Below are 56,527 nucleotides of genomic sequence, written 5' to 3' on the forward strand. Positions count from 1 at the left end.
AAATGCAGCTTTCTCAATTTCCCCAATTTTTGCTAATCCTAAAGCTATAAGGGCATTGTCATGGGCCCAAACGCTGCCGTTATGATAGCTAAAAGGGTTGTAAGCTTTTTCTCTTGAGCTTAAGGTCCGGATTCCCCATCCAGAAAACATATCTTTTTCAAACAGCCTTTCGGCAATTTCTTTTTCATGCTCTGCAATGCCTGTAAAAAGTAGATGACCAGGATTAGAAGAGATTACTTTTGAAGGTTTGTTATCTCCGTTTAGAGCAATTGCGTAAAATTTTTCTTCTTCCATCCAAAAGTCTTTGTTAAATCTTCTTTTCAGCTTCTCAGCTTCTTCTCTTAGCGTAGATTCTTCAAAATCTAAAACATCAGAAAGCTCTGCCATGTCTAAGAGAGCTTTGTATGCATAACCCTGGACTTCAGCTAATGCAATTGCAGACTTTGTTGGTTCCCCATACTCGTCTGGAACACCTTCTTTGGAGTCCTTCCAGCCTTGGTTCATTAGGACATAAGGAGATGCATGTGAGTATCTTATGTACCCTTCTCCTTCTTCAAGCTTCATGAAAAGCCATTCGAGTGCTTTGTTTAGGGTTCCTTTCAGTTCCTTTATTGTTTTATAGTCCTTAGTCCATTTAACATATTCACCAGCCAGAATTAAATACAATGGCGTTGCGTCTATGGTTCCGTAATATGAAGCGAAGGGCATTAAGCTGGCTTGAGAAAGCTCTCCGAATCTATATTCGTGGGGAATTTTCCCAGGTTCTTCAAGCGTCCTCTTGTCAAATTTCTTCCCCTGAAGTTTTGAGAGAACCCTTAGTGTCCCCTTGGCATATTCTGGAAAGTATGGTAGGAGGAACAGGGAAGTGATTATGCTATCTCTCCCAAAAAGGCACATAAAGTACGGGATTCCGGCAAAAACTGTTAACCCATAGTTAGTTAGCACTGTTAGAGATTCTAAATCTCTCAGCGAAGTTTTGAAAATGGTGTTTATTTCAGCATTGTTTGTGATAACTATTTCCTCAAGCTTGAAATCAAAGTCCTCCTTAATCAAGAAAGGAGGATTCTTTATGTAGATTCTAGGAGAGAATTCTACACTAATTCTCTCTTTTCCTAATGGCTCCAAAGGAATTTTTGCTGTGAGGTAATTGCTCTTAAACTCAAATCCCTCAGCTTTAATTTCAAGCTCTCTCTTTATTCCATCAATGCCAGTGTAAGTATATTTAACTCCGTTTGAGATCTGTTCTTTAATGATTTTTCTCTCAATGGGTTTATGACTTCCTCTAACTTCGAATATGCCTTCAAAGGGGACTTCAAAGGCATATTTAATCTTTATTTTTACAGGCTTTTTGGACATGTTGTAGAAGGTTAGCTCTTCTCTGTATCTCCAGCCATTCAGCAACTCTCGTTTTCTCATTAGGATTGTTGATTCTCCTATGAGTATGTGTGATATCGAAGTCTTGTGATCTGGTTCAATATGTCCTAAAAGCCTCTCTTTGGTAATTTCAAGAGAAATGTTTTTCACAAATCTTGTATCAAAGGCATAGAATCCGTGATAATGCTTATTCATATTCCCCTCTTCATCAGAGAGTACAAATGCTCCATTATGTGATAACACAATCCTGCTCATCATTTCACCTTCATGCTCTGCTTGATATACAGCCTTATATCTATTGCTGAAAGATGTTTTGCGATGTGGACAAAGCTTTAAAAGACCTTCTTCTAATTTTTCATTATGCTTTATGTAGAAATCCTTGGAAATTTGCCCAGCTTAGCTAAAAGTGAAGTTAAAGCACTCCTTGAGCTTGCGGATAGAAGATTTAAAATTGCTGAGGAGGATTATCTACTTCTGGCAATTGAAGGTGATGAGAGAGCTTTTCCCTTTTTAGATAGACTTGGGATGACCCATGAATATGGAATTTTGTTTTTTTCAGCAGAGAATGTTGAAGAACTCTATGCCAAAGCGGAAAGCATTGATTGGGGTGAGTATATAGCTGGGACTTTCAAAGTTGACAGAGAGACTATGAGAAATTGCACTCATTATGTTGAAAATCTCGAAAAGAAGCTCGGTGCAATAATTTACAGACAAGGGTTCAAAGTAAATTTATCTAATCCTAACACTCTTGTGAGAGTTTACTGTGGGAAAAAGCTGTGGGTAGGAATTAGAGTTAGATTTTTCAAAGCAAAAACCTTTGATGAGAGGAAAGCCGATAAAAGACCTTTCTATAAACCAATTGCTCTGCCTCCAAGAATTGCGAGGGCTATGGTAAATTTAGCAAGGGCAAGAAAAGAGGTTCTTGATCCTTTTATGGGTACTGGTGGGATCTTAATAGAGGCTGGATTAATGGGTTTGAAAGTCTATGGCGTTGATTTACGAAAGGATATGGTTGAAGGAGCAAGGATAAACCTCGAATATTTTGGTGTTAAAGACTATGTTCTAAAGAAAGGAGATGCAACCAAGCTTAGAGAAATCTTTCCAGATAAGACTTTTGAAGCAGTGGCAACTGATCCTCCTTATGGTTCCTCAGCAACTTTAGCTGGAAGGAAGAGGGAAGAGCTATATGAAAAAGCACTAATGAGCATTTACGAAGTCCTTGATGGTTACCTCAGTATTGCTTTTCCAGCTGATTTTAATGCTGAAAAAGTTGCCGAAAAAATAGGGTTTGAAGTTTTGGAGAAGCACTATCAGAGGGTTCACTCTTCCCTTGACAGATATTTCTATGTAATGAAAACATAAAAAGAAAGTCAGCTTCCAAAGGGACTTTCCTTCAGCTTTTCGTTAACAAATCTGACAATGTGTTTAATATCATCTTGAATTGTTTCTGGTTCGGGCTTCATGAGAATGTAAAATACATTTGTTTTTGGAGTTAGTGAGATGTGCTTAACATTTTCTGGTTTTGAAAAGCCTTGTAGGAATTCTCTAAGTAACTCGACGTCTCTTCTCTTTTCAAAAAGCGCCTCGTATTGTTTTCCATTAACCTCAATGAAGTGCCTTTGAAGGAGGTCTTCATCCTCAATTTTGGGCTTTATACGATAATACCGTTTCTGAATTAGGTGGGCTTCTCTTTTTATCTGCGAATACGGTTTGATAACTATATAGAGCTTGTCATGCCTGCTTATCAGCTTTGAGATAGGCATGTAGAATATACTCTGTCTTGGCAGTAGGGTTAATGTATATTCAAACTTGTCTATATTGCCTTCGTTGACTTTGTAGTGAGCTCTGAATCCAATATATCCCCCAAGCCATATATACTCTTTGTCTTTTGGCTTTATTATATCTTCAATTGCTCTCAGGTAGTGCTGCATTAACATTAGGTTTAGCTTTCGTCCTTTAAAGAATTGAATTGACGCCACTCCAGCTAAAATCATAATCACCATTAAAACTTCTGGTGAAACTTTTATGTCCATATTTAAACCTCCTCAATTGGGTAGTATCTTTGGAGAGTCATACTATCAATTATCTCAAATTCAGAAACTTTGTCCTCTAAAACTTTTACTATCTCCTTAACAATCTTTGTATGGACAGTCCAAATAACTGCCATTTCGAAAGGGCTTTGTGGGCTTCTTCGTGCTAGGTCGAGGTAAATTACTATCCTGTCGTTGTCTTTAACTATTTTAGCAACTATTCCAAGCTTAACTATATTTTCTCCACTTATTGGTTCTTTGACCGTTTTGAGAAGCTCGTATATCCTGTCAATCTCCAACTATTACTCCCCCTATTCTTTCAAGCCATTCTAAACCTCTCGGCTCTTCTTCAAACATTGGAACCTTGGCTATATCGATCCCTTTGAATTTGCTTTTTGTAAGCTCTAGAACTTTCTTTTGAGCTTCAATCTTAACTTTAAGTTTTGGTGGAACTTCTTCAAGCTCAAGTATCTTGTTAAGGACAATAAGCTTGAAAGGTATTTTGAACTTATTCAGACTCCCGTAGGCTCTCTCTGTCTCATAGAATGGCAACATTTCTGGATTCATTACTGCTACAACAGTAGTTTTCTCAGGATTAGTTATTATTTTGTGCACGAATTCAATTTCCTCTCTATACTTTTTGAGCTCTTTCATCACGGCATCTTCTTCCTCATCGCTTGGCAGCTTGTACTCTTGCCCTTCAATAATGAACTTTCTTTCTCCCTGTATTTTTTCTATGGCTTTTCTTCTCTCGAGGATCTTTCTCCTTATCTCAATTAGCTTGTCGGCCCATATCAAAGATATTCTTGGCAAAGCAAGAACTCTCAAAGTTAATCCAGTAGGAGGGGTATCAAAAACAATAACATCCCATTTTTCTCCTTCCATCAAAATTTCCCTAATTGCTTCAAGTGTTGCATACTCTTCAATGCCGGGAGAAAAACTCAGAATTTCAAAATATTTCTCCAAGTTTATTACAGTCAAATACTTATACATATGCTTTAAATTCTTTTCCAAATGCTTCAAATAACTTTGAATGAGCTTTTCCATGTCAAGCTCCATTGCATATAGATTTTCTATTATTTCCTTGGGTTTATCATTCAATTTTACCATGAGAACATCTCCAAGGTTATGGGCAGGGTCTATAGAAACTATCAGTGTTTTATATCCTTTTTTTGAGAGAGCTATTGAAGTAGCAGCGGCACTTGTAGTTTTCCCAACACCGCCTTTCCCTATGAAAAAGAGAACCCTGAATCCTTCTTTTGGCATTAAGTACTCCTTCATTTTATCACCTCATGTGATTTCAAAGAGCGCAGATATTTCCCCAAAAATGTCATCCATATCCACAACCCTTTGCTGCATAACATATATTTCCCTGACCATATGGGGCATTAACCGCATAACAAGAGTCGTAGGTGGGGAAGGAATTCCGACAAATGCGCCCATAAGAAGTAGTGCGAAAACATTTTCTAACTCTCTTTCTTCAAACTCAAGATATTCAGTAGATTGTTGTTTAAATGCGCTGAGGAAACCTTTAATGAAGTACTTCACATTTTCCAGAATTTTTACCATGTTATCACCTCTTCAAGAAGATTAAGAAAGAAATTAGAAAAATGAAAGAACTCAAGCGGTCGCGTACTCCTCGGCTGGCTTCTTCCAGGCGGCGTACCAGTCGACGACGAGGAGCAGGTTGAGGAGCAGGCCGACGACGGTGATGAGGGACACCCAGAATCCAGGCTTGATGACGACAAGGAACCAGACAAGTGCTGCTGTCACTGTAATCCACAGGAAGAGCGCGGGGATGACTACTGCCCACTTCCATGCTCCCTCTGGCCTCTGAACCTTTGCAACCCACAGGGAAGCTGTCATCATCGCAATACTTGCCAGCATCTGGTTCATACCGCTGAAAGCCGGCCAGATGATAAGCCAGCTTCCGCCCCAGGCCATGTAGATACCGAAAATGGCAAGGATTATTGATGCAACCCACTTGTTCTTGAGGATTTCTGGTCCGTGAATCATGTCCATAATTTCTTGCCATGCAAACCTTCCAAGTCTTGTGGCTGTATCGAGTGTTGTCAATGCGAATGCTGAGACCCACAGGCTTGCGAATACTGCACCGGTCTTGAATGGAATTCCAAATGCATCTTCAAGTCCATAAGCGTAGCTCTTTGCAAATATTCCAACCTTAATTCCGTGCTTTACAACCTGGATTGCATATTGTGCACCCCAGTTTGTGGTGTCAACTGGTATGTTCATTGTCTGGAATACTTTGAGACCATATACTGCAATTGAGGCAATGACAATTGTTGAAAGGAATCCTTCTGTGAACATTCCACCGTATCCAACGAGCAATCCGTGAAGTTCATTGTCCAACTGCTTTGATGTAGTACCAGAACCGACGATTGAGTGGAATCCACTCAATGCACCACATGCAATTACTAATGGAACAGTTGGCCAGAATGGTGAGGGCTTTCCACCGACAACGTTAGCTGACCATGTTGTAAATGCTGGTGCTGTAAATGTTCCAGCACCTTTGAGTCCTACTACTATGAAGGCAACACCACCAAGGAGGAGTCCAAACCAGAGGATGTATGCGTTGAGGTAATCTCTTGGTTGCAGGAGAACCCATACTGGGAGTGATGAGGCTATGATGATATAAATACCTAAGACAATCATCCATATTTGCTTGCTTGCAACAATTGGGAATTTAAATCCAAGCCATACTGCAAATACAAGAAGTATAAGACCAATTGCTGTTCCAACGTAGAAGTTAATCTTCATCTTGTATAATAAGTATCCGAGGATTATGGCATCTATCAAGAATAGCAGTGATGCAGTTGCTGCTTCTGGAGTTCCAACGAAAATTCCGGATATAACTGCTGCGAATGCTGCTATTACAAGTACCAGAGCGAACCAAACGTAAAGCTCAAAGGCCATGCTGGTTCTCTTGCTCATCAGCTTACCTGCAACCCATTGTATTGACTTACCATCGTATCTGACAGATGACATCAGCGCTAGGTAGTCGTGAACTGCACCGATGAAGACGTTTCCGAACCAAACCCAGAGCAATGATGGAAGCCATCCCCATGCCATTGCTACTGCCGGACCTACTATTGGACCAGCACCAGCTATTGAAGCGAAGTGGTGTCCATAGAGAACTATTGGGTGGGCTGGGACATAGTCAACACCATCGTAGAGTCTATGGGCAGGGGTAGGTCTGTTTGGATCTGCTTTAACAACCTTATTTTGAAGAGCTTTTCCATATAGCATGTACAGTCCTGCATATATCAAAGCAGCTACCAAAATAATAACTGTCGAATTCATTTTAGCACCTCCATGTACAAAGCTTTTCGTTTTCTACTTTTTGAACATTGAATATATAAAAGTTTTCGAGAACTTCTTGAATAAATCGCAAAAAATTTTGGGATATTTTATCATTTAGATGTTTAAAAGATTAGAAAATTGTACCAAAAATTGAATAAAAAATGGCAAACAGCTGAAAATATTTTCTTTAGTGTTTTATAATCATAAAGTTATGGTGTCATTTCTTTTGTAGTGTGCAAGCTTCACACTTAATAAATCAAGCTATTTCTATTAGTGGTTGTCCTGTGTCGACAGTGTCGCCTTCTTTTACGAGGATTTTCTTTACGATGCCGTCTTTTGGTGCTGGGATTTCATTCTCCATTTTCATAGCCTCCAACACTAGCAACCCCTGACCAACCTTCACTTGATCCCCCTCACTAACAAGAATCCTCAAAACCTTACCCGGCATAGGCGCAGAAACAACACCCCCACCCACTGCAGAAACTGACGACGAAGTTGAAGACACAGACGAAGCCTGTACCGGAGCCGAAACAGAACCCACTGAAGTCGCAGATGAAGTTGAAGCCAGTGCTGTTGTTGATTGTACAACTCCTCCTTGTACTGAAATTGCGGGCATTATAAGATTCTCAAGCTTTATTCCTTCAATTCCAACTTCATATTCCCTTCCACTGATGTAAATCTTGATGATTTTGCCTTTTGGCTTTTCTTCGACAGGTCTAAGTTCTCCTTTCTTTCTTAACTCAAAGAACTCAAGAGCAACCTGTGGAAAGAGAGCGTAAGTTAATATGTCTTCCTCTTTCTCTAGATATCCTTTCTCCTCAAGCTCTTTTCTATACTTTTCAAGGATAGGTTCAAGTAAATCAGCAGGTCTAACTGTTATTGGTTCCTCATTTCCAAGGATAAGCTTCCTAATTTCCTCCTTTATTGGGACTGGTGGCTTTCCATACAGTCCTTTGACGTAATTCTTGGTTTCCTCAGTAATCATTTTGTACCGTCCAAATAGAACATTGAAAACTGCTTGAGTTCCGACTATCTGTGAAGTGGGAGTAACTAATGGGGGATATCCGAGTTCTTCTCTAACTTTTGGCACCTCTTCAAGGACTTCATCGAGCTTATCCAGTGCCTTAAGTTCACTTAGCTGTTTTATCAGGTTAGAATACATTCCACCTGGAATCTGATGAAGCAGAACATTTGGATCCCCATGAAGGGCCCTTTTGTTCATTAGATGGTCATATTTTTCATCAAGAATCTTCCTTAGGTAGCGGGAAATTTGGAAAATAAGCTTCATGTTAATTTGAGGTTTGTCCTTTTCATTTAGTGCATGGTAGATTGTCTGGATTGCTGGCTGTGCTGTTCCATTAGCCAATGGATAGATTGCAGTGTCTATAAAGTCCGCTCCGGCTTCTATAGCTTTTAGATAGGTAGCTGAAGCTAAGCCGCTTGTTGCATGGGTGTGGACATTAACTTTGATGCCGTATCGCTCTTTAATCTCTTTTACGAGCTCATAGGCCATCTGAGGATCCAAAAGGGCGGCCATATCTTTGATTGTTATGTAATCCACATCAAGCTCTATTAGCTCATCAACCTTTTCTAGGTAGTAATCAAGTGTGAAAACTGGACCGGTAGTGTAAACTATAGCTCCCTGAACTTCTGCTCCTACCTCTTTAGCTTTCTTAATTGCTGTCCTCATATTTCTAACGTCATTTAGAGCATCAAAAACCCTGAAAATGTCGATTCCATTTTTATACGCGAACTCCACAAACTTTTCTACAACATCGTCAGGATAATGCCTGTATCCAACGACATTTTGGCCTCTCAGAAGCATCTGGAGTTTTGTTTTCTTTATATGCTCCCTTAAGAGTCTAAGTCTTTCCCAGGGGTCTTCCCTCAGAAATCTTATGGCGGCATCAAAAGTTGCCCCTCCCCAGACTTCCATTGAGTAAAAACCTATCCTGTCCATCTTTTCGGCTATCGGGAGCATATCTTTTGTGCTCATCCTTGTTGCTATTAATGATTGATGAGCATCTCTAAATGTTGTGTCTATTATCTCTACCATTCTAATCACCTTGTCCCTTTTGTTCAATAAGAACACGAGTGAAGTATAAAACCCCTTTGAACAAAACCTTGTTTAAATCAAATTCGTCAAAAAATTTTCTTATCAAGTTAAGAATTAGTCCATAACTTTTTACACTTTTTTGATTAAAATTAGATAAAAGTAAAGGAGATAAAATCAGAGTAATCCCTCAGCTTTTGCAGCCTCTTCAGGCTCTTCGTTGCGGTGGATTACCCTAAGCAAAGCTTTAATCATAGGTTCTGGATTTTCACGTTGGAAAATATTTCTGCCAACGACTGCTCCAGCTCCACCGGCTTCAATGACATCATAGACAACTTTCAAGAATTCGAGAGGATTCTTAGCTTTTGCTCCTCCGCTTAAAAGGACGGGAACACCAGCAGCTGCATCAACAACTTTGGCAAACGTCTCTTTTGAACCAGTCCAGTAAGTTTTAATCATGTCTGCGCCCATCTCCGCCGCTGCCCTTGCTCCATACATTACAACTCTGTAATCCTCCTTTTTGCCGTATTTTTCATTGATGTAGGGCCCTCTTGGATAAGCGAACTGAACAACAGGTAATCCGAAATCATGAGCAATACTTGCAACCTCAGCAAACTGTTTCATCATTATATCCTCATAGGGTGAGCCCCAGTAAACTGTTGCTGCAACTGCATCGGCTCCAAGTTTAATTGCGTCTTCAACAAAGCCGAGGGGGCTCTGCAAAAGCTGATCTTCCTTTGGTCTTAAATTTGTCTTACTCGTGAGCTTGATCATCAAACCGGTATCTGGTTTCAACTCATCAGCAGCAATTCTTGCGATTCCTGGCAGCATCATAACGCCATCGATGCCTGCTCTAACGACCTTTCTTATGATTATCTTCGGCTTTATATGCTCCCAGACCTCATTAAAGTCCTCTGGCCCGTGTTCAAAGCCATGATCCATAGCAAATATCAAAGCCCTGCCATCTCTTCTGAAGAATCTCCTGAGTCTCCTTTTAATTCCAATATTCTGAAATGCATTCACACTAATCACCTAGAGTGATATAACAATTTCTGTAAATTTAAGCTTTGCCGTTAAGTTAAATTAGCTAAAATGATGAAAACCTTCTTGGTGAGGCTCATGCTAAATCTCAATACAAAAATCATAGGGAGAAAGATCATCTATCTCCAAGAGGTAGACTCCACGAATGAATTTGCTAAAGGAATAGCTCCCCAAGAGGAGGAGGGTACAGTTATTGTTGCAGACATTCAGACAAAAGGTAAGGGAAGGAAGCTGAGAGTGTGGTCATCTCCAAAAGGCGGTTTGTGGATGAGTATCATTCTAAAGCCCAATGTCCATCCAAAGCATCTCACAAAGCTCGTGTTTATCTCCGCACTTGCTGTTGTTGAGACTTTAGCTGAATTTGGAATCGAAAGTAAGATTAAATGGCCAAACGACGTTCTTGTTGGAGGGAAGAAAATTTGTGGAATTTTAAGTGAAGGGAAGTATTCTGAAAATCGTGTTGAATATGTAATTCTAGGTCTGGGTATCAACGTCAACAATGAGCTTCCCAAAGAATTGAAAGATACTGCTACATCTATACGAGAGGTTCTTGGATTTGAGGTTCCACTTATAGATGTTTTCAAAAAACTCATTGGTAAATTGGATAAAGAGTATCTCCAGTATCTTAAAGGGAATTATGAGGAAATTCTAGGTAGGTGGAAAATGTATAGTGCTATAATCGGCAAAAGAGTTAGAATTATCACAGATGATGGCGAAATAGCTGGGGTAGCTATTGATATTGATGAGAACGGTGCGCTAATTCTTAAGCAAAATAATGGAGTTTTAGAGAGGATCTACTATGGCGATGTATCCCTTAGATTTTCTTAGGTCTTTGGTCTTTACTTTATTACCTACATCACTATCATTATATAATATATCAATTGCCGAAATGTCATTAGACAAATGGAAAAGTTAATATACCAAATGCACATAACTGTCAATTGCCGCCCATTAGGGGAGGTACTTGATTAGAGGTGAACAGCCATGGCACAGAAAGGGGTTTTGAGAACTTATCTCGACATTCCAGTGCTTCAAAAGATTTTGGCTGGTTTGATTCTTGGTGCCGTTTTTGGTTTGATTATGGGGCACATGGGATACGCAGATGCCGTCAAGACGTACATTAAGCCCTTTGGTGACATCTTTGTCAGATTGTTAAAGATGTTAGTTATGCCAATAGTCTTTGCCTCACTAGTTGTCGGTGCAGCAAGCATAAGCCCAGCAAGACTTGGGAGGGTTGGAATTAAGATAGTTATCTATTACCTCTTAACTTCAGCATTTGCCGTTATGCTCGGTATAATAATGGCAAGAATTTTCAAGCCAGGTCTTGGTTTACAATTAGCCACTAGTGCTCAATTCCAGCCAAAAGAAGCACCATCAATGGTGCAAACTCTGCTTAATATAATTCCAAAGAATCCATTTGGAGCCTTAGCTAACGGTCAAGTATTGCCAACAATATTTTTCGCGATAGTTCTTGGTATTGCATTAACATACTTAATGAACAGTAAGGACGAGTTTGTAAAAGACAGCGCTAACACGCTCTTCAAGGCAATAAACGGTCTCGCAGAGGCTATGTACAAGATCGTCGGCGGTGTTATGCAGTATGCTCCAATAGGTGTCTTTGCATTGATAGCTTACATCATGGCTGAGCAGGGAGTCAAAGTCGTTGGTCAGTTGGCAAAGGTTGTTGTAGCGGTATACCTTGGTCTGATCCTGCAGATAGTACTCGTTTACTTTGTGCTTCTCAAGGTCTTTGGTCTCGATCCAATTAAGTTCATCAAGAAGGCCAAAGATGCCATGATTACTGCATTTGTTACAAGGAGTTCAAGCGGTACTTTGCCAGTTACAATGAGAGTTGCTGAGGAAGAGATGGGAATAAGCAAGGGTATCTACTCATTCACACTTCCACTCGGTGCAACAATTAATATGGATGGAACAGCTCTGTATCAAGGTGTTTGTACGTTCTTCATTGCCCTTGCAATAGGTCAGCACCTTACCCTTGGACAGCAGCTTACAATAGTTCTCACAGCAGTTCTTGCATCAATTGGTACAGCCGGTGTTCCTGGAGCTGGTGCAATAATGCTTGCAATGGTTCTTCAGAGCGTTGGACTTCCATTGACAGACCCGAGTGTTGCCGCAGCTTATGCAATGATCCTTGGTATTGACGCTATCTTGGACATGGGTAGAACAATGGTCAATGTTACAGGAGACCTTGCAGGTACCACAATCGTTGCAAAGACAGAGGGGGAGCTTGACCTGAGCAAGTGGGAGTAACTATCTTCTCTTTCTTTTTGTTACTTTTCTGTTATGTCTCAGAGTTTAGGGGATAACGTTAAATACTCCAACATAACGCTACTTCTTAGGACACTAATAATGGAGGTAATGTGGAATGAGAAAGTTGGGTGTGCTGCTAATAACTCTTCTTTTGGGAATCTCTATGGCTTATGCTCAGGAAGTTCCGTTTTATAAGGAGGAATTTGTGTTCACAATTAAGGTCTTGAACAATGGAGATGCTCAAATAACCTTAAGAACTTCATGGCTTGAGCCCAAAGATGAAATACAGAAGCAGATTGAACAGATACTTAATCAAACTAATCTCACGAAGGAAGAGGCAATTAAAAAATACGAGCAAGAGCAACTTGAAAGATACATCGCAAGCCTTGCGAATTATGGAATAAAGACAACTAATCAGAGCCTAAAGATTTTAGGTCTTGACAAAGATAACAACCTAACAGTGGTTTTTACAGCTGTTGCAGAGAAGTTTGCTAAATACTATTCATATGATGGATATTGGGAAATAATAGTTGATCCAACTAGGGGATATGGGACTGCTCCAATCCCGGACACTGGCTTGCCGTATAAAGTTGAACTTCACAACATTTTTATAATTGAGCTCCCCCAGGATGCTAAGCTCTTGGAGTATCCAAGGCCCATAACAAGAGAATACAACCAAAGCAAGTTCTATGTTCGTTCAAAGGTTGAAGGCAACAAGATAATTGTAACTTCAGACATATATCTTGAGCCTTATTTGAAACCAGAAGGATTTAAAGCACTCTTTGGTGATTACAGCACATTCTATGTTAGATACACAACTCCTCAACCGGGAGAGGAGGAGCAGTATCAAAAAGTAGTTTCTGAGCAGTACTTGAGAGCTGAGATTTTGCCAAATGGGACAACGAACTTGTTCATAAGGGATACATATATTGAACCAAAAGATCAAGTCCAGCTTATGAAACTCCAGATAAACACGATGGGGGTTCAAAATGTTACGGATTTAATTCTTCAAAACAACATAAAAGCACTTGGAAACCAAGGGATTAGGGTCAATAAAGCAAATGTTCAAATTTTGGGGCTTAATGAGACTGGTCCACTTATCATTGAAGCAAATTATGTTGTCCAGAACTTTACAAAAAAGGTGAATGGAACATATGAATATTCGTTTGACCCAACTTTAGGATACATGTTTTATGACATAGGATACAGAGCTCAGAATGAAATAAATCAAACTCTAAAGATTGAATTTGTTCTTCCAAAAGATGCTAAAATCGTAGAAGTTCCGCAGAACTTAACAAGAGAACTCAAAGGTAATAAGTTCACTCTAACAACATTAGTTGATGGAAACAAAATCTCAGTAACGGCAAATGTTTTCATTCGCTATGGTGCACATCAAGATGATGTCCAAAAACTCCTTGCAAATGTCAGCAGAGCATACATCAGATTTACACTTCCAGAGACATCTCAGGGAGTTAGCTATAAACAGATAGGAGCCGTGGTTGGTGCAATTGTGCTCATAGGAGCAGCAATCTTCTTGATTAGGAGAAGATGACTTCTTTTTTCTTTTAATGCTTTTAACGTTACGATAAGCATTTATACTTATATTGTAAAGTTTTTCTTCAGGTGATTAACATGACAAGGAAACTTTACTATGAAGACGCTTATTTGAAAGAAGCAAAAGCAAAAGTTGTTGGAATAAAGGACAATGCTCTGCTCTTAGACCAAACCATTTTCTATCCAACAGGTGGAGGACAGCCACACGATAGAGGAACAATAAACGGGATTCAGGTCTTGGACGTTTATAAAGATGAAGAAAACAATGTCTGGCATGTTGTGGAAGAGCCAGAGAAGTTCAAGGTAGGAGATGAGGTTGAGCTTAGAATAGACTGGGACTACCGTTATAAGCTCATGCGCATTCACACAGCAATGCACCTTTTGGATCATGTGTTGAATGAAGTTCTTGGCAAAGACAAATGGCAGCTTTATGGTAGCGGAATGAGTGTCGAAAAGGGAAGATATGACATTCTTTACCCAGAAAATGTCAACAAATACAAAGAGCAGATTATTGAGCTTTTCAATAAGTATGTGGACGAAGGCGGAGAAGTTAAGATTTGGTGGGAAGGCGAGAAAAGGCTCACACAAATCAGGGACTTTGAAGTTCTTCCATGCGGTGGAACCCATGTAAAAGACATTAAGGAGATTGGACATATCAAAAAGCTGAAGCGCTCAAGCATAGGGAAAGGAAAGCAGAGGTTGGAGATATGGCTTGAGGATTAAATCCCCAGCTTTTCTTTTGCCTCCTCTATTGTTGCACCTTTAATTAGCAAGTCTTTTTCCCTTGAGGTCTCTCCTCTAAGTATAACAACCTCCTTTCCAAGGAGCTTTGAGAGGAACTTTATTAACTCTTTGTTAGCTTTACCGCCAACTGGAGGAGCACTAACTTTTATTTTAATCCTTCCCTTCCACTTGTCAATTCCCTCAATGCTGTTCTTTTTTGCATTTGGCTGGATATGGACGAGGAGAATGACACCTTCTTTTGTCTGCTTTATCATTCTCTTCCCTCCAGACCGTATTTCCAAACAATTTTTGGAGGAAATCTCTTTTCTTTCACAGCATTTATTATTTCATTAGCAATTTTATAGGCGAAATCAAAGGTTTCTTTGTCAATTAGACCATAATTGAGGGCCATTTCAAGCTCATCTTCATCTAACAAGAAAGCTTCGCCGTTTGGGAAGATGAATATGTCTAAAAATAGGTCGAGCATCTCTAAAGTGTCTCCATATCTCTTTGTGTAAGCCAAAACGTCCACGTAGAGTCCTTTGAAGTTCCCCTCTCTATCGTAAACTTTCAAAACATCGTAATTTCTGCCGATAAAAGCGAAGTATATCATTGTGTAGCCGTTTTCAATGACCTTAACTCCATTTACATAAAGGAGTGCGAGCATTCCATAAAATCTGGACTTGGCAACTATGATGTTTCCTAAGTCTGCTATGAGTTCATCGTATCTCTCAAGAACTCTGTTTGGAATGCGCTTGTAGATGAGGTGGATCTTTTGGTTCATGATAGTTTTAGTAGCATTTTAGGTTTAAAAACCTCAGCCATGCACAAAACTATTGAAGCTTAATAAAAGCATGGCGAGTAAAGATGGATGCAGGATTAATTTATCTCTCTGGCTTCCTGAGTGGTGTTGTCCTTTTCACTGCGGCAAGAATAATCTGGAGAAAAGTCAGGAGGAGCCAAAGATAAGCTCCTTCAGCTTCTTTGGTAATTCATCAATCTTAACCCTAATTTGCTCCCTCGTATCTCTGTCTCTGATTGTTACGGTGTTGTCCTCCACTGTTTGGTTGTCAATGGTCACACAGTATGGAGTTCCAATTTCGTCATATCTTGCGTATCTCCTCCCTATCGTATCTTTCTCATCGTAAACTGCTATGAATCCGGCCTTCTGTAGTGTTCTAAAGACGTTGTAGGCTATCGTTGTTAGTGGCTCCTTTGCAACTAATGGCAGAACCGCGACCTCTATTGGGGCCATGTCCTTCTTTATCTTGAGATAAACTCTTCCATCTTCATCAACCGTCAGTGAGTTCTCAAGAAGGAGATAGAATGGTCTGTCAATACCGAAACTTGGCTCTAAGACGTGAGGAACAATTTTTTCACCGGTTATCTTTTCTTCAACTTCCTTGATTATGAAGTCCTCTTTTTCAAGCTCATAACCCTCAATGCTGACTTTACCTTTCTCTTCAAGTTCTTCAACAAGCTTTCTAAGCTCTTCCTCGCTCATCTCTTTGAGCTTGTCATTGATTCTTTTTGCATCTTTCTTGAGCTTTGGACCTACTCTCTTCATATCTAGGCTCACTTTGAGCCTTTTCACGATCTTTGGCTCATCGTAGTGAATCATAACTGTCAAATCGGCACCGCTCATCTTCATGTGTCTGCTTAAGTCGTAATCTCCTCTGTAAGCAATCCCAACACACTCAATCCATCCAAATCTTTCGCTGTAAATTTCAACGTCCCATGTGTCGCTTGAATAATGTGCTCTTTCCTCTGGGAGTTGTTGTCTAAATCGTATTGCCTTTTCTGGAATGCCTATGTCGAGAAGAATTCTTTTCACCATAGCCATGTAATAGGCAAAAAATGTGTTCATGACATAGCCTTTCTTAACAGCCTCTTCAAGTGTTATCTCAATCATCCCTAAGTTCTTGAGCTGGTGTTCAATGGGATAGAGCCTTACAACCTCGTCTTTGACTTCATCAAAGTGTGGATGCTCGGTTTCTTTTGGGTTGAAGAATATTTCAACCTCAGCTTGGGTGAACTCCCTAAGTCTAATCATCCCTTGTCTTGGTGAAATTTCATTTCTATAAGCCTTTCCAATCTGAAACACACCAAATGGAAGCTTATTTCTTGCAAAAGCATTGAGCCTCTTAAAGTTCACGAAAATTCCTTGGGCAGTTTCCGGTCTTAAATAACCTTTCTTGTCCTTGTAAGGGCCGATATAGGTCTCAAACATTAAGTTAAAATACCACACATCGCTCAATTCTCCACCACACTGGGGACATTTTATGCCGTTTTCTCTTATTATCTTGGTAAGCTCCTCAGCACTCAAGCCTTCGACATCAATGTCCAAGTTCTCCTCGATGAGATGGTCTGCCCTGTATCTTGCGTGGCACTTGGTACACTCAACTAGAGGATCAACGAATTTTTCAACGTGTCCTGAGGCTATGAAAACTTCCTCAGGGGTTATATCGGGAGTTTCAAGTTCAAAGAATCCCTCTCTCTGAAAGGCTTCTCTGATTTTACGCTCAATCTTTCTCTTTATTGTTGCTCCAAGAGGACCGTAATCGTAGAAACCTCTCGCTCCACCATAAATCTCAAAGCTCCCCCATGCAAAGCCTCTTCTCCTCATCAAATCTGAAAGGATTTCATACTTATCTATCTTCATGCCTCACCACCTTAAGGTGTGATGGCCCAAAATCCTAAAAACTTTGTGGAATGTTTTTTGACATTTTACCAAAGTTGGTGCCTGACAAAACATTTTAGGACTATGATACGAAAGAGTTATAAACCAATTTTTCCGTTATGAATGTGAGCTTCAGCTTTGATTATTTGGGAGGGAAGAGAAATGGCGGAAAGACCACTTGATGTTATACACAGGTCACTGGACAAGGATGTTTTGGTCATCCTTAAGAAGGGATTCGAGTTTAGAGGCAAGCTTATCGGTTATGACATTCACCTAAATGTTGTCCTTGCAGATGCCCAGCTTATTGAGGGCGGTGAGGTAACAAAGAAGTATGGTAAGATTGTAATTAGAGGAGACAATGTGTTGGCTATTTCACCAGTAGAAACTGAGTGAGGTGATTCTCGGTGGGAAGCGGAACAGCACCTCATGGAAAAAGGAACCGCACACCAACTCATATAAAGTGCAGAAGATGTGGGAGAAAAGCCTACAACGTTAGAAAGAGATACTGTGCAGCCTGTGGCTTTGGAAGGAGCAGAAGATTAAGGAAGTACAGCTGGTCAAAGAAATGGAAGAAAGCTAAGAACGTTCACTGATTTCTTTTTTATTTTGCCTTTTCTGCATTAAATTAATTTGCTAGGGATAACTCTATAAATCCTTGCTTTGAATTCTAAATTATGAGCGCAAAAGATGATATTTTGAGCTATTTAAAGTCGAAGGGTCATGATGGTGCTTTACAGAGTGAGCTGTATAACTTAGGTTATTCCCGCTCAACAATTGCCGAGGCTTTAGAAAGCCTTGAAAAAGAGAATCTTATTGTGAAAAAGAGTGTTGGTAAAAAAGCATACAGAATATGGATTATTGATGAGGCGCCTTTTCCTGTTGAGAACACCCTTAGACTTGGGCTTCTGAGGGCTGTTGAATATCCTCATGCTCTTTTGACAGCTCATGATTTAAAAGAAAAGTATAATGTTCGGGTCTTAGTTTACAACTCAGCCCTTGAGCTTACGAATGCTCTGGCAATAGGGAAGGTCGATTTAGCGTGCTCGCCGTTAATTACTCAAATCCTCTATGCTTTGTTAATGAAAAGCATTAAAATTGTTTCTGGCTGTGGATTTGCAGGCAGTGGACTTGTTATGAGAGGAGAACTCAAGGAAGGAAGGACGATTGCTTCTTCTGAGCTCTCTACAATGGAAACTATGCTAAAGCTGTTCCTTGAGAGAAGAGGCTTGGAGAATATCAAAGTAACGTATTTTAAGAACCCTGAGACTGCTGTGGAGTCCTTCCTTAGAGGAGAAATTGATGGATTAAGTATTTGGGAGCCATATCTCAGCCTGCTTAAAAGGAAGGGCTTCAATGTCTATCATTACTCTGATTATTTTGGAAAATATCCCTGCTGCGCTTTGGGAGTTAATTTGAGCTTTTTAAATGTTAACAGGGCTCTTTTCGATGAGTTTTTTGAAAAGTTTAAGGACAACACTGAAAACTTAGAGAAACGAAAAGAGCAAGCAGTAAACCTTATGGTTGAGTTTATGGGTTTTGAAGAGGAGCTTGTAAGAGAAAGCTTTGGAGGATTTATTTATGATTATAGACTCACAAAAAAGCAAGTTGAAGAAATGTTAAACCGATTTGGTCTCAAAGTGTTCAACCTTGAAAAGCTCTTCTTATCGCAAGATTTTTAACTTCTATTCTCCTTTTATCGCTTAGACATTCATCTGAGTGATCACTATGGACGGCGAATTAAGGAAGAAGCTGTGGGAGCTTGCATGGCCAGCAATACTGGCGAACATCTCCCAGACTCTAGTCAACTTAGTTGACATGATAATGGTCGGGCAGCTGGGTTCTCTGGCAATTGCGAGTGTTGGTCTAGGTGGGCAGTTTTCATGGTTCATGATGCCACTAATGTTTGCTGTTTCCGCCGGTGTTTTAGCTTTAGTTGCTCGCTTTATTGGTGCAAGGGACTTTGAGATGGCAAATTTGACTTTAGAGCAGGGAATTTATTTGGCTTTTCTCATGGGGATACCAGTTATGATGATCGGTTTATTCTTTGGGGATGATGCACTTAGAATAATGGGTGCTAGTGAAGAAGTAGTTAGGCTTGGTTACCAATATATCAGGATATACTTCTTGTTTTACCCTATTAATTTCATGGGTTTTGCAGCTTTTTCGGCTTTGAGAGGAGCTGGTGATACAAAAACACCGATGAAGTTAAGTCTTTTAATGAATGCCCTTAACGTTATTCTGAACTATCTCTTAATTTTTGGAAAATTCGGCTTCCCGAGGTTAGAGGTCAAGGGAGCTGCATTAGCCTCTGGGCTTTCAATTGCAGTCGCATTTACTGTAGGTTTATTCCTCTTTCTAAGCGACAGGCTTGTTTTAAAGCTTAAACCGAGGTTTAGATTTGATATCGGCATGATTAAGAGAATCCTTAGAATTGGAATTCCAGCAACTATTGAGAGGATTATCTTCAGCGTTTACAACTTCATCTACATAAGCATCGTTACAAGATTTGGAACGATAGCTTTAGCTGCTCATCAGGTCGGTTTGAGAGTTGAGAGCATAGCTTATATGCCAGCTTTTGGCTTTAATGTTGCCACATCAGCTTTGGTTGGGCAGAGCTTAGGTGAAGGGAATCCAGAGAAAGCTGAGAAGGTTGTATACGAGTCGTTAAAGATGGTAACTGCTTTTATGAGCGTCATGGCTGTGGTTTTGATTGCTTTTCCGAAATATCTTGTCATGCCCTTCATAACAAAAAGCGACCCCAATTATTGGCAAGTCATTCACTTGGCTACAATTTACCTCATGATAGTAGGTATAAGTGAAATCCCTTTAGGCTGGCTCTTCGTTCTCAGCGGAGCTTTAAGGGGTGCAGGAGACACAAAGAGCCCCATGTATGTAACTGCAGTGAGCAAGTTGCTCTTTAGAATTCTCCCGGCTTATCTTTTGGGATTTGGATTTACAATTGGTTCATTCCACTTTGAGGGTCTCGGAGTTATCGCTGCTTGGATTGCAATGAGTTTGGAGACATTCACAACTGCCGGCCTTTTCTGGTGGGTGTTTAAGAGAGGAAAGTGGAAATACATAAAAGTTTGAGATCAAAGCGCCGAGACATGGAATAAAGCTTCCATCAGACGACCGAAGAAATAGCTCACGAATGCTGCACCTAAACCAGTTGTAACCATCTCCATAACCTTCTTCCTTATTGAGATCCCTGAGAGTACTGATATGAAGGTCGCAACAATTGCCAATGCTGTTCCTGCTAACAATACAGAGAATGGCAATGCAACTAGAGAGGAGGACGCAAAGAAATAAGGCGTAACCGGAAACGCTACGCCAATGAGGTAGGAAATTCCAGTGTATAACGCTGCTCTCACTTCGTTCTCGTCTTCTTCGTGAACAAGCAGTCTGATTATTGAGTCATGATTTGAGGACAACTTTTCAGCAACTTCTTTTGCAACATCTTCGGGCATTCCGCTCTCTAAGAGCTTGTTTAATAGCTCATCTTTTGCTCTATCTGGAGAAACCCTAAACAAAACCTCCATTCTCTGTCTAATACTCTCATTCACCTGCCTCTGTGAGCGAACGGATATGAAAGTTCCAATTGCCATTGATAAAGCTCCAGCAACACCAACAATAAGTCCGCTGATTCCGACAAGTTTTGGATTGTAAACGTAAACTGCCGACAATCCAGTAACCGCACCCAAAATCTCAACTAATCCATCGTTCATTCCTAAAACAAAGTCTCTAAGGTTCTCCACATGGAACCTCTGCTTGCTTTCGTAGAAGAACTTCTCATGCTCTAGCTCGTCTAAAATGACCCCGCTGAGCTCTCTCTTCTCATTTTCATCAAATTTATCGCTGTATGTCGTTAGGAATTTGAAGTATTTCTGGATTGCGCTGTTTTCTCCCATTTCCAAGAGCGAAGCAACAGCTCCTGGACCTAGAAGCTTTCGTAAAAGCTTTGTGCTGTAAAGATTGAACTTGCTGATTTTTACTCTTGGTGTTTTGACTCCTCTTCTTGCTAAAAAGTCGTGCCAGAACTTTGCGTGCTTTGATTCAATATTTGAAAGCCTCAGAAATTCCTTCTTTAAAGTCTCATCTTTTTCAATTTTAGCAAGCTGAGCATAAAGAACTGAATCCGAGTACTCATCTTCATAAAACTGAAGAGCCGCTCTTATCATCTCATCCATTTTTCATCCCCTAAAAAGCTGAACAAAAGAGTTAATTAAGGTTACTGTAGTGATTTTAAAGCTTCAAGTACTTCCTCAAAAGGGGCATCAGTCTTTAGAGCCGTTGGTGAGAAGTGGGTTCTCGTTGCTTTGTACCCTTTTTCTTCAAGAATCTCTATGATTTTAGCAACTTTTCTCGCCTCAAGGTTGTTTCTCCTCGCTAATGCATGGGTGTCGTAGAAGAATGGGACATCAAGCTCTTCTTTGATGATGCCCAAAAATTTCAGCACTCTCTTTTTCTCTGCAATTTCCTCCTTCTCTGCTAGCTTATGCATCTTTTCAACAATTTCTTGATTCTTAAGCTCCCCAAGCCACAAAGGTCCATAAGCTTTAGGTTTACTCGGCAAAAAGCTCCTCTCAATCTCGAATTTTCCATTCCTTTTATCAAAATACAGATAGCCGAGCTGTTCTAAAGTCTCATCTCCTTTCTTTGCTCCATCTTTGACCCTTATGAACGTCCTAAAGTAGTGGTCTTTGTAGTACGCAAAGAGAACTTCGAAGCCCATGTCATACTTTGCAACATATCTCGCAACAGTTCCTATTAAAATCCTCAGCCCCGCTTCATGGCAGAGCTCGCCTCTTATTGGCACTGCATTGTATTTTCTTAGACATGCTTTTGGATGAGCGCCGCAGAGGGGTGCTGTATCTGTTGCAGTAATTGCCAAAACTCCTTTCCGCTTTACACTTCTCAAAGCAGAGTCTAAGAACTCCATTGGAGAACCAAAGGGATCCAAGTCAATGAAGTCAAAATACCTAAACTGTTCATTCATCAATCTGTTGGCATCTAAGTTTGTTGCGACTAAAACCTTGTTTCCTTTTAAAATTGCTTTCTTCTCATGTATCTCAATTTTACCGGAGAAGTTGAGCCCTAGATTTTTAATTATCAGCTCAAAGGCATCTGGATTTATGTCGTTCATCCAAACTTCAGTTGCTGGTGTCTCTAAAGCATACCTAATTCCCCTAATCCCTGTGGCACTTAAAGCATCTAAAACTCTCTTCGCTTCAATAACCTTGAGGAGAAGGACGCTCAAATCCCTATTCAGAGCCATCACAGGGTTGTAAAAAACTGGAGCATCATAAATACGCTCAGCTTTTGGAACAAGAACCCTTGCTTTTCCTTCACTTATTTCTATTAGCTCCATGGTACCACCAATTTTACTTACAAAAAGCTTAGGTTGAGAAGAAAAGAAATCAGAGAATTTCAACGTAATCTCCAAGGGCCTGCCCGGGTAAACCTTTTTCAAACCTTACTTTAACTTCGCCTCTAACTCCGTGTGGCTTGACAATCTTTCCTGCGATGATTTTTCCGCTTGGGCTCTTCCAAATGACTTTCTTTCCTATGAGCTTTGCTGCCTCTTCTCTGCTCTCAATTCCGAGAGGCTTGATAATCATGTGGTGGTTGTGCTGATTTTCCTTACTCCTCATGTAGCTTAACACTATCCCCTTCATCGCTCTCACCGTTAATGCCTATTGAAGAGAGCTTTTAAATTTATTGATGGAAAGGGTTTTATTCTTTCCTAACTATTCAGCTTTGGTGGTGATCATGAAAATGGAAAGAATAAAGAAGCTTCAGAAGTTTATAAACGAGAGCTCAATTGATGCAGCGCTCATCTCTAAACGTGAAAATCTGTTCTACTTTTCTGGAGCTTCTCCGTTAGCTGGAGGATATCTGGTTGTTACTCCCGATGAGGCTATAATTTATGTTCCCGAACTTGAATATGAAGCAACAAAGGAAGAAACTGAACTACCAGTTGAAAAGTTTAAGAGACTGCCAGAACTTTATGAAAAGCTCAAACCTTACAGTGTTTTGGGAATTGAAGGTTCAACAAGCTTTTCTTTCATGAATGCACTTAAAGAAAAAGCTGAGATAAAGGAATTTAAGAGCATTGATGAGATTGTAAAAGACCTCAGAATAGTAAAAACCGAAGAAGAAATCGAGATAATTAAAAGTGCATGTGAATTAGCTGACATGGCTGTTATGGCGGCTATTGAGGAAATCAGCGAAGGGAAGAGAGAAAGGGAAATAGCAGCAAAAGTTGAGTATGTTATGAAGATGAACGGTGCTGAAAAGCCAGCCTTTGATACAATCATTGCCAGCGGTTATAGGTCAGCTCTCCCTCATGGGGTTGCAAGCGATAAGAGGATTGAGAGAGGAGATTTGGTTGTCATAGACTTAGGTGCACTTTACAGGCACTACAACTCTGACATTACCAGAACTATAGTTGTTGGAAAGCCCAATGAGAAGCAGAAGGAGATTTATGAGATAGTTCTTGAGGCTCAAAATACAGCTGTTGAAAAAGCTAAGCCAGGAATGACTGCGAAAGAACTCGACAGCATAGCAAGGAACATCATAGCGGAATATGGTTATGGAGATTACTTTATCCACAGCCTTGGTCACGGAGTTGGCTTGGAAATTCATGAACCTCCGAGAATAAGCCAGTACGATGAGACTGTTCTCAAGGAAGGAATGGTCATAACGATTGAGCCAGGAATTTACATTCCAAAGCTTGGTGGCGTCAGAATTGAGGATACAGTTGTTATAACGAAGGATGGAGCAAAGAGGCTCACAAAGATGGAGAGAGAGCTTATCTGAGTCAGGCATTTCTTTCTTTATTCTTTTGTTCCCATCCAACAGTATTTAAAAGTATTTTTCCAATTCTCAAAGGAAGGTGAGAAAATGAAAATACTTGACCAGAATCCCAAAGAGGGCAAGATTAAAGTTAAAGCTGAAACTCTCGATGATCTCTGGCATCTCTATCACATCATTGAGGAAGGGGATGTAGTTTATGCAAAGACCCTCAGAAAACAGAGTCAGAGAAGTGATTCTCTTAGACCAGAGAAGGTCCAGGCTATTCCGGTGTTTTTAGGCATTAAAGCTGAAAAAATCAACTTCCACAAGTTTGCAAATGCATTGAGGGTTACTGGTCCAATAATTTATGCCTCAAGAGAGGAAGTTCCTCTTGGCAAATATCACACAATAGCAGTGGAAGAGAACAGCGTTATCACGATTCAAAAGCCTAAATGGAAAGCTCACCACTTGGAAAGATTAAAGCAGGCCGTTGAAGCGTCTCAGAGAGCGAGAGTTATGATTGTTGTTGTGGATGATGGTGAGGCTGATATTGCCCTTGTGAGGGAATACGGCGTTGATATAATTGCCAACATAAGACACAACCTCGGAGGAAAGAGATACACCACAAATAGAGAAGCTGAGGAAATGAAGTTCTTCCACGATTTAGCAAAGACAATTGCTGAAATTATGGAGAGGGAAAAGGTTGATAAAGCTATTGTTGCTGGTCCAGGCTTTGTGAAAGAGAATTTTTACAAGTTCCTTCAGGAGAATTATCCGGAGTTGGCAAAGCGTGTTGTAATTGAAGACACGAGTGTTACAGGAAGAACAGGGATTTATGAGGTCATTAGGAGAGGAACCGTTGACAGAGTTTACCATGAAAACAGAGTCGCAAAGGAAATTCAGCTCGTGGAGAAGGTCATAGAAGAGATTGCAAAGAATGGATTGGTGGCTTATGGTATAAAAGAGGTCGAAGAAGCAGCGAATTATGGAGCAATTGAGACTCTACTCGTTTTAGATGAGCTTTTGAAGGGAGAGATGAGAGAAAAGATTGAGCAGCTTATGGAGTTTGTCAGACAGATGAGGGGAGAGATAGTAATTGTCAGCTCAGAGCATGAGGGTGGTGAAAAGCTGAAAGCCTTGGGAGGAATTGCTGCATTGCTGAGATATAAAGTGAAGTGACTAGTAAATCTCCGCATAAGCATCGCTTTCAAATCTTGGAAACTCCTCCTCCTTGCTGTTTTTCACTAAAACTCTGTCTTTTTCTTCTGTAAATTTGCCAATGATGAAAGCTTTAATTCTGTTGTTAGATAGCTCCTTGATTATTCTTGAGGAATTCTCCTTAGGAGAAATTATTATCAGCGTTCCGGTTGACGAGACAGTTAAAGGATTCACATCAAAAGCTTCAAGAACTTTTTTGACGAGAGGTGGGATGTAAACTCTATCATAATAAACCCTAAAGCCAACATTTGAATTGTCGGCTATCTCATGAAGGGCTGTTAAGCCTCCCTCAGTTGCATCATGCATCCCTCTCACGAGCTTTCTTACAGCTAGGGCATCAGGGACGACAGTTTCAAGCTTGTACATCTCTCTAAGCTTAGCTATTGCACTAGGAGTTAGAATTCCTTTAACCATCTCTTTTTTAAAGTAAGCCGCTCCAACAGCAAACTCTATCCCAACGCCCTTCGTTATTATTATATCATCACCGGGTTTTGCTAACGGTAATCTCAGCTCTTCTTTCTTCACAAATCCAAGTGCTGTTGTGGTAGCGGTTGTTTCTTTAATAGTGGTATAAACACCAGTGTGTCCTCCGATTACAGCTGTTCTGTATTTTCTGCATTCTTCATTAAGTTCCTCCATTATTTGAGCGAGATCTTCTTTAGTGGAACCAGGGGGTAACAATAAGTCAACAACCAGCCATCTCGGCTCAGCGCCAAAAACTGCAACATCACTCACTGCGAAATGGTATGTGAAAAATCCAAAATGCTCCTTTGGGACTCCTAAAACTGGATCAGTTGCTATGACAAGATAGTTTTCATTGTCATATTCAAGAACCGCGGCATCAAAGCCCTCTCTCGGGCCGATAACAACTTTTGGATCTTCAATGTTGAGGTTATGCAGGATAAGTTCATTTAGAACTTCACTTCTTATTTTTCCGAGTGGCAACATTTTTGAACCTCCTAATGATTTCTTCGGCTTCTTTTAGGATTTTCTCATTACATCCATGACACATCAGGTCTAGACTTGGCACTCTCACACTCATCCGGACTTTATATTTTCTCGCAAGCTTACTTATTTTGTAGTTCACTTCATAAGCCAAATCGAAGTACTCAGGTTTGATGATCTCAAATCTGTCAATATATTGTAGAGGACATCCCTCTCTCCATTGCCTTCTTCTTCCATATTCATACATTCTGTAAGGTTTTATCCCCGCCTCTTCTGCAAGCTTTTCAACTTCTTCTGCAGTGTACCTAATCAGAGGTCTAAATATTGGAATTCCAATCCTCGGAATTTCACTCAACCTTATATCCCCATTCCACTGGTCAAGTAGAGCTCCAATTATTTTGTCATTTGCATTGTCTCCTTTGGCCAAAACCTCGAAGCCATTAATTTTTGCGAACCAGTAAGCATTTCTCATCATAACTTTTTTGCAGTGTATGCATATTGGACCTTTCTTTCCAATTGAATTCTTGAGGAGTCCTTCTGTTATGTCAACAAGATAATGTTCAACTCCAAGCTTTTTAGTGAAGTCCATTGCCCACAACATAGGCTCTCTCCAACTCCATCTATGAAAGAAGGTTAGGGCAGAAACATCCAAACCAGCTTTTTTCATAATGTATAAAGCTAAACTGCTGTCTTTTCCTCCAGAAAACATGAGAAGTATTTTCTTTTCATAAAGTCCTGTGTTCTTTGCAAATTGTTTAATTTCTTTTATTATTTCTGAAAGCATGGTGGAAAGTAAAAAGAGAGGCTTTAAAAATTTGCCTCAGCTGCTCATCTTTTAACTTGGTTCTCTGCTATGCTCCCAACAATTGGGAACTTGTAATATTCTCCTTGATATGCTTTAACTATACCTAAAATCCATAGGACAAGACCAACTAAGCCCAAAAGCATAGCTAAAATCCCACCAAGGAATGGTATAAATGCCAAGATTCTCTGTATTATAAAAATCCCTAGGAATGTTATTGTTGACTGCATTGCATGGAATCGGACAAATTCGCTCTCTTTTTCTAACAACAGGAATATTATCCCAGTTAAGAACCCAAGCACATATGCTAAAGCAGCCTCAACGTTTTCTTCAAGTCCCAGAGATGTTTCGCTCTTCTTTATAACACCATTTTCATTGTTTTCCATACTTCCACCTCACATGAGAATATATCAAATCATTTTTAACTTTCTTAGTTAAATACTTTTCTAAAATTCTAAGAAAAAACACTCATTTATTTAAATTCCTTAACAAATATTTTTATAACATCAATACACTGTTCAAACTTCCATGACTGAAAAATAATCCTCATTACTTCAAAGTTCAAACCTAATTCTTTTGTTAGGCTTACCAAAAGTTTTTAATCTTTCCTATAAAAGGAAATATTAAAATTAGGTTAACCTAATGGTGATGTCCATGTATGTTCGTTTAAGTCAAATGAGAGAAGGAGAGCGAGGAGTTGTAGTGGACATTCAGGGAGGTGTGGGAGCGAGGCAGAGGTTGCTGGGTTTGGGAATTACTCCTGGGACTAGGATTTGGGTGATTAAGTCTTCCGCTCCAGGGCCAATAATCATAGCTGTTGGCTCTTCAAGAATAGCACTTGGCAGAGGAATAGCTGACAAAATTATCATCAGGAGGGAGTATTGATGCTAAAGGTCGTTGCTCTCGCTGGCAATCCAAATGTTGGCAAGACTACAATATTCAACGCTTTAACTGGATTGAGACAGCATATTGGCAACTGGCCAGGAGTTACTGTTGAAAAAAAAGAGGGAATAATGAAATATAAAGATAGAGAGTTTCTGGTTGTTGATCTGCCTGGAACGTACTCTTTGACGGCTCATTCTATTGATGAACTTATAGCGAGGAACTTCATTCTTGAAGGAAATGCCGATGTCATAGTTGACGTTGTTGATTCTTCATGTTTGATGAGGAACCTCTTCTTAACAATGGAAATCCTCGAGATGGGTGTTAAAAACGTAATAATTGCTCTAAATAAGATTGATTTGGCAAAAAAGAAAGGTGTCACCATTGATTTTAGAAAGATGGAGAAAGTTCTTGGCATTCCTGTCGTGCCAATGAATGCAAAGGAGGGTATTGGAATTGAGGAGCTTAAGAAAACGATTGTTGCCATGGCCGATGGAAAAATCACAACCAATCCAGTTGTTCCTGTTTATGATGAAATCATTGAAAGAGAGATCTCCCACATAAGCGAAATTCTGAGAGAAACCTCTCTGGATGAAAAGTACAACATAAGATGGTTATCTATAAAACTTCTCACGAGAGATGAAGAAGTAATAAAGCTTGTTTTGAAGCAGCTGGGACAGGAGAAACTGAATGAGATTATGGGACACATAAGTGAGCTTGAACAGTATTATAAGCGCTCCCTTGACATGGTCATTGCTAACCAGAAGTATGAGTTCATTGACGGCTTAATTCATCAATTCGTTACTCACTTTGCTGAGCAGAAAGAAACAATAAGTGATCAGCTTGATAAAATCCTGACTCATCCAATTTATGGCATGATATCTCTTTTTATTATCTTTTACCTCTTATTTAAGTTTGTTTTCACAATTGGAACACCCATGCAGGAAACTTTGAATTTGCTCTTTGCATCTTTGGGGGATTTGGTCGGAAGTCATATATCAAATGAAACCCTTAGAGGTTTGGTAGTTGATGGAATAATTGGTGGTGTTGGCTCAGTTTTAAGCTTCTTCCCATTGGTATTCCTGCTCTTCGTTGCAATGTCAATCCTTGAGGACTCCGGATACATGGCTAGAGCAGCTGTTGTCATGGAAAGGATAATGAGGAAGTTCGGCTTGCCTGGAAAGAGTTTTATTCCAATGGTTTTAGCCTTCGGGTGCAATGTGCCGGCGGTTATGGCCACCAGAGCTTTAGACGATGAAAAAGACAGGATTTTAACAATGCTAATTAATCCTCTGGTTCCATGTAGCGCAAGAATGGTTGTTATAACATTCCTTGCTGGAGTTTTCTTTGAAAATCATAAGGCACTAGTTGCTGTCGGCATTTATGCGATTTCTCTTGGATTGGCATTAATCTCAGCACTGATACTTGGTAGATTTGTCATTAAAGGAGAGGAGAGTCCGTTTATAATTGAACTGCCTGATTATCTTGTTCCATCATGGAAAACTGTTATTATCCATTCATGGGAGAGGAGTAAGGAGTTTCTAAGGAAAGCTGGAACGATAATTCTTGCTGGAGCAGTTGCAATATGGTACTTAAGTAATTATCCTCAGCCAGTTGGTACCGGGTTGAGCTATGCAGAAATGCTTGGCAGATTTTTTGAACCTTTGGCAAAACTTATGGGCTTAGACTGGAAAGCTGCAGTTAGCTTAATTTTTGGAATAATTGCAAAAGAAAATGTCATTGCAACTTATGGTGTGATATATGGAGTAGGCCATAGTGAGGAAGCTCTAATCTCTTTAATGAGACAAGCAATGAATCCTCTTCAAGCGTTTGTTTTAGCATTGGTAACTACACTCTATCTTCCATGTATTGCCACAATAGCTGCAATCAGGTCTGAAAGTGGAATAAAGTGGGCTTTGGTTGCTTCTCTTTACAACCTTGTCCTTGCTACTGTCGTTGGGATTCTTACTTATCATTTAGGATTATTTGTTCTGGGGTGAAAAAATGGTAAATCTCGAAGAAGTTCTTGAGCTAGTCAAAAAAGGATACACAAATCCTAAGGAAATTGCTAAAACACTAAATCTAGCTGTTGAAGAAGTTGAAGGGATGATGAGAATACTAGAAAGCCTAGGATATATTGAGAGAGTTAAGTTAGGGAGTTCATTATGTAGGAGTTGTCCATTGAGGAAATTGTGTTCTGGAGAATGCATTCACTTTAGAGGACAAATTTACTTGATATTTAAAAAAGAAGTTTCAAAATAGTTCATTAAGAATAACATTAAGAGTGGAGTAGCAAAATATATAAGAGGCAGACCTTAATTATTATCGGTGGTGTTAATGAAGGCTGTTATTCTTGCTGGAGGATTTGGAACAAGATTAAGGCCAATTTCATCAACAAGACCAAAACCAATGGTTCCCGTTCTCGGAAAGCCAAATTTGCAGTATCTCTTGGAAAACCTAGAGAAGATTAAGGAAGTTGATGAAGTAATTCTCTCTGTTCACTATATGAGAGGAGAGATTAGGGAATTTATAGAAGAAAAGATGAGCGATTATCCAAAAGACATAAGGTTTGTAAATGATCCAATGCCTCTCGAAACAGGAGGAGCTCTAAAAAATGTTGAAGAATATGTCAGCGATGAGTTCTTGGTGATTTATGGGGATGTGTTTACAAACTTCAATTTTGCGGAGCTTATTGAAGCCCACAAAAAGAATGATGGTTTAATAACAGTGGCTTTAACAAAAGTGTATGATCCAGAGAAGTATGGTGTTGTAATAGCTGACGAAGAAGGAAAAGTTATAGAGTTCGAAGAGAAGCCGAAGAGACCAAAAACCAACTTAATTGATGCTGGAATTTATGTAGTCAACAAGGAAGTCCTAAAGGAGATACCAAGAAGAAAAGAAGTTTACTTCGAGAGAGAAATCCTTCCAAAGTTTGTCAGCCAGGGCTTAGTTTACGGTTATAAGATGCCAAAAGATAACTATTGGGTTGATTTAGGATCTCCAGAAGACTTGTTCTATGCTCACCAGATAGCTCTTGATGAAATTGCGAGGGAAGATGGATACTTCACGATAAAAGAGGATGCTGAAGTTCCAGAAGATGTTGAAATTCAAGGGCCAGTTTATATTGACAGCGGAGCAAAAATTGGGCATGGAGTAAAGATTAAGGCTTACACTTATATTGGACCGAACACAATAATCGAGGACAAGGCATACTTGAAGAGATCAATTCTCATTGGAAGTGACATAATCAAAGAAAAGAGTGAAATTAAAGATTCAATTCTTGGAGAAGGCGTGGTAATAGGAAAGAACGTCATTCTTAAAGAGGGGGCAGTTGTTGGCGACTATGCAAAGATTTATGACAACTTAGTGATCTATGGAGCAAAGATTCTCCCATGGAAAAAGGTTGAAGAATATGAAGCATACATCAAGATAAAGCTCGATCCGACAAAAGTGAGACCAGAGCTTACTCCAGACAGGTGTCCTCTTGGCTTGCCAGAGTGTATCTACAAGAAGTTTAAGGCAATAGCTGGAGAAAAGCCTCCATGTGATGAGTGTATTGAGAACCAGTGGCTCTTCTGAGGCTCTTAATTTATTTTTAATATTTTAATATCTCATTCTTGGATTATATTCGAGAATTATTTCTCCATTCTTAAAAACTCTAATCACTCCGCTCTCTGAGAGGGTTATAGCAGTTGCTTTTGTTTTCTTTGAAATACCTGCAGCAGCTAAATGCCTGCTCCCTAAACCTGGGGGTAAATGAACATCGAGCTTTTTTGGATCTACGTCTAGGTATCTGCCTGCTGCGAGAATTCTGCCTGTGTTGCTTATAATAAAGGCCCCATCGAGCATGGCAAATTCCTTTATTATCCCTTTTATGTTTTTATCTAAGACATTTAGCTTGTGTCCTTTAAAGGGATTTGGAATTATCTGATGGGAATACTTCAGAACATTTCTTGTGTCTCCAACTACAAATATTGTCCCAACTGGATGGCCCTCTCTCCCTTCCAAGCTAAGCTCTACTGCTATCTCGAGTAGCCTTTGGAGAACTGTTTGAGCTTCTTCAAAGAAACCCCGCGTAGTTGCTATTTCTTTTTTAACTGTTCTGATTCCTAATGTATTTGGGGTAACGTAAACAAAGGTTTCCCCATAGGAAATGATATTGTTTTCAATAAGGAAGGCAGAGACAAGATTTACAACATTCTTTATTCCAAGAGAGAGAGGTAGAGGAATTTTTTTAATCCTATCGTTGGATAAATCAAAATCTTTTCCAACTACTATGATTGGTACATCAACCTTTGGAATTTCATTTTCAAGTGATGAAGTTATTAAAACTAGTGCCTTGGCGTTTACTTCGTTAATAACTTCTAGAGCTTTAGTTATGAGAACTTTGATATGTTTTCCTTTGTCCATCCTTACACCTATCTATAGTATTTTAATCAGGTTTATAAAGTTGTTTATGCCCCATTTCATGTTATTGTGGAAAAACGTTTAATAGTTTTGATAACATACAAATTAAATAATAACTCATGGTGAATAATTTAAAACGCATAAATCAACTTCCAGTGGTGAGAAGATGAAAATAGTAATTGGAATAACTGGAGCCAGCGGGGTAATTTACGGGCTTCGACTTGTAGAAATCTTAAGGAATTTGGGACACGAAACTATTACAGTTGTATCAAAAACTGGCTTAGCAGTGATTCGTCACGAAGTGGGGATTGACTTCAAGCCAGATTATAGGGAAGATGATCTTTTTGCTCCAATCGCTTCTGGTTCATATAAGTTTGATGCAGTTGTAATTGCTCCTTGTTCCATGAAGACCTTAAGTGCCATAGCAAATGGTTACGCTGACAATTTGATAACCAGAGTGGCTGATGTTGCGCTTAAGGAGAGAAGAAAGTTAATCTTGCTAGTTAGGGAAACACCTCTGAACTTAATTCATATTGAGAACATGCTGAAAATTTCCCAAGCTGGAGCGATAGTAATGCCAGCATCTCCAGGATTTTACCATAATCCTAAAAATTTGGACGATATGATAAACTTTATAATTGGAAAAATCTTAGACCTTTTAGGCATTAATCATAACTTATACAGAAGATGGGGGGAATAAAATGTTACAGCTTGATGATTTGGACAGAGCAATATTGAAACTTCTTAAAGAGGATGCTAGGTTAACTATTTCTGAGATAAGTGAAAAGCTGAATAAACCGGAATCAACTATCCACTTTAGAATTAGAAAACTTCAGGAGAGGGGAGTAATAGAGAGATACACGATTATCATTGGAGAAGATCTAAGACCCAAACATGTTGCTTTCCTGATCTTGAGAGTTGAAAAGCCTATTATTGAGGACTTCCTTGAAAGGTATCTTGAGTATATAACAAAAACCCTCTCGATGCTACCAAATGTTCTCATGGTTGCTAAAAGTGAAGAGGATAAGATTATTGCTCTAGTTGGGGAAGAGACCCAGGAAAAGCTTGATAAATTCATAGAAGACAATATAAGGAGCATACCAACCCTAAAGGAAGTACTAGTGTTTCCAATTATAACATTCAAGAAGGGTGAAGAGATTATTGGATTTCTCGCGGGGATTTAAATGGAGATTGAGATAAAATTTAGGGTTAGCCTAAATGAGATCAGAAAGAGAATTGAGGCTCTTGGGGCTGAATTTGTAGGAGAAGAGATTCAGGAGGATTTATATTTTGCTCTTCCATCAAAACGGCTTTTGAGAATTAGGAGAATTGTTAATCTGAACGAAGTCATCCTTGGATACAAGGAGATCAAAGATGAAAAAAACGAGGAGTTTGATGAGATCGAAGTTAAAGTTGAGGATTTTGAAAGGATGAGGACTATTTTGAATCATTTAGGGTTTAAAGAAGATGTGTGGATTAAGAAACATCGGTATGTATATAAGCTTGGTGATGTTACTTTTGAGCTTAATCAAGTTGAAAAATTGGGAGATTTCTTGGATATTGAGATTATAGCTGACAATGTTCAAGAGGCAAAGGATAAAATCTGGAAAATTGCTGAAGCTTTGGGATTAAGTAAAGAGGACGTAGAACCAAGATTGTACCAAGAAATGCTTAAAGAATTGCCCAAGTATGGGCAGAAAGAATAAATAATTTAAGTGTCTTAAATTAATTTGGTGAAAATTCATGAAAAAATGGATTTTTTTAATTAGCATTTTCATTTTGAGTATCCCACCCATACAGGCGGCTAGTGGGAACGTTCTTTATATTCATGGTGATGGAGTAGCAGTTGTTGAAAGACAAAAAGACTTTCCATATAGTCCTTCTTCTTGCCCATTTGAGATTGAATGGGAAGCAAAGATTGAAAACTGGAATGGGAATGGGTTAATATACATACTTCACGTATCTGTTGATGGAAGAACCGTAGCATTTGAGTATGGGAGAGGGTGGGATGGCACAAAGATATATTCAGTGGTTGATGGTTATTCATCCCCCCACAATGTAGATGTCACAAAATGGCATAAGTATATGATAAAAATCTATGAAAACAAAATAGAATTCTACATTGATGAAGAAAAAGTTGATGAATATAATATCACTGTTACAAAGGTAGATGGATATATAAGTGCAGGAGCATACACTGGTTCAAATTCTTTTGATCTTTATATCGACAACATTGAGGAGAGAGGATGTAGTATTAGGATGACAGAGGATTTTGAAGATGGTTCTGATAACTATTTTGTTGATAATTCTGGTAATCCAATCCATGTCCCGGAAGATCGAATCGAAATTAAGTCGACTGAGAGTACCCTAGCCGCCCCAATCCCTGGTATATCAATAATAGTTTCAGTTCTCTTATTGTTATTCATGAGGGATAAAAAATGAAGATGGTAAAGATTGTGATTTTCCTTATCTTTTTCTCTAAATTCACATTAGCAAGCTTTGCAGTTTATTATGGAAATATTTCAGCTTCTTCTAATATAAATGAACTCTCAAAATTTGATCTCCTTATTCTATCTCCTTTAGTGGAAGAAGATTATATCAAAGAGCTGAAATCGAAAAATGTAACAGTTGTGGGTTATTTAAGCCTAGCAACTATTGGTGGCTGGGAGCCTTGGGCTGAGGATGTTCCTGATGGTATAATAATAGGATATTGGGAAACATGGGATGAGAAAGAAGTTGATTTTTCCTCTCCACAGTGGAGAGATATAGTTCTCAATGAAGCTGTCCCGTATATCCTCTCAAAAGGTTTTGATGGTGTCTTTTTGGACAATCTGGACTATGTTGATAAGTATCCCGAAAAGAGAGAAGCGATGGTCAAACTCATTAAAGCAATTCGTGAAAAATATCCCGATATAGTTATTGTAGCAAACAGAGGCTTTTCAATAACCAAAGAAATTGCTCCCTGTGTCGATTACATCCTCTTTGAGGATTTTATAACTTATTATGATTTCAATGACAATAAATACAAGATTTATCAAGATGCTGATTTGCAGTGGGTTCTTGCTCAGGCGGAAATGCTGAAGAAGTTGAATGTTAAAGTTTTGGCTTTAAGCTATGTGGATTTAGACAATGAGAAGCAGGTAGAGGAATTTTCCAAAATCATTTGCAAATATGCAGATGAGTACGGCTTTGAAGTTTATATGGCAGATATAACCCTTCAAAGAATTGGACTTAACCCATGTGAGAACTTCACAAAAAGCCAAGTTGCTTCAAGCGAGACAAAAATTGGGGGAGAAAATAAAAACATCTGCGGGTCGGGAGCAATTTTGCTGTTAGTACTTCTTCCGTACTCACTTAGACAACTCATCTTGCGGTAGCTACAATTTTCATAATATCGTTGAATTGAAGTTCATAGTCTTCTCCCACTCTTCTGTGTGTCCTTGCATTTATTGCATAGAGAAATGTCTTCCCCAAGTCAGTGTGTACTTTGAACGCTAAGTCCCTCGGCGTTGAGCCTTTTTTCATTAAGAACACGTGAGGTAAAACGTTTCCAAAGCTGTCAGTCATCTTATTCTCGTCCTCAACGGGATAAACTGGAATCAACTGCAGTAATTCAAAAACAGCTTTGTTGATGACCTCTTGAACTCCTGTTGAGCCAAATCTCTCGAGGACTTTCTCTTTGATAAGCTCCAACGCTTTTTGCTGTTTTGGGCTGAGGGGTTTTAAAATTTTGAAATCGCTTTGACCAGGGAGATAATCTATGTAGCCAGCTTTCGCTGCCTTTCTAAGCGTTAACTCAGCGACAGCTGAAGTTGGTACGACAATATAGCCTCTTTTCTTCCCTTCTTCGATAAGTCTCTTTATCTGCTCATCGCTTGCCATATCTGCTTTGTTTGCCGCTATTATGATTGGCTTGTTTATTCTTCTGAGCTCACTGACAAAGTTGTATAAATCTTCATCGCTCCATTTGGTTGGATCGTTGCTTAAGTTTGTTTTGTGCAAAGCTTCAAGAACATCTTCTTCACTGACTCCAATTCCAGTTAGTTGCTCTGCAATGGCTCTTGCGAGATTTAGATGTTGAAGTTTAACCCTTTTAGCAAATTTATCCCAATTCTTCTTCAAAATTCCATAAATCCAGTAGTTTATCTCTTTCTCCAGAAATTCAATATCTTCAACGGGATCATGGTAATCTGTGGGCTGTCCTTCGGCGTCAGTTTTTCCACTTGCATCAATGACATGGATTAACGCTGAGGCCATTCTTAGGTCATCTAAAAATTTGTTCCCCAGACCCTTTCCCTCATGTGCACCGGGCACAAGTCCAGCTACATCAATCATTTTTATAGGGATCAAGGCTAACCCGTCTCTATATTCATAGTTTTGCGGATTCGGAACACAGCCAAGCTCTTTGCATGGATGTTCTGCTACAACATAACTCACTCCAACATTTGCTTCAATAGTAGTGAAGGGGTAATTGGCTATTTGAACGTCAACTAAAGTTGCTGCAGAGAAAAAGGTTGATTTTCCAACGTTTGGCTTTCCGACTACACCGATCTCCATTTTATCACCTGATTAATCTAGGCTAATTCTGATTTTAAGTTTTAGGTTTTGATTTAAGTTTCTGATTTAAGCAAACTAATTTAAACTAAAGAATTAGACTAAAGAATTAGAGCTTAGAGATAAACATTACCCTCTTTAACAACAACTCTCCATTCTTCCTTTCCATCTTCATAGGTAATTTTATAGACACCATCTTCTAGAAGGAATTTTTCTAGATATTTTGCATCAACGTTGGCGACTTTAATTCCCTTCCCAACATTCCATATCTCAGCTCTCATTTATATCACCCTTACCCCCATGGTTTTTCGGATATTAACGTTTTTATTTATAAATTTTTCTGTTTATACTAAAAAGTTTCGAAATTATTACAAAATTCTTGCTACCTATGTGTAAGGATTTCATAGAATGAAAAATTAAGAATTCAAAATATGAGGAATTTCCCTTTCTCCATTATCTTTTCCCCGTCAACTTCAACCGTTGGATTAAGAATGAGACAATCAAAGTGGTTCAAAGCTGGGGCGTCATTATCATAGTTTGCTCCAATTGCTGTATGAACCGTATTTCTGAGCTTCTCGTCCTCGAGGAGCTTTCCACTCATTTTTGCTCTCGGATTTAGTCCTATGCCAAGTTCCCCCAAGTGCCATGCATTCTTAGCCAGCTCTTCTTTTCCCATTTTAAGCGCTCTTTCCTCTGCTCTCTTTATAGCCTCTTCAAGCTTTTTAGCTTCTTCTTTACCTTCAATCTTTTGCACAAAACCTTCTTTAACGTATACTTTTACAGGATTTTTGGGGAGTATACTTTCTCCCCCTAGTCCCAGAGTTCCGTCAAAAACTATCACTCCCTCACTCTTTCCAACTGCGGGAGAAATGAACACTTCTCCAGCAGGTAAGTTGCCACCTTTACCAGGTTTTCTAAAATCACCATCGTCTCTGAATGCTTTTCTCTTATGTATATCTATCCACAAATCTGTTCCTTTTTCAGTTGCTATATGCACTTCTTTCCCTTTATCTAGGATTTTAGCTAAGACTTGCGCCTCATATCTAAGCCTCTCATAATCAATTGGAACAGCCCTCAGATACATGTCTATAGTGATTCCAGGGCTCCAGAAGGAGCGTATTCTTCTATCTCCCCAGAGGAGCTTTTCAAAAATGTGGATGTATTTTTGGTTGTCTCTTCCTACATATCCGATATTCAATCCGAATGCATCTTTACCTAACTTTTTCTCAGTTATTGAGATTACTATATCTGGTTCACTTTTTATAGCCCCGATTACACTTCGCTCTGCAAATTCAAGTGAAGTCTTTGGCTCTTGAATAACGATTGTAGGCTTAGCGTGAAATTCCTTAGCAGCATTGAAAAGGCTCAATGAAATGCCAAGAACCTCTCCGGGGTTTGTTATTATCAGTATCTCTTCATCTTTCTGAACATCAAGAACTTCACGCATGACTATCCTTGAGACTTTCTTGAGCTCCATAAAATCACCTAAAATTGAGATTTGTTTTTTCATTTAATAACAATTATGGAAGAGAAAAGCATAATTACTTTGGATTCCTAATTCCTTGGGTGGTTACTGATGACAAGAATCTACACCCTTGTTGAGGATTATTCTGGTTATGAAAGTCCTTTCTTGGGTCACCATGGTATAAGTTTTCTAATTGAACACAGGGGAAAGCGCATTCTTTTTGACGTCGGACAAAGCGAAAAGCCAATTTTATACAATATGGACATATTGGGGTTAGAGCTAGAGAGCATTGACTACATATTTTTATCACATTGTCACTATGATCATACTGGTGGTTTATTGGGGATGCTTAAAGTTATCAAAAAGAGGATTTCAGTGATTGCACATCCTTTGATATTTAGAAGACATTTTATAACAGAACCATATCTGAGACATGTTGGAATTCCGTTTTCAAAAGAGGAGATTGAAAAATTTGCAGAGTTATACCTAGTGGACGAGCCGTTTCAAATTATTGAAGATATCTATTCTACTGGGGAAATAAGGAAGAGAGAAGACTTTGAGAAGGTAGCTCTAGAGCTTTATACACTGGAAAATGGCAAACTTGTGAGAGATGAACTTTTAGATGACATGAGCTTGGTTATAAAAACCTCGCAGGGGCTGGTAGTCGTTAGCGGTTGCTCTCATGCTGGAATTGTTAGCATAATTAAACGTGCCATTGAAATTACAGGCATCAAGAAGGTGAGGGCAGTTATTGGAGGATTCCATCTCATTGATGTCAGTAGTGAAAGGATAAAGCAAACTGTCAAAGCTTTCCAGGAGCTTGGTGTCGAAGAAGTTTATACCGGACATTGTACTGGACTAAAAGCAGAAGCTGAATTTTTGAAAGCTTACGGAGATAGGTTCCATAAACTTCATAGTGGCCTGGTAATTGAATTTTAGGTGTTGAAAATGGAGAATCCAAGGATTACTCTCTTTGCATATTCAAAGGATAAATTTACGGAAAAGAGGCTTGAAAGTCTTGAAGAAGCCCTTAATTACAAGGATCACTCTGTTGTGTGGATAAACATTGATGGTATTGCATATCTAAATGAATTAAAGAATATTTTTGGTTTTTATGACACTTCAATAAGGTTAATCCTTCGTTCAAAAAGCAGGTCAAAAATTGAAATTTTCGGGGATTATTTGTTTATTCTCATCTATCAAGTTTATGAGTCCTCTGGAGGATTAAAGAGGGAGAGAACTGCAATATTTCTGAAGGATAACTACGTGATAACTCTGCAGGAAGTAGAGGGTGATGTTTTTAACTCCATTAGAGAAAGTATTAGAAAAGGAGAGGGCCTTGTTAGAGAGAAAAATGCTGATTATTTGGTTTTTCTCCTCCTTGATGCGGTAATTAACAACTATATCCCAATTTTAGATAGGATAAATGCAAAAATGGAGGCAATAGAGGATAAGATACTCCGTAACAGTGACAGAGAAATGCTAAGGAAAATTCACACAATACGCAGAAGAATCCTTTTTATGAGACGTGCTATTTTTCCTCTGCTTGAAGTTTTTAGGGAGTTACAACTTGAGGGTACAAAGTTCTTTGAAGAGGACACAAGGCCGTATCTTAGGGAACTTAATGCTCATGTTTTGGAGGTTCTCGATTTAATAGAAAGCCAGCGCGAGATGGCAAATGGTCTCATAGATATTTACTATTCTACAATCTCAATGAGAATAAATGAGATCATGAGGGTACTAACAGTAATTTCCACAATCTTCATACCCCTGACCTTTATAACGGGAGTGTATGGTATGAACTTTCGTTATATGCCAGAGCTGAGTTGGCGTTATGGGTATCCTGCAGTTCTGCTTGTTATGTTGATGATATCACTTAGCATGCTCTATTATTTCAAAAGAAAAGGTTGGCTTTAGAGACTCAAAGCAAGCTTTACAGCTTTTTCGGCTATAACGTCCATCGGATCAATTAGTGGAACTTCCAAATCCTCGGGTTTCAGTGCAACACTCACCTCAGTGCAACCCGCAATGATGCCTTTGCTTTTCTTTTCAAGCTTTTTGGCCACTTCTAGAATTAGCTTTCTTCCAAGCTCGAACTTGTTAGCTTTGATTCCTTCGTAGATGCCTCTCATAACTTTCTCTTGCTCTTCTTCAGTTGGTATTATCACTTTTATCTCTCTCCTTTCCAGAGCTTTCTGGTAGATTCCGCTAACCACTGTTCCTGTTGTTGCTAGCAGTCCAACTCGTTTAATCCCCAGTTGCTTAACATATTCGGCAGTTTCCTCAATCATGTTGATTAGTGGAATGTTTATTGCCTTCTGGATCTCATCGGCGAAAAAGTGAGCTGTGTTGCAAGGCATTATTATGAAATCTGCCCCCCAGCTTTCAAGCTTTTTTGCACTATCAATGAGTTCTGGCAGGGGATTTTCACCTCTACTGAGAATGTAAGCTGTCCTATCGGGAATTTTTGGATTGTTGTAGATTATAATCCTTGGATGGTCCTGGTCTCTTTTTGCTGGGGTTTTCAGAACTATTCTTTTAAATAGCTCAACAGTTGCCATAGGACCCATACCGCCGAGAATTCCTATTGTCTTTTCCTTCTCCATTCTAACCACTCAGCTTTTTGCATATTTGAGTTTGCCAGCTTTCCACTCAATATAACGCGCCATAATAAACAATAAGTCGCTTAAGCGGTTAAGGTATTTTAGAGCATCTTCGCCAAAGCCATACTCCAAAACAAGCTTTGCAACTTTTCTTTCTGCCCTTCTCACAACAGCTCTGCAGACATCAAGTTTTGCACTCGCTATTGTTGAGCCAGGGATTACAAAAGCTTTTAGTTGAACTTCATCTTCGAATTTTTTAATCAAGCTTTCCATCCATTCTACCTCATCTTTTCCAATCTTCTTGTATTTGCCTTTGCTTGCTATTTCTGCCATGAGGGAATATAAATCAACCTGAATTTTCTCTACGATGGTTCTAAGCTCCTCATCCTCAAGGTAGTGCTTTGCTTCTCCAAGAAAAGAGCTTACTTCGTCAATTGTCCCATTAGCTTCAATAATCGGTGAGAACTTTGCTACTCTCTCTCCGGTAAAAATTCCAGTTGTCCCTTTATCGCCAGTTTTTGTTGTGATTGGCATATAATCACCAAGTTCAGTTAAAAGTGCTGGCCTTTTTATCTCTTTTGTTGCTTTTCTGTCGTTTAGTGCTATTATTTACACACTATGGGTGATACAAAGATACTGGGAAAAGTTATTTATACCTAAGAGCGTTTTTAGAATTTTGGTGATGTTATGAAAAGATGGGGTATGTTCTTAATTATTGTGATGATTTTAAGTATCGTTCCAGCAGGTACTATAAGCTTTGTAAATGCAGCAACTTATGTTCCAATTCCTGAGATACAGGGCTACAGTGACAGCTCACCTTATGAAGGTCAGACTGTCATCACAACAGGTGTTGTGACAGCAGTTGCTCCAAAGGGATTTTTCATACAAAACGGGACAGGACCATGGACCGGAATTTATGTTTATACTGGCTCGGCACCTTCAGTTCAAGTTGGTGATCTTGTGGAGGTTAGGGGATATGTCAAGGAATATTACGGATTAACTGAGATTTCAGTCAACCCCACATATGGAGATTACGTTAAGGTGCTTGGCACAGCACCCGTTCCAGAACCAGTTATCCTTCCTACAGGAAACGTTTCACAAGAACAGTGGGAAAGTGTTTTGGTAAAGGTTGTTGGTGTTACTGTAGTTGATCCAGATTTGGGATATGGTGAGTGGCTTGTTGATGATGGAAGTGGCCCAGTCAGAATAGATGACTTAATTTACAGGTACACTCCAGAATACGGACAGAAATTTGACTATATTATTGGACCAGTTTACTATTCGTATGGTAACTTTAAGATTGAGCCAAGAGGCCCAGAGGACATAAAGGAATACATACCTGAGATAAAAATTGCCGAACTTAATGTGGATAAATCTCTTATTAAAGGAGTTGCAGCACCAATTAGTGTTCTTATTAAAAACGACGGTACATTCAGTGAAAATATAACTTTGATTATCTATGCAAATGATGAAGTTCTATTAAATACGACGTTAGTCTTAGATCCCGGAATGAACTATTCTACAACTGTTACATGGGCCCCATCATTCTCTGGAGAAGCACTCATCAAGGCAGAGATCGTTGGATATGATGAAAAGTATGTTCCTGTTACTGTATATGAGAATCCCAACACAGTTGCATATACTCTTGTCCTTTATTACAACCGCCAATACGTGAAATACAGGGAAGAATTTGATCAGCTCTATGAGCAGTTTACGAGCATGATTGAGGCACTTCAGGAGTATGGAGTTAATTTAACACCAATCCAAAGGGATATCAGCAGAATTCAGTCAAACTTTGAGGAAATAAACAGCCTATATCAGAGATATGAGAGTCTTTTAGGTTATGAAGCAAGGGGATATTACATCCCTATCATGATTCCGCTTAGAAAGGCGACCTTCCTTACAGAGAACACAATTAAACTGCTTAAAGAAATTAATCCAATACTTAACTCAACGCTCAGCCAAGTTAAAACGATGTACGAGCAGCAGAATGTCACACAGGTTACTGAAAATATCACAGTTTCAGTTCCAAAGATAGTTAGGGTTCTTATAGACTCCGGTCACAACCAATATTACAATGCTGATAAAATGAGTGGTCTCATCAATAGGATAGAGAACGAGCTGAACTGGACAGTTGATGTTAACTATGGAATGCTAACCTATGAGAAGCTCAAAGATTATGACATTCTCATCATTACCAATCCAAGGACTGACATCACAGATGAAGAAGCACAAGCAATCAAGCAGTGGGTTAAAGGGGGTGGAGGTCTCTTCATTCTCGGAGACTGGTATAAGTATGTCTACCACAGAAGCTTGAACAAGATAACCGAGGAGTTTGGCATCAAGTTTAACGATGATGAGCTAATGGACGATGAAATTAATGATGGAAAGCCATACTACCCGTTCGTTGGTGAATACAATCTCGAGCATCCAGCAATGAAATTCCTCGACGAAACATGGAAGATGTACTACAACGGTGATACCCTTGATGTTTCCGGAGATGCAGTCTGGCTCATCAGAGGTTATGACAGCTCCTATGCTGTGGATCAGACAGGAAAGGTTACAAAGGAGAAAGGCTCAAAACCAATAGTAGCAGCAGCAGTTGAAGTTGGAGAAGGAAGGATAGTGGCATATGGATCAAGTAAGGCGATAAGTGATTCTTATCAGGGCAACTACATAAGCACAAACTGGCTATTCATTAAGGGAGTTCTCCTCTGGCTTGCTGGGGAAATCTGAACTTTTCCTTTAATTTTATTTTTGCTCCTTATTTCAATATCCATCGAAGCGAAACGATTTTATATTTAAGGATTGCACTCTTCTATGCATAGATGAGAGGTGAGGCTCATGCATGAACTTGTTGAGTTTGCCGTTGAAAAGGCTTTGGAGCTTGGGGCAAAATATGCCGAGGCAAGATTTGAGGAGCATAGTGGAGTAAGTATTTTCATGAAAAACGGTAATCCGGAGGGGCTTGGTATAAGGGCTGACAGAGGAATAGGAGTTAGAGTTCTTGTAAATGGTGGAATGGGATTTGCATCAACAAATGTTCTGACAAAAGAAAGCGTCAGTGAAGCTGTCAAAAAAGCGGTTAAGCTTGCAAAAGCTACTTCAAAAGTTAGGAACAGACCAATAGAGTTTAGCGAGGAAAGGTTTCATGAAGTTTACTACGAAGTAAGAATGAAGAAAGACTTCAGAGACTATTCTGGAGAAGAAAAGATGGAGTATCTAAAACTCATCGAGGAGGAAGTTCTGAATAGTGGAGTTAATGTTCCAATGAGATTTTTGAGCTATCAAGACTGGATTGCCCACAAGTATTTCGTTAACAATGAGGGGGCAAAAGTCGAGAGTGTCATTCCAAGAGTTTCGATAACATACAACTTGGTGGTTTTTGAGGAAGGTCAAGTTGAGCAAGCCCCGTTTGTTAAAACTGCCTTTACAGGTGGTCTAGAGCTCATAGAGAAAGCAGAACCTTGGAAGAAAGCACTGAATGATGTTAAAGCTTTGCATAGATTAATAAAGGAAGGAAAGAAGCCACCAGAAGGAAAGGTGGATGTTGTCATAAGTCCAGAAGTTGCAGGAATAGCTGTTCACGAGAGCGTTGGACATCCTTATGAGGCTGATAGGATTTTTGGAAGGGAGGCAGCTCAAGCTGGAGAGAGCTTCGTCAAACCAGAGATGCTTGGACAAAAGATTGGGAGTGAAGTTGTTACTGTTATTGAAGACCCAACAATACCAAACAGCTGGGGTTTCTATTTGTATGATGATGAAGGCGTTAAAGCTCGTCCGAGGTATTTAATCAAAGATGGAATCATTACCGAGTTCCTGATGAATAGAGAATACGCCTATTACTTAGGCACTCACTCAAACGCCTCTGCTAGGGCGATAAACTACGACAGAGAGCCCATAGTGAGAATGGCCAACACTTACTTGGCTCCGGGCGATTATTCCTTTGAGGAGCTGATTGAAGATGTGAAGCTTGGTGTTTACATGGTCAGCTTTAACGAATGGAACATTGATGATAGGAGATATCAGCAGAGATATATTGGTAGAGAAGCTTACTTGATTGAAAATGGTGAAATAAAGCATCCAGTAAGGAGGCCTATTCTTGAGATTACAACAAAAGGTCTGTGGAGCAGTGTTGACGCAGTAGGAAAAGAGGTTGAATTTTACCCAGGAACATGTGGGAAAGGTGAACCCGGGCAGGGAGTTCCAGTATGGATGGGAGGGGCGAGTGCAAGACTTAGGGACGTTGTATTGAGGAGGTGAGAAAATGTTTGATGTTAATGAACTCATTTTAAAGAAGGCCAAAGAGATTGGCTTTGGAGATGTCGTAGTTTTGTCATATGAGACACAGAGGAGACAAGTCAGATTTGCAAACAACGAGATTACTGTCGCTAAAAACTGGCACTATCAAAAATCTGTAATTTTTGCTGAATATGAAAAGAGGCTTGTCTCGACAGAGCTTACAGCACTTGATGAAAAAATAATCGAAGAGACATTAAAAATGCTTTTCAAGACGGCAAAGGCGATGGAGCCGAAGAAGGACTATTATGGCATAGCAGAGGGTCCATTTGAGTATAAAGACATTCCAGAGACATTTGACAAAGCAATAGTTGAGCTTGATGAGCCGAATGAATACGTTGAGATTGCCATAAACTCAGCATTGGAAGAAGGTGCCAAGAGGGTTGCTGGAGTTCTCTATACGGACTACAACAAGCTCTACTTAACAACAAGCAACAATGTTGAGGCTTTTGACGAGGGAACTGGTATAGAAATCAGTGTTAGGGCTTTCGTTGATGACGTGGCAAGTGGTCATGGGACGAATTCAGTTAGAGTTTTGAAAAAGTTCGACCCAGAAAGCGCTGGAAGAAAGGCTGGAGAAATAGCAAAGCTTGCCGTTAATCCGGAAGAAGGAGAGGCTGGCAAATACGACGTCATCTTTGACCCGTTAGCCTTCGCAAATCTGCTTTCATATATGAGCTTCATGGCATCAGCCTTTGCTGTTGAAGCGGGATTCAGCTTTTTAGTTGGCAAGCTTGGGCAGAAGATTGCAAGTGAAGGCATCGTTTTGAAGGATGTAGGAAACATGCCAAACGCTTATGGAACGAGGAAATTTGATGACGAAGGTGTTCCAACTCAAGAAACAACGATAATCGAAAACGGAGTTTTGAAGACCTATCTTCTCAACACAAGCCTAGCTAGAAAATACAACACAAAAACAACGGCTAACGCAGGTTTAACAATGCCAAGAGCTTGGAACATCTACCTTGAGGCTGGAGACTACTCAAAAGAAGAGCTCTTCAGCGAGGTTAAAAGGGGAATTTACATAACAAACGTTTGGTACACAAGGTTCCAGAACTATGTTGCTGGTGATTTCTCGACGATTCCAAGGGATGGGACATTCTTAATTGAAAACGGTGAAATTGTTAAGCCAATAAGGAACATCCGCGTAAGCGATAACTTCCAGCGCATCTTGGAGAGCATAGTTGCTCTGGGAAAGGAACTCTATCACATCCACTGGTGGGAAGTCAGAACGCCAGTATTTACTCCTTATGTTCTGGTTAAAGATGTTGGCATAACGAAGGCTACAAAGTAACTTCTTTTTCCTTTTCCCTAAATTATTCCTTTAGCATAAAGTTCATGATAAGCCTTTAATAATGCATCTCTAACCCTCTTTGGTCCATATCTTTTCACTGCAGCTTTTAGTCCCTCTTCATGGATTTTTTTCACAATCAAATCAATATCTGGAGAAATTTTTAGGTTGTTTTCGACATAGAGCTTAGCTATCTCATAAGGGTCTCTGTAATTCAAGCCCTTGAGCCATTTTAGGGGTATTCCTTCTTTGAACTGTTTTATAACTTCAAACTCAATGATTGTGATTTCATCATCCCCATAAAGCTCTCCGTAAATTTTGTTCAAGGCTCTCAAAAGCTCTTTAATGTCTTTAAACCCATCCCTCTTTGCATCCTCATTGGTGAGCTCTTTGACCTTCTTTTTTGTAACGCTCTTTATCCTAGCTTTAGCTATTGCTGTATCGCTTGGAGTTATGACTATGTAAACCTCGCTTCCCGGTTTTGCTTCGTATTTTCCATATCTAATCGTTGTAACCTTCTTTCCCTTCAGAATACGCTCTTTGTATGCGTTATCTATCAGCATGAACTTCCTTATTTGAACCGTCTTTGCCACTGTTCAGCACCTCTATTATCTTCGGAACGTCGAGCAGATCAGTGATTTCATAGTCCGCATACTCCTTATATTCATTTTCCCTATTTGCATACTTCCCATAGCGGAACCAAACTGTGTGCATGCCCACTTTTTTTGCTCCATAAATGTCCGAATAAAGCCTGTCTCCAACCATTACAGCTTCTTCAGCTTTGACTTCAAATATTCTAAGTGCTTTCTGGAAAATCTTTGGATGCGGCTTCTTAACTCCTTCGAAGTCGGATATGACAACATGCTCGAAGAAATCATCTAAATCTAAGCGTAGAATTTTTTCCCATTGTTTTATTGGGTCTCCATCTGTGATTATACCAAGCCTTAGACCCATTTCGCGAAGCTTGAGGAGAGTTCTCCTCACATGTCTCACTTCTCTCAGATAAGCAAATTTTGTATTATGATAAGCAATTACTCCAGCAGCGACCCATTTTGGGTTGTACTTTAAATCCAAACGCCTAAGGAGGTAGTCAAAGTGCCTTGGAAAATTGCTTCCATATTCATTGATAAGCTCTAAAAGCTCATTATATGCTGTATCAAAATCAACAGGCATTCCATGACGGATCATGTTTTCTATTGCGTTTTTCCGTGCCATCTCAGCTAACCTTGTTGTATCAGCTATTGTATCATCCAAATCAAAAAACACGACCTTTATCATATCCTTCCCCACTTTATTTTTGATAACCACCTATTTAATCTTTCTCAATATCCAAATACAGCTTGCTTTGTTTTGTCCTCATTCTCTTCAATTCTTGGAAGTATTCGTCTTCATGAATCAGCTCTTCCAGCAAATCTTTAAGCTTCCATGTGAGTGAAGCTGGCGTAGTGGTTGCAAAGATTATCCTTCCTAGGTTTAGGGACTTTATTTTAGCTAAAACTTCCTTAATTTGAGGATTTTTAAGGTTGTGCATTAAAATAAACTTTTTGAGATGCCAGTCACATGAACCTTTTAGTTCTTCTGCTTTCTCAACTATGCTTTGCACAGCCCAATCCCTGCAGTATTGGGGAACCTCATAAACTTTGAACTCACTAAGTGTTTCCCTGATTTTTTTAACTTCATTCTCGTTAAATCCAATTAGAAATATCATTCTCTCAGCTCCATAATTTTCTTCAAAAGCTCATCCATAGCTTCTCCAGCTTTTCCTCTTATGAAGATGTCAGCTATCGGTGTAATGCCGCTTTCATTTGGATTAATCTCAATCACATACCCACTGTTATCTTTGACGATGTAGGGTATGTACGCTGCTGGAAACACTTGTCCGCTCGTACCTATAACTAAACATACATCAGATTTTCTCGCTAAGTTGAATGCTCTGCTTAAAGCCTCCTCAGGCAAGGCTTCTCCAAACCAAACAACATCTGGTCTTAAAAGAGAGCCGCACTTTGGACATTTGGGCAAATCTTCATCTTCAAGGAACTTTTCAAGTCTTCCGCTTTCTTTAAGATTTTCTCTGTAATCACAATGTGTGCACTTCACTCTGAAGATGTTTCCATGAAGCTCTATAATGTTTTTATTCCCTGCTTCTCTGTGCAAGTCGTCAACATTTTGGGTAATTACAGCTTTAAGAATTCCCATTCTCTCAAGTTCAGCTAAAGCTAAGTGGGCTTTGTTTGGCTTAGCTTTTGATATAAGCCTCATTCTCCATTTGTAGAATTCCCACACAAGCTTTGGATTTTTGGCAAAAGCTTCAGGCGTGGCAAGTTCTTCTGGGCGATATTGCTTCCATAATCCGTTTTTTCCTCTAAAAGTTGGTACTCCACTCTCGGCACTTATTCCAGCTCCAGTAAAGGCTATTAGAAACTTTGAGCGGGCGATTAATTTTGCTGCCTCTTCTATCATCTCACTCCCCAATATTTTTCGCATTTTTGATTTTAAAATCTTAACATATGTCGTCTTTTCTGCCTGACTATCTAAGCAACCTTTAAATTACATACTGGTGAAATATTTCATGCATAAACCTTTGGGGTGATAATATGAGCTATGCGGAGTATAAGGATAAGGTTCTGGAGTTTATTGAGATGCACGAAAAGTGGAGGAGCTCAACAATTAATTTGATTGCAAGCGAAAACGTGACCTCCCCAAGTGTTACAAGGGCCGTAGCAAGTGGTTTTATGCATAAATATGCTGAGGGTTGGCCAAAACAGAGGTACTATCAGGGATGTAAATATGTTGATGAGGTTGAACTTATCGGTGTTGACCTCTTCTGCAAGCTCTTCAAGAGCGATTTTGCAGATTTAAGACCAATTTCAGGTACAAACGCAAATCAAGCCGCATTTTTTGGACTCACACAGCCTGGAGACAATGTTATAGTCCTCCACACCTCACACGGTGGACACATAAGCCACATGCCTTTTGGTGCAGCTGGTATGAGAGGTCTCAACGTTTTCACATGGCCATTTGACAATGAAAGCTTTAATATCGATGTTGATAAGGCAGCTCAGCTCATTAGGGAGAAGGAGCCAAAGCTCGTTGTCTTTGGTGGTTCATTGTTCCCGTTCCCACACCCGGTCAAAGAACTCGCTCCAGTAGCTAAAGAGGTTGGAGCTTATGTCATGTACGATGCAGCTCACGTTCTTGGATTGATTGCTGGGGGAGAGTTCCAAGACCCACTTAGAGAAGGAGCTGACATAATCACATCTTCAACTCACAAGACATTCCCAGGTCCACAGGGTGGTGTAATTCTCTACAAGAACTTTGGTGATGATGTTGCAAAGCTCCAGTGGGCAATCTTCCCAGGTGTCCTCAGCAACCACCACCTCCACCACATGGCTGGAAAGGTAATCACAGCAGCAGAGATGCTTGAGTATGGTGAAGCTTATGCAAAGCAGATAGTCAAGAACGCAAAAGCTTTAGCGGAGGCTTTAGCTGAGGAAGGATTCAAGGTCATCGGCGAAGACCAAGGCTACACCAAGAGCCACCAAGTTATAGTTGATGTCAGCGACCTTCACGAAGCAGCTGGCGGATGGGCAGCACCGCTCCTCGAAGAGGCGGGTATAATCCTCAACAAGAATCTCTTACCTTGGGATCCACTTGAGAAGGTCAACACACCAAGCGGTCTCAGAATCGGTGTCCAAGAGATGACAAGAGTTGGAATGATGGAGGACGATATGAAAGAAATTGCAAGGTTCATGAGACGTGTATTGATTGACAAAGAGGATCCAAAGAAGGTTGAGAAGGAAGTTTTCGAGTTCAGAAAGCAGTTCCAGAAGGTTTACTACTCCTTTGATTACGGCTTGCCAATGAAGGAGTGATTTTCTCTTTTTCTGTTATTTATTATTTGCTGGATTTTATGGAAAGAAAAAGTAAAAGTCATGGAACTGTAATGCTAATTTTGACTCCATCAACTTCAATGTTGAAATTTTTGTCTAGCATTGGTGCTCCGTAGATGACCAACTCTTTAGGTTGTCCTGGGAATACAAGCTCTATTTCAATGGGCTTGCCTGTATAGAATGCCTTAACAGTTTCTGTCCTTCTTCCTTGCCATGTTATCCCCTCAACCTTAAATGGAAATGCAAAGCCATTTTTATCGACTATCGTGAGTTTCAGAGTGTAGTTATTTCCGTTTTTGATGAGTTGGGCATTTTCTACTGTGATGTTTGGCAATGCTTTCTTTATTGTCCATGTATGCCACATAAGGGGTATGTTTGGATTGTTTGACTTTTCAGCCAAAATTCTTGCAAACTCATCGAAGTCAGCCTCTTTGTATAGATATTTCTTTGAGAATTCCATGAACGCTTCTCTGTATGCTTTTTCACCAGCTTGTGAGCTTATGAAAAGGGTTGTGAGGTGTGCTTTGTACAAGAGCGTTCTTTGGTCGGGTGGAGAGGGACCATACTTATAGAAGTCCACCAATGGATGATCGGTATTGGGGAGTTCCTTTAATATAGTCTTATACATCTCTTTTGCATACTCAAGAGAGAACTTTCCACTGTGAGCTCCACAGACCGGGACCCATATCGAATAAAGTGCCCAGGAGTCTTTTGGCTTTAGCTCTATTTTCTCGAAGAATATGTATCTTAGGAACCAAAGAAAGTTATTGGCATTAAGTGTTGATTCGGAACTCAACACTATTGTACTACCTGCAAATATCCATGCAGTGCCTATCTCTTTTCCATATATTATGTTGATCTCTTTGGGATAGATAAAGTATCCTTTCGAAAACTTCACAGCTTCGAGGGCATCTCTAAAAGCTTTTGAAGGACTCTCAATTGCTGGTGTGTAGTAGAAGTTAACTTTGGTTCCATTTACATATCCTGTGAACTTCTTGAAGTTACCTGTTGCTATTAGAATATCAGCCGATGGAAAGTCAGAAATTACAGCCTGATTTTTGCTTTCAACTTTAATTGTTCCTTTCATTATTAGCTTGTTTGTTGGGAATATAGGCATTAAATACGATGAGTATAGGACTGTAAAGTTGCGTGTTATTGGTCTAGCTCTGACACTTAATCCAAAATCTTCATCAGTAGTTATTGGCTGAATTGTGAAGTTCCCGATGTAATTGAAGAAATAGAGCTCTCTTTTCTCAAAGGGTATAACTACAAAGAAGTTTTGAAGGTAATTTGTGTTCATTTTTTGCACGTTAATGAGGGAAGATTTAAAAAATACCGGGTAGTAGTCAAGTAAGTAGTGCAGTCTAATGCTCGAATTAGCTAGATAGAACCTTTCATATTCATTGAGTTTCAGACTTAGGTTAATTTCTTCAATTTTTCCAATTCCAGTGAAGATTCCTCCATTCCAGAACCAATCTATAAATTTTTGGTATTCACTCTCTACATTTGGGAGCTTGAGAATCTCTTGAGAGGGCTCATCAATTTGTAAGAGCTTAAGGACTTCCTGGGTTCCATATTTGGAGATTAAAAATATTATCAGATCACCCATATTATCCCAATATCTGTAAATCTCCATGGAATCTTTGCTATCCGCTAGTTTAAGGAGGTCACTGAAAGAAACGCTCTCCCGAGGAATACTCCTGAAGTATGCGTCTGCTATTGATGGGAATGCCAATGTTAGACCATTAACCTTCCCTGTTAAATACGCTATTAAAGCACTCTCAACAGTGAAGGGGTAAAGGTTGTTGAGGTCCTTATCCAAAAACGTGAATATCTTGTTTCCTTCAATGTACCATGGCAAATCAGTCGAGTAATCAAGCTTTAAATCATCTTCACTTGGATATATATAGAGTTCAAGCTTTTGAGGTTCTTTTCCAAAGACTTTGGCATAACTCTCATAGGTGTAGTCAATTCCAGTTAGCAGAAATCTAATTTTTGCCATAAATTTTTCATAATTGGCAACACTAGGGGGATAATATATAGTGAAATATCTAGTCTCATTTTTCACCCAATTGGAATAAGGGCTTTTTACTTCTGGAACTGTTTGTGTGGGAATTGAGCTCTGTGTCTTCTTGCTGTTGGTAGGGGTTTGAGTTTGGTTCTTTCCAATACAAAACGTTGAGAAAACAATGAGAATGACTATAAAAATGACTTTCATATATTTCTCCATCGTAACATCCTCCAATGGTAATTCATAAAAATGAAAATAAAAGCATTTCCCTAGGGTGGCAAAACTTTTTATCCTCTTCCAACATACCTAACCCTCGGCTGAAGGGGTGAGAAAAATGGTGAAGTTCTGTCCAAAGTGTGGAAGCATAATGCTCCCCGATAGAAAGAGAGGAGTCTTCGTTTGTAGGAAGTGTGGCTATGAGGAGTCTTTAAACCCAGAGGCTGCTAAGGCTTATCGTTTAACCCAGAAGGTTGAGCACAAAGTTGAGGACATACCAGTAATCGAACAAGAGTTAGCAACATTGCCTAAGGTAAAGATAACATGTCCAAAGTGTGGAAATGATGAAGCCTACTGGTGGGAACTGCAAACAAGAGCTGGAGATGAACCTTCAACGATATTCTACAGATGTACAAAGTGTGGCTATACATGGAGAAGCTATGAGTGATAGATATGAAAGAGGAGATTGAAGTTTTAAAGCGCCTTGCAGAAAAGGCTTTAAAGGAGTTAGATGAAGCTTATAAAAGAATACCTGATGTAAATAATGGAAAGGCTTATTTATGGAGAGGTAAAGAAAGAGTTAGGTTGATGCTCAAAATTCTCAATGATATGGAGGTGTGAAGATGCCGTTCGAAATTGTTTTTGATGGGGCAAAGGATTTTGCAACTTTGATAGCAACAGCAAGCAATTTGATTGATGAAGCAGCCTTTAAGGTTACTGAAGATGGTATAAGCATGAGAGCAATGGATCCAAGCAGAGTCGTTCTCATTGACCTCAACCTGCCAGCTGGGATTTTCTCAAAATATGAAGTTGATGGAGAAGAGACAATTGGCGTTAATATGGATCACTTTAAGAAAATCCTCAAGAGAGGAAAGAGCAAAGATATCCTCATCCTGAAAAAAGGTGAAGAGAACTTCCTCGAAGTCACTCTTCAGGGAACAGCAACTAGAACATTCAGACTACCTCTCATTGAGGTCGAAGAACTTGAGCTTGAACTTCCAGAGTTGCCCTTCACAGCAAAAGCAGTTGTTTTAGGTGAAGTTCTCAAAGAAGCTGTTAAAGATGCTTCACTCGTCAGCGACAGCTTGAAGTTCATCGCAAGAGAGAACGAGTTTATAATGAAGGCTGAGGGAGAGACAAATGAGGTTGAGATAAAGCTCACACTTGAAGACGAAGGCTTGCTCGACCTTGAGGTTCAGGAAGAGACTAAGAGTGCCTATGGAATCAGCTATCTCGCTGATATGGTCAAGGGAATTGGCAAGGCAGATGAAGTAATTATTCAGTTCGGAAATGACATGCCCCTCCAGATGGACTACCCAGTAAGAGACGAAGGAAGATTAACGTTCCTCCTTGCGCCAAGAGTAGAGGAGGAGTGATTTCCCCTTATTCTTTACTTTACTTAGGTGATCTCTTTGGACATTGTAAAACTAAGAGAGCTCCTTGAAAGAGAACTTTCATCAAATGAGCTTGCCCCTCTTGATGATGAGTTTTATAAAGAATTTGATAGCCTAGTTCGGGCATTAAAGCTCAGAGCAGAAAGTTCAAAGGAAAGGGGAGAAACCGTTGAAGGGAGGCTTTATTTGGCTGAACTCAATATTGCAGAGCATTTAATGAAGGAAATAATTAAAATCAGGCTCCATAAGATAGTTGATTTGGCTTTTGAGGGGAGGCCTCAAAGTTTAGTAAATGAGGAAAAGAAAATATTTGCAATTCTCATGGCGTTTATAAACCGCGAACCACTGCCTCTTTCTGATGAAGTCGAATTTAAAGAAGCTGCTGAAGAGGAGAGCGGGATTGAAATACCTGTTGGCAAACGTGCTATTTGGGAAGCTTATCTCATCAAAGTTGATATTCCCAAAGTTCTTGATGAAAAGCTTAGAGAATACGGACCATTTAAAGCTGGTGACCTTGTAACACTTCCAAAGAGCATTGGAAAAATCCTTGTGGAGAGAGATGCTGCGAAGCTCATAGACATAAATCCGTGATGAAAATGTTCTCTGTGTGCATGAGAGATTGCTATGACACTTGTTCACTTGTAAGTGAGATTAAAAACGGCAGACTATTTGTTAGAGGAAATCCCAAACACCCAATAACTCGAGGCTTTTTGTGTCCTAAAGGAGCTTTGCTGTCGAAGTGGTTCCACAGCGAAGAGCGACTAAAGGTTCCTCTCATAAGAGAAGGCGAAAGGGGGGCAGGAAAATTCAGGGAAGCAAGCTGGGATGAGGCTATAAGTCTAGTTGCAGATAAGATTAAAGAAACAATCGAGAAGTATGGAAGCGAAAGCATATTAGTTTACAACTATGCTGGTGATAGGGGTGTTGTTAACTTCTACTTTCCAATGAGGCTCTTCCACTATTTGAATGCAAGCTTTTTGGACTATGGAATATGTGATAGAGCTGGACAAGAAGCTTTGAAAGATGTCTATGGAACAGCTGTGGGCTTAGACCCAGAAGAGCTGAAAAATCAAAACCTGATTGTTTATTGGGGAATAAATGCTTTTTGGACTAATCTTCACGGTTTCATGCTTGCCAAAAAGTATGGCTTAGAGATTTGGGCAGTTGATGTTGTAAGAACTGAGACTGCAAAAAGAAGCGACAAATTCTTCCAAATAAAACCCAATACTGATGTCCTCTTCGCGTTGGGAATTGGGAAGATTATAATCGAGAATGAGCTTTATGATGCAGATTTTGTTAGAGAAAATGTTTATGGATTTGATGAATTCAAGAATTATGTAAAAAAGATTGACTTGGACTTTGTTAGCAAGGAAACTGGAGTTGAGAAAGAGCAAATTGAAGAGTTTGCTTTTGAATATGCAGAAAAAAGAGGGGTTATTCACATAGGTTACGGCTTCCAGCGTTCTTTGGCTGGAGGAGAAGCAGTCAGAGCTATCTCCCTTCTGCCAGCTTTAGTTGGTCATGAGTTTGGATTTATCTATGATATGAAAACTATTGACAAGAGCTATGCTGAAGGAACTTTTCTGAGAACTAAGCCTGCAAGAAGAATACCACAGATGAAGTTGGCGGAATATATTGAAAATGGGAAAATTAAGTTTCTCTATATTTATAATTCAAACCCCCTGGCTTCCCTCCCAAATCAGAATCACCTAAGGAAGGCATTAAAAGAGAGTGACATCTTTGTTGTTGTTCATGATATTTTCTTGACTGATACAGCTATCTTTGCTGATGTTGTTTTACCGGCAAATACTTTCTTTGAGCGCTTGGATATAGCAGATTCCTATTATCACCGTTATGTTGCACTAAATGAGCCAGTTGCAAGGCTTTATGGAAAGAGCAATAGGGAAGTAACTGTAATGTTGGCGAAAGCTCTTGGAATTGATAATCCCTATCTTTATGAAACTGAGGAAGAGATTATTAGAAAAATTCTTAAGCAAAATGGTCTAAGCTGGGAAGAGCTTAAGAAGAAAGGGTTTCTTAAAGTGTCTGAAAAGCCGAGAAAATATCTCACTCCAAGCGGAAAGATTGAGTTCTACTCCCAGAGAGCAGTTAAGAGAGGGCTTTCACCCTTCCCAGAATACAAGCCACTTAAAGGAGATTATCCTTTGCAGCTTCTTAGCCCAACATATAGAATGACAATAACGAGCCAATACCACAACACTTACGAGATTATAGACCCTCACTTGTACATGAATCCTAAAGATGCTGAGGAAAGAGGAATTAAAAATGGTGATCTGGTAGAGGTTTACAACGAATATGGAAGAATAAAAACGACGGTCAAATTAACTGAAGACGTTCCAAAAGGCGTTGTTTTGCTATATAAAGCTTTTTGGATTTCAAAACTTGGATGGAACGTTAATATATTAACAACTGATAGAACTCTCGAAAAATACGCCAATGCTTCAGTATATCATTCCACTTGGGTGGAAGTGAGAAAAATCTAGGCAATATGAATGTTTTATTTTTTAAATTTCTGACAGTATTTTTCAGTTAGTCCTTTCAGACTGTCAACAATTTTAAATACTTTTTTAAACTAAAATCCAGAATCTTAAAAATTTTCTTTGGATATTCGACAATAATAAGAATATTAGACAAACCAAAAAATTTATATATTCGAACCAAGTAGGTTATAATGAAAAAATAAACAA

At 39.5% G+C, this 56,527-nt stretch carries 59 protein-coding genes (1 of these 59 only partly in view); 31 read left to right on the forward strand and 28 right to left on the reverse strand.

Annotated features, from left to right (window positions below):
- Window positions 1–1,629: the 5' portion of an amylo-alpha-1,6-glucosidase gene (locus TES1_RS01880; protein WP_042679714.1), read on the reverse strand. It extends 315 nt beyond the left edge of the window; the window shows 1,629 of its 1,944 coding nt (coding positions 1–1,629); the start codon lies at window positions 1,627–1,629; its stop codon lies beyond the left edge, outside the window.
- Between the two features lie 105 nt (window positions 1,630–1,734).
- Between TES1_RS01880 and TES1_RS01885 the strand changes: the two genes are divergently transcribed.
- The gene (locus tag TES1_RS01885) at window positions 1,735–2,736 is read left to right on the forward strand and encodes a TIGR01177 family methyltransferase (RefSeq protein WP_042679716.1); all 1,002 of its coding nucleotides are present in this window, start codon (window positions 1,735–1,737) and stop codon (window positions 2,734–2,736) included.
- A gap of 8 nt (window positions 2,737–2,744) precedes the next feature.
- On the opposite strand, the gene TES1_RS01890 is transcribed toward TES1_RS01885, so the two are convergent.
- The 7 genes from TES1_RS01890 to fba all read right to left on the reverse strand — a co-directional run bounded on the left by TES1_RS01890 (window position 2,745) and on the right by fba (window position 9,801).
- Window positions 2,745–3,407, reverse strand: coding sequence for a hypothetical protein (locus tag TES1_RS01890; RefSeq protein ID WP_042679718.1), 663 nt, complete (start codon window positions 3,405–3,407; stop codon window positions 2,745–2,747).
- Between the two features lie 2 nt (window positions 3,408–3,409).
- Entirely contained in the window at window positions 3,410–3,703 is a 294-nt protein-coding gene (locus TES1_RS01895; RefSeq protein ID WP_042679720.1) for a Clp protease/crotonase-like domain-containing protein, read from the reverse strand.
- Complete coding sequence (locus TES1_RS01900) at window positions 3,693–4,685, reverse strand: ArsA family ATPase (protein WP_042679722.1); 993 nt, start codon at window positions 4,683–4,685, stop codon at window positions 3,693–3,695. Before TES1_RS01900 ends, TES1_RS01895 begins: the two co-directional genes overlap by 11 nt.
- A 9-nt stretch (window positions 4,686–4,694) precedes the next feature.
- Window positions 4,695–4,973 (reverse strand): hypothetical protein, encoded by a 279-nt coding sequence (locus TES1_RS01905; RefSeq protein WP_173391284.1) that lies wholly within the window; start codon window positions 4,971–4,973, stop codon window positions 4,695–4,697.
- 51 nt (window positions 4,974–5,024) lie between these two features.
- Window positions 5,025–6,725, reverse strand: a complete 1,701-nt coding sequence (locus TES1_RS01910; protein ID WP_042679724.1) for a carbon starvation CstA family protein — start codon at window positions 6,723–6,725, stop codon at window positions 5,025–5,027.
- Between the two features lie 256 nt (window positions 6,726–6,981).
- Window positions 6,982–8,781 (reverse strand): sodium-extruding oxaloacetate decarboxylase subunit alpha, encoded by a 1,800-nt coding sequence (oadA, locus tag TES1_RS01915; RefSeq protein ID WP_042679726.1) that lies wholly within the window; start codon window positions 8,779–8,781, stop codon window positions 6,982–6,984.
- 174 nt (window positions 8,782–8,955) lie between these two features.
- On the reverse strand, window positions 8,956–9,801 hold the full coding sequence (gene fba / locus TES1_RS01920; RefSeq protein ID WP_042679728.1) for a class I fructose-bisphosphate aldolase: 846 nt from the start codon (window positions 9,799–9,801) through the stop codon (window positions 8,956–8,958).
- A gap of 96 nt (window positions 9,802–9,897) precedes the next feature.
- On the opposite strand from fba, the gene TES1_RS01925 reads away from it, so the two are divergent.
- From TES1_RS01925 to TES1_RS01940, 4 genes are all read left to right on the forward strand, one after another.
- Window positions 9,898–10,647, forward strand: a complete 750-nt coding sequence (locus TES1_RS01925; RefSeq protein ID WP_042679730.1) for a biotin--[acetyl-CoA-carboxylase] ligase — start codon at window positions 9,898–9,900, stop codon at window positions 10,645–10,647.
- A gap of 156 nt (window positions 10,648–10,803) precedes the next feature.
- Window positions 10,804–12,090, forward strand: coding sequence for a dicarboxylate/amino acid:cation symporter (locus tag TES1_RS01930; RefSeq protein ID WP_042679733.1), 1,287 nt, complete (start codon window positions 10,804–10,806; stop codon window positions 12,088–12,090).
- A 115-nt stretch (window positions 12,091–12,205) separates the two neighbouring features.
- Complete coding sequence (locus TES1_RS01935) at window positions 12,206–13,642, forward strand: hypothetical protein (RefSeq protein ID WP_042679734.1); 1,437 nt, start codon at window positions 12,206–12,208, stop codon at window positions 13,640–13,642.
- Window positions 13,643–13,722: 80 nt separating this feature from the next.
- Window positions 13,723–14,367 carry an alanyl-tRNA editing protein gene (locus TES1_RS01940; protein WP_042679735.1) on the forward strand — a complete coding sequence of 215 codons (645 nt, stop codon included), beginning with the start codon at window positions 13,723–13,725 and terminating at the stop codon, window positions 14,365–14,367.
- Here the strand turns inward: TES1_RS01940 and TES1_RS01945 are convergent.
- The 3 genes from TES1_RS01945 to glyS all read right to left on the reverse strand — a co-directional run bounded on the left by TES1_RS01945 (window position 14,364) and on the right by glyS (window position 17,029).
- Window positions 14,364–14,642: a DUF167 family protein gene (locus TES1_RS01945; RefSeq protein ID WP_042679738.1), complete on the reverse strand. Its 279-nt coding sequence runs from the start codon at window positions 14,640–14,642 to the stop codon at window positions 14,364–14,366. The genes TES1_RS01940 and TES1_RS01945 overlap by 4 nt on opposite strands.
- Window positions 14,639–15,151 (reverse strand): DUF402 domain-containing protein, encoded by a 513-nt coding sequence (locus tag TES1_RS01950; RefSeq protein ID WP_042679740.1) that lies wholly within the window; start codon window positions 15,149–15,151, stop codon window positions 14,639–14,641. The genes TES1_RS01945 and TES1_RS01950 overlap by 4 nt, the downstream gene beginning before the upstream one ends.
- A gap of 165 nt (window positions 15,152–15,316) precedes the next feature.
- Window positions 15,317–17,029: a glycine--tRNA ligase gene (gene glyS, locus TES1_RS01955; protein WP_042679742.1), complete on the reverse strand. Its 1,713-nt coding sequence runs from the start codon at window positions 17,027–17,029 to the stop codon at window positions 15,317–15,319.
- Window positions 17,030–17,209: 180 nt separating this feature from the next.
- Here glyS and TES1_RS01960 point away from each other — a divergent pair, with 180 nt between their 5' ends.
- The 4 genes from TES1_RS01960 (at window position 17,210) to TES1_RS01975 (ending at window position 20,137) form a co-directional block, all read left to right on the forward strand.
- Window positions 17,210–17,440 (forward strand): LSm family protein, encoded by a 231-nt coding sequence (locus TES1_RS01960; protein WP_013466574.1) that lies wholly within the window; start codon window positions 17,210–17,212, stop codon window positions 17,438–17,440.
- A gap of 11 nt (window positions 17,441–17,451) precedes the next feature.
- Window positions 17,452–17,640, forward strand: a complete 189-nt coding sequence (locus tag TES1_RS01965; RefSeq protein WP_013466575.1) for a 50S ribosomal protein L37e — start codon at window positions 17,452–17,454, stop codon at window positions 17,638–17,640.
- An 81-nt stretch (window positions 17,641–17,721) separates the two neighbouring features.
- Entirely contained in the window at window positions 17,722–18,726 is a 1,005-nt protein-coding gene (locus TES1_RS01970; protein WP_042679744.1) for an ABC transporter substrate-binding protein, read from the forward strand.
- A 46-nt stretch (window positions 18,727–18,772) separates the two neighbouring features.
- Window positions 18,773–20,137 carry an MATE family efflux transporter gene (locus TES1_RS01975; RefSeq protein ID WP_042679746.1) on the forward strand — a complete coding sequence of 455 codons (1,365 nt, stop codon included), beginning with the start codon at window positions 18,773–18,775 and terminating at the stop codon, window positions 20,135–20,137.
- A 2-nt stretch (window positions 20,138–20,139) separates the two neighbouring features.
- On the opposite strand, the gene TES1_RS01980 is transcribed toward TES1_RS01975, so the two are convergent.
- Genes TES1_RS01980 through TES1_RS01990 form a run of 3 tightly spaced genes read right to left on the reverse strand, consistent with a single transcriptional unit; the run spans window position 20,140 to window position 22,722 of the window.
- The gene (locus TES1_RS01980) at window positions 20,140–21,234 is read right to left on the reverse strand and encodes a VIT1/CCC1 transporter family protein (RefSeq protein ID WP_042679748.1); all 1,095 of its coding nucleotides are present in this window, start codon (window positions 21,232–21,234) and stop codon (window positions 20,140–20,142) included.
- 41 nt (window positions 21,235–21,275) lie between these two features.
- A complete protein-coding gene (locus tag TES1_RS01985; RefSeq protein WP_042679751.1) occupies window positions 21,276–22,415 on the reverse strand; it encodes a tRNA (guanine(10)-N(2))-dimethyltransferase in 1,140 nt (379 codons plus the stop codon).
- A 49-nt stretch (window positions 22,416–22,464) separates the two neighbouring features.
- Entirely contained in the window at window positions 22,465–22,722 is a 258-nt protein-coding gene (locus TES1_RS01990) for a 50S ribosomal protein L35ae (RefSeq protein ID WP_042679753.1), read from the reverse strand.
- Between the two features lie 100 nt (window positions 22,723–22,822).
- Here TES1_RS01990 and pepQ point away from each other — a divergent pair, with 100 nt between their 5' ends.
- On the forward strand, window positions 22,823–23,866 hold the full coding sequence (pepQ, locus tag TES1_RS01995) for a Xaa-Pro dipeptidase PepQ (protein ID WP_394296081.1): 1,044 nt from the start codon (window positions 22,823–22,825) through the stop codon (window positions 23,864–23,866).
- An 84-nt stretch (window positions 23,867–23,950) separates the two neighbouring features.
- Window positions 23,951–25,021, forward strand: coding sequence for an mRNA surveillance protein pelota (locus tag TES1_RS02000; protein WP_042679757.1), 1,071 nt, complete (start codon window positions 23,951–23,953; stop codon window positions 25,019–25,021).
- Here the strand turns inward: TES1_RS02000 and TES1_RS02005 are convergent, their stop codons facing one another.
- Genes TES1_RS02005 through TES1_RS02015 form a run of 3 tightly spaced genes read right to left on the reverse strand, consistent with a single transcriptional unit; the run spans window position 25,022 to window position 27,193 of the window.
- Entirely contained in the window at window positions 25,022–26,008 is a 987-nt protein-coding gene (locus TES1_RS02005) for an AIR synthase family protein (RefSeq protein ID WP_042679759.1), read from the reverse strand.
- Window positions 25,980–26,789 carry a 7-cyano-7-deazaguanine synthase gene (locus TES1_RS02010; protein WP_042679760.1) on the reverse strand — a complete coding sequence of 270 codons (810 nt, stop codon included), beginning with the start codon at window positions 26,787–26,789 and terminating at the stop codon, window positions 25,980–25,982. Before TES1_RS02010 ends, TES1_RS02005 begins: the two co-directional genes overlap by 29 nt.
- 44 nt (window positions 26,790–26,833) lie before the next feature.
- Window positions 26,834–27,193 carry a DUF4870 domain-containing protein gene (locus TES1_RS02015; RefSeq protein WP_051408156.1) on the reverse strand — a complete coding sequence of 120 codons (360 nt, stop codon included), beginning with the start codon at window positions 27,191–27,193 and terminating at the stop codon, window positions 26,834–26,836.
- Between the two features lie 256 nt (window positions 27,194–27,449).
- Between TES1_RS02015 and TES1_RS02020 the strand changes: the two genes are divergently transcribed.
- From TES1_RS02020 to TES1_RS02035, 4 genes are all read left to right on the forward strand, one after another.
- The gene (locus TES1_RS02020; RefSeq protein ID WP_227738502.1) at window positions 27,450–27,692 is read left to right on the forward strand and encodes a FeoA family protein; all 243 of its coding nucleotides are present in this window, start codon (window positions 27,450–27,452) and stop codon (window positions 27,690–27,692) included.
- Window positions 27,692–29,689, forward strand: a complete 1,998-nt coding sequence (gene feoB, locus TES1_RS02025) for a ferrous iron transport protein B (protein ID WP_042679765.1) — start codon at window positions 27,692–27,694, stop codon at window positions 29,687–29,689. The genes TES1_RS02020 and feoB overlap by 1 nt, the downstream gene beginning before the upstream one ends.
- A gap of 4 nt (window positions 29,690–29,693) precedes the next feature.
- Window positions 29,694–29,951 carry a helix-turn-helix domain-containing protein gene (locus TES1_RS02030; protein WP_042679767.1) on the forward strand — a complete coding sequence of 86 codons (258 nt, stop codon included), beginning with the start codon at window positions 29,694–29,696 and terminating at the stop codon, window positions 29,949–29,951.
- A 75-nt stretch (window positions 29,952–30,026) separates the two neighbouring features.
- The gene (locus TES1_RS02035; RefSeq protein WP_042679769.1) at window positions 30,027–31,268 is read left to right on the forward strand and encodes a sugar phosphate nucleotidyltransferase; all 1,242 of its coding nucleotides are present in this window, start codon (window positions 30,027–30,029) and stop codon (window positions 31,266–31,268) included.
- A 24-nt stretch (window positions 31,269–31,292) separates the two neighbouring features.
- On the opposite strand, the gene TES1_RS02040 is transcribed toward TES1_RS02035, so the two are convergent.
- Entirely contained in the window at window positions 31,293–32,099 is an 807-nt protein-coding gene (locus tag TES1_RS02040) for a DNA integrity scanning protein DisA nucleotide-binding domain protein (protein ID WP_042679771.1), read from the reverse strand.
- A gap of 163 nt (window positions 32,100–32,262) precedes the next feature.
- Here TES1_RS02040 and TES1_RS02045 point away from each other — a divergent pair, with 163 nt between their 5' ends.
- From TES1_RS02045 to TES1_RS02065, 5 genes are read left to right on the forward strand one after another with little or no spacing between them, the layout of a single operon-like run.
- Window positions 32,263–32,796 carry a UbiX family flavin prenyltransferase gene (locus tag TES1_RS02045; protein ID WP_042679772.1) on the forward strand — a complete coding sequence of 178 codons (534 nt, stop codon included), beginning with the start codon at window positions 32,263–32,265 and terminating at the stop codon, window positions 32,794–32,796.
- A 1-nt stretch (window position 32,797) separates the two neighbouring features.
- Window positions 32,798–33,280 carry an Lrp/AsnC family transcriptional regulator gene (locus TES1_RS02050; protein WP_042679775.1) on the forward strand — a complete coding sequence of 161 codons (483 nt, stop codon included), beginning with the start codon at window positions 32,798–32,800 and terminating at the stop codon, window positions 33,278–33,280.
- The gene (gene cyaB / locus TES1_RS02055; protein WP_042679777.1) at window positions 33,281–33,802 is read left to right on the forward strand and encodes a class IV adenylate cyclase; all 522 of its coding nucleotides are present in this window, start codon (window positions 33,281–33,283) and stop codon (window positions 33,800–33,802) included.
- A 37-nt stretch (window positions 33,803–33,839) separates the two neighbouring features.
- Window positions 33,840–34,538 (forward strand): hypothetical protein, encoded by a 699-nt coding sequence (locus tag TES1_RS02060; protein ID WP_042679782.1) that lies wholly within the window; start codon window positions 33,840–33,842, stop codon window positions 34,536–34,538.
- Entirely contained in the window at window positions 34,535–35,473 is a 939-nt protein-coding gene (locus TES1_RS02065; protein ID WP_042679784.1) for an endo alpha-1,4 polygalactosaminidase, read from the forward strand. The genes TES1_RS02060 and TES1_RS02065 overlap by 4 nt, the downstream gene beginning before the upstream one ends.
- On the opposite strand, the gene TES1_RS02070 is transcribed toward TES1_RS02065, so the two are convergent.
- From TES1_RS02070 to TES1_RS02075, 3 genes are all read right to left on the reverse strand, one after another.
- Window positions 35,460–36,653, reverse strand: coding sequence for a redox-regulated ATPase YchF (locus TES1_RS02070; RefSeq protein ID WP_042679788.1), 1,194 nt, complete (start codon window positions 36,651–36,653; stop codon window positions 35,460–35,462). The two genes, TES1_RS02065 and TES1_RS02070, sit on opposite strands and share 14 nt — an antisense overlap.
- A 113-nt stretch (window positions 36,654–36,766) precedes the next feature.
- The gene (locus TES1_RS10950) at window positions 36,767–36,931 is read right to left on the reverse strand and encodes a hypothetical protein (RefSeq protein WP_158505946.1); all 165 of its coding nucleotides are present in this window, start codon (window positions 36,929–36,931) and stop codon (window positions 36,767–36,769) included.
- Between the two features lie 143 nt (window positions 36,932–37,074).
- Window positions 37,075–38,127 (reverse strand): aminopeptidase, encoded by a 1,053-nt coding sequence (locus tag TES1_RS02075; RefSeq protein ID WP_042679790.1) that lies wholly within the window; start codon window positions 38,125–38,127, stop codon window positions 37,075–37,077.
- 99 nt (window positions 38,128–38,226) lie between these two features.
- On the opposite strand from TES1_RS02075, the gene TES1_RS02080 reads away from it, so the two are divergent.
- Window positions 38,227–39,054 (forward strand): MBL fold metallo-hydrolase, encoded by an 828-nt coding sequence (locus TES1_RS02080; protein WP_042679792.1) that lies wholly within the window; start codon window positions 38,227–38,229, stop codon window positions 39,052–39,054.
- A 9-nt stretch (window positions 39,055–39,063) separates the two neighbouring features.
- Window positions 39,064–40,032, forward strand: a complete 969-nt coding sequence (gene corA / locus TES1_RS02085) for a magnesium/cobalt transporter CorA (protein ID WP_042679795.1) — start codon at window positions 39,064–39,066, stop codon at window positions 40,030–40,032.
- Here corA and TES1_RS02090 read toward each other — a convergent pair.
- Window positions 40,029–40,721, reverse strand: a complete 693-nt coding sequence (locus TES1_RS02090) for a cysteate racemase (RefSeq protein WP_042679797.1) — start codon at window positions 40,719–40,721, stop codon at window positions 40,029–40,031. The two genes, corA and TES1_RS02090, sit on opposite strands and share 4 nt — an antisense overlap.
- A 9-nt stretch (window positions 40,722–40,730) precedes the next feature.
- Window positions 40,731–41,252, reverse strand: a complete 522-nt coding sequence (locus TES1_RS02095) for a cob(I)yrinic acid a,c-diamide adenosyltransferase (protein ID WP_042679799.1) — start codon at window positions 41,250–41,252, stop codon at window positions 40,731–40,733.
- A 153-nt stretch (window positions 41,253–41,405) separates the two neighbouring features.
- Here TES1_RS02095 and TES1_RS02100 point away from each other — a divergent pair, with 153 nt between their 5' ends.
- The 3 genes from TES1_RS02100 to TES1_RS02110 all read left to right on the forward strand — a co-directional run bounded on the left by TES1_RS02100 (window position 41,406) and on the right by TES1_RS02110 (window position 46,311).
- On the forward strand, window positions 41,406–43,454 hold the full coding sequence (locus tag TES1_RS02100; RefSeq protein ID WP_042679801.1) for a DUF4350 domain-containing protein: 2,049 nt from the start codon (window positions 41,406–41,408) through the stop codon (window positions 43,452–43,454).
- A 108-nt stretch (window positions 43,455–43,562) separates the two neighbouring features.
- Window positions 43,563–44,981, forward strand: coding sequence for a TldD/PmbA family protein (locus TES1_RS02105; protein ID WP_042679802.1), 1,419 nt, complete (start codon window positions 43,563–43,565; stop codon window positions 44,979–44,981).
- Between the two features lie 4 nt (window positions 44,982–44,985).
- A complete protein-coding gene (locus tag TES1_RS02110) occupies window positions 44,986–46,311 on the forward strand; it encodes a TldD/PmbA family protein (RefSeq protein ID WP_042679803.1) in 1,326 nt (441 codons plus the stop codon).
- Window positions 46,312–46,328: 17 nt separating this feature from the next.
- Here TES1_RS02110 and TES1_RS02115 read toward each other — a convergent pair whose 3' ends face one another.
- The 4 genes from TES1_RS02115 to cobB are packed head-to-tail and all read right to left on the reverse strand — an operon-like array spanning window position 46,329 to window position 48,768.
- Entirely contained in the window at window positions 46,329–46,871 is a 543-nt protein-coding gene (locus tag TES1_RS02115; protein ID WP_042682654.1) for an ASCH domain-containing protein, read from the reverse strand.
- Window positions 46,858–47,586, reverse strand: coding sequence for a TIGR02253 family HAD-type hydrolase (locus tag TES1_RS02120; protein WP_042679804.1), 729 nt, complete (start codon window positions 47,584–47,586; stop codon window positions 46,858–46,860). Before TES1_RS02120 ends, TES1_RS02115 begins: the two co-directional genes overlap by 14 nt.
- A gap of 34 nt (window positions 47,587–47,620) precedes the next feature.
- Window positions 47,621–48,016 carry a DUF3783 domain-containing protein gene (locus TES1_RS02125; RefSeq protein ID WP_042679805.1) on the reverse strand — a complete coding sequence of 132 codons (396 nt, stop codon included), beginning with the start codon at window positions 48,014–48,016 and terminating at the stop codon, window positions 47,621–47,623.
- A complete protein-coding gene (gene cobB, locus TES1_RS02130) occupies window positions 48,013–48,768 on the reverse strand; it encodes an NAD-dependent protein deacetylase (RefSeq protein WP_042679807.1) in 756 nt (251 codons plus the stop codon). The genes TES1_RS02125 and cobB overlap by 4 nt, the downstream gene beginning before the upstream one ends.
- 134 nt (window positions 48,769–48,902) lie before the next feature.
- On the opposite strand from cobB, the gene glyA reads away from it, so the two are divergent.
- Window positions 48,903–50,180 carry a serine hydroxymethyltransferase gene (gene glyA, locus TES1_RS02135; protein WP_042679808.1) on the forward strand — a complete coding sequence of 426 codons (1,278 nt, stop codon included), beginning with the start codon at window positions 48,903–48,905 and terminating at the stop codon, window positions 50,178–50,180.
- Between the two features lie 58 nt (window positions 50,181–50,238).
- Here the strand turns inward: glyA and TES1_RS02140 are convergent, their stop codons facing one another.
- On the reverse strand, window positions 50,239–52,416 hold the full coding sequence (locus tag TES1_RS02140; protein WP_158505947.1) for a hypothetical protein: 2,178 nt from the start codon (window positions 52,414–52,416) through the stop codon (window positions 50,239–50,241).
- Window positions 52,417–52,543: 127 nt separating this feature from the next.
- Here TES1_RS02140 and TES1_RS02145 point away from each other — a divergent pair, with 127 nt between their 5' ends.
- Genes TES1_RS02145 through TES1_RS02160 form a run of 5 tightly spaced genes read left to right on the forward strand, consistent with a single transcriptional unit; the run spans window position 52,544 to window position 56,323 of the window.
- On the forward strand, window positions 52,544–52,873 hold the full coding sequence (locus TES1_RS02145) for a transcription factor S (RefSeq protein WP_042679810.1): 330 nt from the start codon (window positions 52,544–52,546) through the stop codon (window positions 52,871–52,873).
- Between the two features lie 5 nt (window positions 52,874–52,878).
- Window positions 52,879–53,046, forward strand: coding sequence for a hypothetical protein (locus tag TES1_RS11015; protein WP_173391285.1), 168 nt, complete (start codon window positions 52,879–52,881; stop codon window positions 53,044–53,046).
- A 2-nt stretch (window positions 53,047–53,048) separates the two neighbouring features.
- Window positions 53,049–53,801, forward strand: coding sequence for a DNA polymerase sliding clamp (locus TES1_RS02150; protein WP_042679812.1), 753 nt, complete (start codon window positions 53,049–53,051; stop codon window positions 53,799–53,801).
- 36 nt (window positions 53,802–53,837) lie between these two features.
- Complete coding sequence (locus TES1_RS02155) at window positions 53,838–54,410, forward strand: DNA replication complex subunit Gins51 (protein WP_042679814.1); 573 nt, start codon at window positions 53,838–53,840, stop codon at window positions 54,408–54,410.
- A 20-nt stretch (window positions 54,411–54,430) separates the two neighbouring features.
- The gene (locus TES1_RS02160; protein ID WP_084340055.1) at window positions 54,431–56,323 is read left to right on the forward strand and encodes a molybdopterin-dependent oxidoreductase; all 1,893 of its coding nucleotides are present in this window, start codon (window positions 54,431–54,433) and stop codon (window positions 56,321–56,323) included.
- Window positions 56,324–56,527 lie beyond the last annotated feature (204 nt).

The sequence above is a fragment of the Thermococcus paralvinellae genome (assembly GCF_000517445.1).
In the GTDB taxonomy this organism is placed as follows: Archaea; Methanobacteriota_B; Thermococci; order Thermococcales; family Thermococcaceae; genus Thermococcus_B; species Thermococcus_B paralvinellae.

Coding starts and splice junctions, on each gene's coding strand:
- TES1_RS01885 (WP_042679716.1), top strand. CDS start 1,735: ATGCTTTATGTAGAAATCCTTGGAAATTTGCCCAGCTTAGCTAAAAGT.
- TES1_RS01890 (WP_042679718.1), bottom strand. CDS start 3,407: ATGGACATAAAAGTTTCACCAGAAGTTTTAATGGTGATTATGATTTTA.
- TES1_RS01900 (WP_042679722.1), bottom strand. CDS start 4,685: ATGAAGGAGTACTTAATGCCAAAAGAAGGATTCAGGGTTCTCTTTTTC.
- TES1_RS01905 (WP_173391284.1), bottom strand. CDS start 4,973: ATGGTAAAAATTCTGGAAAATGTGAAGTACTTCATTAAAGGTTTCCTC.
- TES1_RS01910 (WP_042679724.1), bottom strand. CDS start 6,725: ATGAATTCGACAGTTATTATTTTGGTAGCTGCTTTGATATATGCAGGA.
- oadA (WP_042679726.1), bottom strand. CDS start 8,781: ATGGTAGAGATAATAGACACAACATTTAGAGATGCTCATCAATCATTA.
- TES1_RS01925 (WP_042679730.1), top strand. CDS start 9,898: ATGCTAAATCTCAATACAAAAATCATAGGGAGAAAGATCATCTATCTC.
- TES1_RS01930 (WP_042679733.1), top strand. CDS start 10,804: ATGGCACAGAAAGGGGTTTTGAGAACTTATCTCGACATTCCAGTGCTT.
- TES1_RS01935 (WP_042679734.1), top strand. CDS start 12,206: ATGAGAAAGTTGGGTGTGCTGCTAATAACTCTTCTTTTGGGAATCTCT.
- TES1_RS01940 (WP_042679735.1), top strand. CDS start 13,723: ATGACAAGGAAACTTTACTATGAAGACGCTTATTTGAAAGAAGCAAAA.
- TES1_RS01945 (WP_042679738.1), bottom strand. CDS start 14,642: ATGATAAAGCAGACAAAAGAAGGTGTCATTCTCCTCGTCCATATCCAG.
- TES1_RS01950 (WP_042679740.1), bottom strand. CDS start 15,151: ATGAACCAAAAGATCCACCTCATCTACAAGCGCATTCCAAACAGAGTT.
- glyS (WP_042679742.1), bottom strand. CDS start 17,029: ATGAAGATAGATAAGTATGAAATCCTTTCAGATTTGATGAGGAGAAGA.
- TES1_RS01960 (WP_013466574.1), top strand. CDS start 17,210: ATGGCGGAAAGACCACTTGATGTTATACACAGGTCACTGGACAAGGAT.
- TES1_RS01970 (WP_042679744.1), top strand. CDS start 17,722: ATGAGCGCAAAAGATGATATTTTGAGCTATTTAAAGTCGAAGGGTCAT.
- TES1_RS01975 (WP_042679746.1), top strand. CDS start 18,773: ATGGACGGCGAATTAAGGAAGAAGCTGTGGGAGCTTGCATGGCCAGCA.
- TES1_RS01980 (WP_042679748.1), bottom strand. CDS start 21,234: ATGGATGAGATGATAAGAGCGGCTCTTCAGTTTTATGAAGATGAGTAC.
- TES1_RS01985 (WP_042679751.1), bottom strand. CDS start 22,415: ATGGAGCTAATAGAAATAAGTGAAGGAAAAGCAAGGGTTCTTGTTCCA.
- TES1_RS01990 (WP_042679753.1), bottom strand. CDS start 22,722: ATGAAGGGGATAGTGTTAAGCTACATGAGGAGTAAGGAAAATCAGCAC.
- pepQ (WP_394296081.1), top strand. CDS start 22,823: ATGGAAAGAATAAAGAAGCTTCAGAAGTTTATAAACGAGAGCTCAATT.
- TES1_RS02000 (WP_042679757.1), top strand. CDS start 23,951: ATGAAAATACTTGACCAGAATCCCAAAGAGGGCAAGATTAAAGTTAAA.
- TES1_RS02005 (WP_042679759.1), bottom strand. CDS start 26,008: ATGTTGCCACTCGGAAAAATAAGAAGTGAAGTTCTAAATGAACTTATC.
- TES1_RS02010 (WP_042679760.1), bottom strand. CDS start 26,789: ATGCTTTCAGAAATAATAAAAGAAATTAAACAATTTGCAAAGAACACA.
- TES1_RS02015 (WP_051408156.1), bottom strand. CDS start 27,193: ATGGAAAACAATGAAAATGGTGTTATAAAGAAGAGCGAAACATCTCTG.
- TES1_RS02020 (WP_227738502.1), top strand. CDS start 27,450: ATGGTGATGTCCATGTATGTTCGTTTAAGTCAAATGAGAGAAGGAGAG.
- feoB (WP_042679765.1), top strand. CDS start 27,692: ATGCTAAAGGTCGTTGCTCTCGCTGGCAATCCAAATGTTGGCAAGACT.
- TES1_RS02030 (WP_042679767.1), top strand. CDS start 29,694: ATGGTAAATCTCGAAGAAGTTCTTGAGCTAGTCAAAAAAGGATACACA.
- TES1_RS02035 (WP_042679769.1), top strand. CDS start 30,027: ATGAAGGCTGTTATTCTTGCTGGAGGATTTGGAACAAGATTAAGGCCA.
- TES1_RS02040 (WP_042679771.1), bottom strand. CDS start 32,099: ATGGACAAAGGAAAACATATCAAAGTTCTCATAACTAAAGCTCTAGAA.
- TES1_RS02045 (WP_042679772.1), top strand. CDS start 32,263: ATGAAAATAGTAATTGGAATAACTGGAGCCAGCGGGGTAATTTACGGG.
- TES1_RS02050 (WP_042679775.1), top strand. CDS start 32,798: ATGTTACAGCTTGATGATTTGGACAGAGCAATATTGAAACTTCTTAAA.
- cyaB (WP_042679777.1), top strand. CDS start 33,281: ATGGAGATTGAGATAAAATTTAGGGTTAGCCTAAATGAGATCAGAAAG.
- TES1_RS02060 (WP_042679782.1), top strand. CDS start 33,840: ATGAAAAAATGGATTTTTTTAATTAGCATTTTCATTTTGAGTATCCCA.
- TES1_RS02065 (WP_042679784.1), top strand. CDS start 34,535: ATGAAGATGGTAAAGATTGTGATTTTCCTTATCTTTTTCTCTAAATTC.
- TES1_RS02070 (WP_042679788.1), bottom strand. CDS start 36,653: ATGGAGATCGGTGTAGTCGGAAAGCCAAACGTTGGAAAATCAACCTTT.
- TES1_RS10950 (WP_158505946.1), bottom strand. CDS start 36,931: ATGAGAGCTGAGATATGGAATGTTGGGAAGGGAATTAAAGTCGCCAAC.
- TES1_RS02075 (WP_042679790.1), bottom strand. CDS start 38,127: ATGGAGCTCAAGAAAGTCTCAAGGATAGTCATGCGTGAAGTTCTTGAT.
- TES1_RS02080 (WP_042679792.1), top strand. CDS start 38,227: ATGACAAGAATCTACACCCTTGTTGAGGATTATTCTGGTTATGAAAGT.
- corA (WP_042679795.1), top strand. CDS start 39,064: ATGGAGAATCCAAGGATTACTCTCTTTGCATATTCAAAGGATAAATTT.
- TES1_RS02090 (WP_042679797.1), bottom strand. CDS start 40,721: ATGGAGAAGGAAAAGACAATAGGAATTCTCGGCGGTATGGGTCCTATG.
- TES1_RS02095 (WP_042679799.1), bottom strand. CDS start 41,252: ATGCCAATCACAACAAAAACTGGCGATAAAGGGACAACTGGAATTTTT.
- TES1_RS02100 (WP_042679801.1), top strand. CDS start 41,406: ATGAAAAGATGGGGTATGTTCTTAATTATTGTGATGATTTTAAGTATC.
- TES1_RS02105 (WP_042679802.1), top strand. CDS start 43,563: ATGCATGAACTTGTTGAGTTTGCCGTTGAAAAGGCTTTGGAGCTTGGG.
- TES1_RS02110 (WP_042679803.1), top strand. CDS start 44,986: ATGTTTGATGTTAATGAACTCATTTTAAAGAAGGCCAAAGAGATTGGC.
- TES1_RS02115 (WP_042682654.1), bottom strand. CDS start 46,871: ATGCTGATAGATAACGCATACAAAGAGCGTATTCTGAAGGGAAAGAAG.
- TES1_RS02120 (WP_042679804.1), bottom strand. CDS start 47,586: ATGATAAAGGTCGTGTTTTTTGATTTGGATGATACAATAGCTGATACA.
- TES1_RS02125 (WP_042679805.1), bottom strand. CDS start 48,016: ATGATATTTCTAATTGGATTTAACGAGAATGAAGTTAAAAAAATCAGG.
- cobB (WP_042679807.1), bottom strand. CDS start 48,768: ATGATAGAAGAGGCAGCAAAATTAATCGCCCGCTCAAAGTTTCTAATA.
- glyA (WP_042679808.1), top strand. CDS start 48,903: ATGAGCTATGCGGAGTATAAGGATAAGGTTCTGGAGTTTATTGAGATG.
- TES1_RS02140 (WP_158505947.1), bottom strand. CDS start 52,416: ATGAAAGTCATTTTTATAGTCATTCTCATTGTTTTCTCAACGTTTTGT.
- TES1_RS02145 (WP_042679810.1), top strand. CDS start 52,544: ATGGTGAAGTTCTGTCCAAAGTGTGGAAGCATAATGCTCCCCGATAGA.
- TES1_RS11015 (WP_173391285.1), top strand. CDS start 52,879: ATGAAAGAGGAGATTGAAGTTTTAAAGCGCCTTGCAGAAAAGGCTTTA.
- TES1_RS02150 (WP_042679812.1), top strand. CDS start 53,049: ATGCCGTTCGAAATTGTTTTTGATGGGGCAAAGGATTTTGCAACTTTG.
- TES1_RS02160 (WP_084340055.1), top strand. CDS start 54,431: ATGAGAGATTGCTATGACACTTGTTCACTTGTAAGTGAGATTAAAAAC.